We start from the raw sequence: 57350 nt of genomic DNA on the forward strand, positions 1-57350 counted from the left end.
CAAACTCTCCAACAAAATCTACGTTGGTGAATCAATCACCCGGCAACAAACATGTTGTCACCAAAGGAATCCCAGACACAAACCTCTACGAGGCCTATGCCACGGGGTAATAATCATTTGGCACTGGCTTAACAAGCACCCTGTTGAGTTCTCAAACAACCAACACACACCGTCTATCTTCGCCTCATCTCGAGGCTCCGATTTCTCGGGGCGATGTCGCTAATCTACTCGATCGACTTCGCAAAACCAAATCCGGGGAATCGGTTCGCATCGCTCGAACTTGCCCAGGCGAATCCATACTCACCCATTCGAGTGATCTCGATACGCTTGGTTTGGCCTTTGCAGGCCGGCCGATTACCGCTCAGCGGTTCGTCCGGTTCCCTGCGGGCCAACTTACTTTACCCGGTCGTTGTCGCCTTGTCAATCCGTGTCTTACCGGAATCTCCGAGGTGTCCCGCCCGTTTCTTGCGAGACGGAACGTTACGACACCTTGGCGACCAAGGACAAATCCAGGCCCCGTGACAGCCACCACAGCGCGGCACGGCCTTCATCTACCTGTAACCGGACTCGACCCAATGCGGGCCAAACAGTGCCATTGGCCAGGCAAAATGTGGACTGTGGAGATCGGCGCTCCGGCCAGATCAGCGGGCAGCAGCGCGGCGGAGAGCTACCGTGCGGCCTGCCACCATGACACACAGTGACATCCCCTTCGGTAGGACCGTGCGGTTATGTGAGGGTTGAGCACCGTGGTGGGACGTTTGTTGAGCGGCCGGTATGAGCTGCGATCGGTCATCGGCCGGGGCGGCATGGCCGAGGTATGGCAGGCCGTCGACGGGCGGCTGGGCCGGCCCGTGGCCGTGAAGCTGCTGCACGACGCGGGCGGCGCCGACCCCTCGCTGCCGAGGCGGTTCGAGCGTGAGGCCCGCACCGTGGCACGGCTGTCGCACCCGAACATCGTGGCCGTGCACGACGTCGGGGTCGACAACGGCACGCCGTACCTCGTGATGGAGCTGGTCCAGGGGCACAGCCTCGCCGACGAGATCGCCGCCGGACCACTGGAGCCGCAGCGGGCGGCGCGCCTCGCGGAACAGGTGTGCGACGCGCTGGCGGCCGCGCACGATGCCGGGGTGGTGCACCGGGACGTGAAGCCGGCCAACATCCTCATCGGCGACGAGGACCGGGTGAAGGTCTGCGACTTCGGCATCGCGCGCATCACCGACCGGGCGCAGACCGCGTTGACCGCCACCGCGACCGTGATCGGCACCAGTGCGTACATGGCACCCGAGCAGGTCCTCGGCGAGCCCGCGGAGGCCCGCAGCGACCTGTACGCGCTGGGCTGCGTGCTGTACGCGATGCTCGCCGGGCGTCCGCCGTTCGTCGCCGACTCGCCGGTGCAGGTCGCGTTGCAGCAGGTGCACGAGACGCCGGTACCGCTGGCTGCCCGGCGGCCCGGCGTGCCGCCGCAGCTCGCCGCCCTGGTCGGTGCGCTGCTGGCCAAGCGCGCGGCGGACCGGCCGGCGAGCGCGACGCAGGTCCGCGTGGCGCTGGCCGCCATCGCCGGGCCGGCGCGCGACGATGCGACGGCCGTTGTCGGGCATGTCCCCGGACCGGCCACACTCGCGCACAGTCAGGGGACGGCCACGCTGGGCGGCGAGGCGCCGATCCGCGGCCGCGCCACGGTGCGGCCGGCGACGCGTGCCCTGCCCGTGCTCGGCGAGCCGCCGGCACCCGCACCGCGACGGGGCCGCTCGGCCGCGATCGCCTTGGTGGCGCTCGGCACGACCGCCGTCGCCACCCTCGTGTTCGCGCTCGGGACCATTCCGGGCCGCTCCGGCCACCCGGCCGCAGCGCCCACCCCGGCGTACACGACCCCGGCCCTCCCGTCCGTGGACGCGTCCAGCGCGGCGCCGACCGACACACCGAGCGACGCACCGAGCGTGGAGCCGACCGAGGCGGCGAGTGACGCACCGAGCGAAGAACCGAGCGACACGCCGAGCAACACGCCGAGCGACTCGGGCGGCGGCTCGGCCGCGGTGACGCTGGCCGCGGCCCGCGCTGCCGTGCAGGCCCAGGCCGGTGACGGGAGCCTGGACGGCCAGACGGCGCGCGAGCTGACCCGCCGGCTCGACAGCCTCGCCCGCGACCTCAGGCGCGGCAACGCCGACCAGGCCGCCGTTGAGCTGGCGAACCTGCGCGACCGGCTCGACCAGCTGCACCAGGACGGCGCGCTCTCCAGCACCGGGTACACGGCGGTGCTCACGCCGGTCGACCAGCTCGCGGCGAGCCTGCCGACACCCAGCGACAACGGTGGGCGGGACTGATCCGGACTGACTCGCCGCGTCGTCGGACCGGCCGGTTCAAGATTCGCCGGTCATGATCAGAAATAGATGTGTAACACGATTGGCACGTAAAGCGCTATTCCGCAGTGACGCGTTTCCGAATGCGCATCGGCATCGGCACAAGTAGCACCGCGGAGGCGCGCCGATGCCTCCTGAATTGATCATCGCCTGCGAGTCCACGCCGGATCTCGAGGCCACCATGCAACGGCAGATCCCTGCCCTGGCCTGGCAAGCGGTCGAGGACGGCGGCTGGCAGCGCATCGTTTACCGGCACGGACTGGGCATTCCGGTCCGGGTCGAGGCAAACGGCAGCGAACTGCATTTCCGCTTCCGGGCCGGTGCGGAACAAAGGGCGTTGTGTGCGCTGCTGACCACCACATTTCGCAATGGTGATCAGGTCGGTGGCCTGGCTCTTGACGGCCATCCGGCATTGCGGGCCCTGCGCCGGCACCACCGAGGCATGATTCTGTTGTCCGGCTCGCCGTTCGAGACGCTCGTGCTGGCCATCCTGGCCCAGGCCCGCCCCGCCGACGCCGTCCGGACGGTGTTCTCCCGGCTCGCCGCCGCCTGCGGTGGTATCACGCCGCAGCGGGTTGCCGCCCTGCCGTTGCCTCGCCTGGCCCAGTTGGTCAGGCTGGTCGGCGAGGCCAAGGCCGCCCGCCTGCACGCCACCGCGGCGATCCTCGACCGGCGCGGCGCGACGGCGTTCGACCGGATGATCGGCGGCCCCGGCCCGCACGCGCTGACGTTCCTGATGTCGTTGCCCGGCGTCGCCACACATACCGCCGCCATCGTGATGGCGATCATCAACAACGTCCCGGAGACGGTGCCGATCGACCAGAACCTGATGCGGGTCGCGTTCCGGCTCGGTCTCACCGACCACGACGGCCGCCTCACCAAACCGGGTATCCGCCGGGTCGCCGCGGACCTGCTGGCCTACGGCCCGGACCTGGCGCGCGTTCACCCGTTGCTCCAGCAGGTCGCCCTCGACACCTGCACCGCGGGCGTCCCGGACTGTCGCCGCTGCTTCCTCGCCGATTCCTGCCGTCTCGCGGCCGGTGCCGCGTACGGCTGAACGCCGCGCGAGATCCGGCCGCTTGTACTGTTGGGGGTGAAGGGACTGTCCGGACCACCGCGACCGGGGTCGGCCGCGTGCGCTGACACCGGGAGGGCCCGTGTTCAACGATCCCGCGGAATTGTTGCGGTATGTCGAGGCCGAAGGCATCCGACTCGTCGACGTGCGCTTCTGCGACCTGCTGGGCACGATGCAGCACTTCAACGTGCCGGCCGGCTCGTTCGACGAGAGCGTGTTCAGCGCCGGGATTCCTTTCGACGGCTCGTCGATCCGGGGCTTCCAGAAGATCCACGAGTCGGACATGGCGCTGCGGCCCGACATCTCGAGCGCATTCGTCGACCCCTTCCGGACGGAGAAGACGCTCGCGCTGAATTGCTTCGTCCACGACCCGGTCACCCACGAGCCGTACAGCCGCGATCCGCGCAACGTGGCCAGGAAGGCCGAGTCGTACCTCATCACGACCGGCATCGCCGACGCGGCGTTCTTCGGTCCGGAGGCCGAGTTCTACATCTTCGACTCGATCCGGTTCGCCTCGGCCACGAACGAGGCGTACCACCACATCGACTCGATCGAGGGCTGGTGGAACACGGGCCGGGAGGAATCCGGCGGCAACCTCGGGTACAAGACCCCCTACAAGAGCGGTTACTTCCCGGTGCCGCCGGTCGACCATTTCGCGGACCTGCGCGGCGCGATGGTCGCGCATCTCACCGACGCCGGCTTCACGGTGGAGAAGGCGCACCACGAGGTCGGCACCGCCGGCCAGGCGGAGATCAACTTCAGGTTCGCGCCGCTGTTGCACTGCGCGGACAACCTCCAGCTGTACAAGTACATCGTGAAGAACACCGCGTGGGCGGCCGGCCACACGGTGACGTTCATGCCCAAGCCGCTGTTCGGCGATAACGGCTCCGGCATGCACACCCACCAGAGCCTGTGGCTGAACGGGCGGCCGCTGTTCTACGACGAGACCGGGTACGCCGGGCTGTCGGACACCGCGCGGTGGTACATCGGTGGCCTGCTCCGCCACGCCCCGAGCCTGTGCGCGTTCACCAACCCGACGGTCAACTCGTACCGCCGCCTGGTCCCCGGGTTCGAGGCGCCCGTCAACCTCGTGTACTCGCAGCGCAACCGCTCCGCCTGCGCGCGGATCCCGGTCACCGGCGACAACCCGAACGCCAAGCGCGTGGAGTACCGGGTGCCCGACCCGGCGGCCAACCCGTACCTGGCGTTCTCCGCGATGCTGCTGGCCGGCCTCGACGGGATCAGGAACAAGAGCGAACCGCCGGACCCGATCGACAAGGACCTCTACGATCTGCCGCCCAGCGAGTTCACCCACGTCGAGCAGACCCCCGGCTCGCTGTCCGAGGTTCTCGACGCGCTCGAGGCGGACCACGAGTACCTGCTCGATGGCGGCGTCTTCACCCAGGACCTGATCCAGACCTGGATCGTCTGGAAACGCGGCGACGAGATCGAGCCTGTCCTGCTGCGCCCCACCCCGTACGAGTTCGCCATCTACTACGACGTCTAGCCCGAAGGGGTACTGCCATGAAGATCTTCACCATCGATCTCAAGAACCAGCCGGGAGAGCTGGCTCATGTCGGCGAGGTTCTCGGGCAGCGCGGTGTCAATCTGGAATTGGGTGGCGTGACCGCCGGCGACCACGGTCTCGTCTTCCTCACCGCGACCGACGAGGACACCGCCCGCGCGGCGTTGGACGCCGGGCGCATGCCGTACACCGAGCACCCCGCCATCCAGGTGAAGTGTGCCGACCGGCCGGGTGAGGTGGGCCGGTTCGCGCGCAAGCTGACCGATGGGAACGTCAACATCGAGGGCTTGCTGCCCATGTCGATCTGCGGCGGCGAGGTGGTCTTCGCCACCTGCACCGACAACCCGGACGAGGCGCGCCGGATCCTGGGCGACCAGGTCATCGACTGACGCGCCAGCCGGTGTCCGCCAGCGACGCGGCGGGCCACGGGGGTGGTCGCCCCCTGTGACCCGCCGCGCAGCTCGATGCGGGTTCAGTGTCGCTGGTAGCGGCCGGTGAGGCGACCCGAGGCCGACACCTTTCCCGCCGTCGCCCGCCGCAGGTCGGCGGCCGACGCTTGCGTGGCAAGGCCGAGCGGCTCGGACAGGGCGAGCACCTCGAAGGTGTACCGGTGTGACCGGCCGCGAGGCGGGCACGGCCCGCCGTACGCCCGCCTGCCGAAATCGTTCTTGCCTTGTGTGGCGCCGGTCGGCACCTCACCCTCACCCAGGCTCGCTTGGTCAGGATCGATTCCCCACATGATCCAGTGCGTGAAGGTGCCACCGGGGGCATCGGGGTCCTCGACGAGCAGGGCCAGTTCAGCGGTCTGCTCCGGCAGTCCGGTGAAGCTGAGCGGCGGTGACACGTCAACGCCATCACACGTGAAGCGCTGAGGGATCTGGTCGCCCTCGTTGAAAACGGGGCTGGACACGGCAATCGTCACCGGTGCCTCCCGGGGGTACTCGGGCCGGCTCGTCCTCGCCCGGCCCGCGACGGTCAAGACGTCGCGTAGACCTTCTCGACGAACTCCGCGAGCCGGTGTTCGTCGAGGTTGCGGGCCAGGTCGCTTTCGCTGATCATGCCGACCAGACGGTGGTTCTCGATGACCGGCAGCCGCTTGACCTGACGCTCTTCCATCTGACGCAGCACCTCGTTGAGGTCCGCGCTCGCATCGACCCAGGCCAGCGGGCCCTGAGCGAGTTCACGTACCTTGACCTGGCCGGGCTCCCGGCCCTCGGCGATGCACCGCAGGACGATGTCGCGGTCGGTGACGATGCCGTGCAGCCGATCGTCCGTGCCGCAGATCGGCAGCGAACCCACACCGAGTTCCCGCATCTTCCGGGCGGCGGTCACGACGCTCTCGTTCTCGTCGACGCACTCGGCTCCCCGGTGCATGATGTCTTTCGCCCGCCGCCGTTCCTGGCGACTCGCCGCCTTCTCGCGAAGCGCGTGCTCGAATTCGTCCAGAGCCCGCACCCTGCTGGCCACGGCCCCTTGGGTCGCCTGGCCGGTGTGCTCGGCGTAGCTCGCTTCGCCGATCTCCTGCAGCAGCTTGCTGCGCTGCCGCTGGGCTCGCGTGTCGTCCATTCGCGCCCGGCCCGTCTCCAGGCCACGCTTGGCGGACTCCTTCATTCTCTCGAAGGCCATAATGCCCTCCCTCTCCGGCGTAACCTCAGCGCGCGAGAGCCAAAAACGGGTACCCACTGGCAACGCTACGCCGCCGCCGACACGAACGACGCCAGCCGGATCGGTCTCAACTCGGCGCGAGGACGTGTTCTGGAACTGCGTGCAACACGGCGTCAAGCCACAGCGCGACACGTCCGAACCTCCGGCTGCGGACCCGCTGCCCATGAACGATGAGCCGGTTCTGGGTCAGACGGCCCATTCCGGGTAGTCGGGATGGTCGGACCAGACCGACGCGTCGTTGCGAAGCTCTCGGCATGGAGCCGGCTCTTCGCAGGTCCGGCACCAGTTCGGCGCCTGCGGCTCGTCGTCTTGGACCAGCACCTCGATCGTCTTGCCGTCTTCGCGCCGGTACACCTCGTGGTGTCTGCCGTACTCGACCTGACCGCTGGCGTAGCCCGGCTTGTGCCGCTCGAGCCGCCGCCGCTTGGCCACTACCTCGCGAATCACCCGGGCGGGATCGTGATGGGCGATATGGAGGTGCTGGTTGCGACTGCCCGGCACGACCGCGACCAGCTCACCGCCCTCGTCGGGCACCTGCGCGGGGTCGATGAGACCGGTGCGGTCGGACGCTCGGATCTCTCGCCAGCCGCCGGGCTGGTCCGGTTTCACGCGCCACACCTGCGGTGCATACCCGCCCGCCGAGATGAGACTGGCGATCGACTCGTCCTCGGCAAGCCGTGCCTCGATGAACTCCACCAGGTCGTTGGTCATACCGCCGATTCTCCTCAGGCTGCGCCGTCTGCGATGGTAGACCGGATTTTGGCCATATCTTGGTGAGTTCATCCAGGTTCGGACCCACTAGCGTGGTTCGGCGTACCCTCCGCTGGTGACCACATCGACCGGCGACTACACAGCCACACTCCCGCGCAAACGGATGGGATCCGGAGTGCTGTTCCGTGACGCCGCGCACCGGATCCTGCTGGTGGACCCGGTGTACAAGGACGACTGGGAGCTGCCCGGCGGCGCCGTCGACGGCGACGAGTCGCCGTACGACGCCGCACGGCGCGAGGTCGAAGAGGAGCTCGGCCTGGCGATGTCGCCCGGCCGGCTGCTGGTCGTCGACTGGGTGCCGCCACGACCGGGTCGCACCGAGGGGGTGATGTTCGTGTACGACGGCGGCGTGCTCGGCACGGAGACCACCGCAAACTTCCAGCTCCCCGCGGACGAGTTGCACGGCTGGGCGTGGTGCACGCTCGCCGAGGCGCAGCGACGGTTGTCCCCGTTACTCGCTCGCCGGGCGGCAGCCGCACTGCAGGCGGCGGCCGACACGGTGACGTACTACCTGGAAGAAGGCAGACGCATCTGCTAAGTGATCACCGGTCAGCGTCGATCGGTTATGGCTTGGAGTGGGTGTCGGAGTGCCTCGGTAAACCAGGCGAAGATCGGTGCGAGCGGGGACGCGGCGGGCGAGCCGTTGATCGTGGCGATCAGGTGCCAGTACCGCTCCACCCGTGGATCGTTGGCGATGGCCAGTCGGGTCAGCAGCTTGGCGCGGTACTCGCCGCTGTCGGTGGCCCCGAATGTGTCCGCGTAGCGGGCGACCAGCTCGGCGACCACTGGCCCAGCCTGTGCTGACGCGGGCTGGATCCCGGCGGCGACAGCCGCCGCGACCCGGTCGCGGACGTGGTTGGTCAGCTCGTGGTGCAGCCCTGTTTCGTCACCGTCGGCGCGTTCGGCCGCCTGATATTCGGCCATCCGTCGGACACTGGCTCTGAAGTCGGTGTCCTGTACGAGCTCGGCCAGCTCGATCCAGCACTCGACCTGCTCGGCGGTCGGCTCGTCTGGCAGGTCCGGCACCGCCGAACGCAGCAGCTCGACCAGCTGCGGGTTGGCGTCGACGCCGCCGAACGTGCTGTCGACGAAGTCGTGGATGAGCCGGTGACGTTCGGCCTCGGACAGTCTCAAACCCACTGACCGCAGACGCGAGCCGACGACGGTCCGGACAGGTTCCGGCGCATCCAACGCCCAACCTCCGTGCCGTCGCGTCAGCGCCGGAGCGGCGAGCGGTAAATCTCGCCTGAGAGTGTTTCAGGAGGCCAGCAATTGCTAGCCGGAAAAGGGTCGGCCCATCGTCCATTCTTTGTGGACGAGGGGTGATTCCATTCCGCTTCTGAAGTCGCCCGCGGCCCGCAAATCCGGCCGCACCAAGTAGCCGCTGACCAGCCAATACTTGGTCCACGACCGTTTCATCCGGGAAACGCGGGCGCGATACAGAAATCCCGAGCCCTGATACATCATTCCGGATGCAATGAATCACATTGCACGGTAAAGCCGCCGGGAGGCAGACTCTCCGGTCAATCGCCTTGATCAACCCGGGAATTGTTTATCCGTCAGGAGCTTCACCATGCGCACCAAGACCACCGTTGCTCTACTGGCCGCCCCGCTCGCCGCGTTCGTCCTCGCCTGCGGCTCCACCGGCAGCTCAACCAGCGCTGGAGGATCCGGCGGCGGCGCCAAAGAGGCCACCAAGAACGCCCCGATCACGGTCAAGGCCGGCGAGACCATGACCCTCACGGAGAACTTCCTGGGCACCAAGACGGTCGTCGAAATCACGCTCACGAACGTCAAGGCCAACGTCAAGGCCAAGGACCAGTTCAGCAAGCCGCAGAAGGGTCAGTACATCACTGCCGACGTGACCGCAGTGGTGAAGGAGGGCAAGTACTCCATCAGCGGGTCCAGCTTCAAGCTCGTCGCCGCCGACGGGACCGCGTTCGACTCGACAATCGCCCTGGACGGCAAGGACCTGTCCGCGAACGACATGACCGCCGGGCAGAAGACCGCCGGGCAGATCGTGTTCGACGCTGCTGCGGGCGCCGAGAAGGGCGGGAAGATCGCGCTGAAGAGCTTCCTCGCCGACGGGGACGCCGGCTACTGGACGCTCTGACCTCGAAGGCGCTGCCGGCCGCCTTGCCGACGGGTGGCGGCTGACCGAGGCCGCGGATCGCGGGCCAGCACCGGACGATGGTGCTGGCCCGCTTCTGTACGTCCTCAACCGTGCCCGAACCAACCATCGGTCCACAATGGACACGCCGCCCTCTGTAAGAGCAGCGTCTGCTATGGTGCCGGCACATCGACCGGCATGCCACGGAAGGGGCGTTGATGTCGTTGCCGGAGCGCGGGCCGTGGCTCGTCACCGCCACCTCGTCGTCGGTCGACTGGGTCGTCGCGGCCACCGCGCTCGCCGCGACGTCCGGCGGCCGGGCCGCAGTGGTCGTCGTCGCCGGGGCCGGGTCCGACCTGCCCCACGCCCACGTCCTTCGCGCCCACGTCGCGACCCTGGTCGCGGTCGAGGGGGAACACCTGAGCCTCGACGACGTCGCCGCGATCGTCCGGGCCCTTTCGAGTACCCACATCCGGGTATTGGCGATTGCGGCCGACGGCCTCGTCACGCCCGTCGGCGCTGGCGGCTGGACGGCGGCTGACCTTGCCGACGAGGTCCATGCGCCGGTCGCCGTCATCACCGGCACCAGCGCCGACGCGGTCGGGCACGCGATCCTCATGCTCGAGGCGCTCGAAACCCGGCGCATCCCCGCGTCCGTCATCGCGGTCGGCGACGGCGGCGACTTCTCCGCGCTGCCTGTACGGCTCGCCGGCCAGATCCCCGCTGACGCGCTCGATCACCGGGACCGGTTCGCGGAGGCGGCCCGCGAGTGGGTGCATCCGCTGACCGGCACGGCCGACCCTGCGGCCGCGGCCGGCAACGAGGTTGACAAGCCCGTGGAGACCGCGCCGGTCAAACCCGACCTCCAGGCGCGCATCGCCAAGAAGGCGGCGCTGGTCCTGGCGGTGGCGCTGGTCGTGGCGCTGGTGGTGCTGTTCCTGTGCAACGGCACCGGGACGCGCACATTCACCATGAGCCCGGTCGAGGTACACACACCCCCGACCGGGCTGGCGTTGCTGCTACCCCTGCGGCCGTTCGACCGGGAGCCGTGAACGGGTCAGCAGCCCGGCGCCGAGCATTCCGAACAGTGGTACCGCGACCAACACCAGGACCGTGGCCCACGGCACCAGCAGCGGGAACGGCGTCGATCTCGGCCACTGTCCCTCGGTGGAACGGTTGTGGCTCATCAGGACGGTCAGCGCCGCGCCGGCACCGACGACGAGGCCGAGCGCGCTGCCCAGTCCCCCGATCAGTCCGGATTGGGCGAGCGAGAGTGCCCGCCGGATCCGGACGCTCGCCCCGATCGCAGCCAGGGTGGAAAGGTCCGCACGGCTGTCGGCCGCGGCAAGCCCGGTCGCCGCGCCGGTGGCCCCCAGGGTGATGAACGCGGCGACCACCGCGAGTATGGCAACCCTCGGGTCGGTCTGGCGATGAGATCCGCGCTCAACCGAAGCGTACTTGCTGACATCGTTCGAGACGATGAGGAGTTCCTGCTTCAGCCGGTCCTCTTCGGCCTGGCTCGGCATGCGGGTGGTTGCCACGACCACCCCGTTGGGCCGGAAAGCCAGGTGGGCCTTCGTCACCGCCGACGATGCGATGAACCACTGACCGGCATCACCGTACCCAGTGGTCAGTACATACGCCGGCACCGCGACGGTCGGTAGCTGGTCCGGGAGTGGGGATTGGCCGCTCACACGCGTATCGAGAACCGCCAGCGTGACCTTGCCGTCCCGCACATAATTCCGATCACGCACGACGATCCCGCCCGACGCGAGTATCTTCTCGGCCTCGGCCAGCTCGGCAGCCGACGCCTCGGTGAGGATTTCGAGTTGCCGTGGATCGTTGACGACACCCATGAGTGAGCTGCCCGGAGGGACTCCGGCCCCGTCGGCATCGCATCGCGGGTCGGCCAGTGCTCGACGCTGCTGTTCTGCGGTGTAGGGCCTGGGGAGATCCAGCATGAAGCAGCGCCGGTCAGGCGGCCGGACCATGAACATGGTGCAGGAGTCGCCGGGCGCAACGGTGCCGGCGCAGGTGAAACCGAGCGTTTCGGTGAGGCCCTTCACCGGAAGTGTCGACTTGGCCGCGGCGATCACCGGATTGTCCGCGCCCATCTTGGCCAGGCGATCGGCATCGTCGACGTAGTCGATCGTGACGTATCCGCTTGGTACGCCCGACCGGTACATCGTCTCCTCTCGGCCTGCGTTGCTGGTCAGGTAGACGCCGATCGCCACGCTGCCGGCCACCGCCGCCATGACCGCCGAGATCGCGGGAGCGGTGGAGGCCCGGTTGCGTGCCATGTCGCGCAAGGCGATGCGCAGCGACGGGGGCGTGAACGGCCCGAGCCGGGACAGGAGGCCGATCAGTGCGGGAATGCAGAAGATCAGACCGCATTCGACCATGATCAGGCCGGTGACGAGCGCGTTCGGGCTCACCGTGAGCGCGCCGTACGTACTGCTGGCCGCCCCGGCCCCGACGATCGCCATGCCCACGACGATCCAGCGTCGCCGGGAGCGCAGGATGCCTCGCCGTCCGGCGAGTGCCGCGACGAGGTTGAACCTGGCGGCCGTGAATGCCGGAACCATCGCGGCAAGGACACCGGCGAGGACGCCGAGCCCGGCGACGCCCAGTAGCGCGAGTGGAAAGACCCGGTAGCCGCCGGCCCGGGCGCCGATGAGGTCGTTCTCCATCATCGGGCGCAGCGCGAATGCGATCGCTATGCCGAGACCGACGCCGAGTATCGCCGCGGCCGCGCCGGCGACCACGCCGTCCGCGAGGACGATCCTGCGCAGATGAGCGGGCCTGCCGCCGTTGACGGCGACCAACGCGAGATCCCGCTGCCGCTGGCGCGCGCCCACGATGAACGCCGGACCGGCCAGGAGCACGACCTCGAGCAGCACGAGACCGCCGATCACCAGAACGAGATTGAGTGGCGGAGTGCCGGCGTCGCCGTCAATGCCGTCGTTTGGGTAGGCGGTCCGGCTGGGGGGCGGAGGATCGCCGTAGACGGCGCGCGACAGGACTACGAGGCCCTTGGTGTTCAGCCGCTCGACGTCGCTCCATGTGACGGGGTGCGGGGTTTCGGCCAGCCACAGGGTCGATTCCCGGCGCTCGGCGTCCGCGGGCATCGCTCCGGCGGCGAACAGCACTACCTGTCCGAGATCCGCGGGAAACTCGACGATGGCGGTCACCCGCCAGGTGTCCTCGCCGCGGGCGGATCGCACCGTCGCACCGACACCGACGCCGAGCCGCTCGCCTGCGCGTGCGGTGACCGCGATCTCCTGGGCTGTCCGCGGGGCGGCACCCTGTCGTACGCGCACAAGCCCGGCGGCCAGCGGGTCGGCCGCGTCAACGGCGTACGCGCTGAGGTCGCCGACACCCGCGGTCGTCCGCAAGGTCACCACCGCGCGATCACGTGAAATGACGCGGCTCCCGGACGGCAGGACCTTCAGCACGCGAACGGCGTCAACACCCTCGGGCGGTGGACCCGCGGTCTCGCTCGACACGTTCTTACCCCGCCAGTCTTGCAGCACAGGCCCGTTCGATCGCCAGACCACCGCGGCGTCAGCCGCTCCCGCCTGCCGCGCGAACTCCTCGGCAGGGCGCAGCTGGAACATGTCGAATGTCACCGCCGCGAAGGTGAGTCCGAGGATCGGCACCAGCACCATGCCGATGACCAACGCCGAGCGCCCCTTGTGGCGGCGTGCCTCCCGGTACGCGATCCGCAACGCGGAACGCCAGGCGCTCATGTCGTCCGCCCATACACAGCCGACGTCGCCGCACGCGGCATGGTGGTCTCCGCGATGTGACCGTCGCGGAGCACGACGACCCTGTCGGCCCAGCGCGCGAGACGGGACTCATGCGTGACGAGCACCGCCGCGGCCCCTGCCTCGACCCTGGCGCGGAGCAGCCGCATCACGGCCTCGCCGGTCTCCGAGTCCAACGCGCCGGTCGGCTCGTCGGCCAAGACGAGCCGGCGCTTGCCGATGAGCGCCCGGGCGATCGCCACCCGTTGCTGCTGGCCGCCGGAGAGTTGATCGGGAAAGCGGTGCTCCATGCCCGCCAGACCCACCTCCCGCAGCGCTTCGACCGCAATCTGGCGGATTCTGCGAAGCCGCCCGCCGTCAAGCTCCAGAGGGAGTGCCACGTTCTCCGCCGCCGTCAGGCTCGGAAGCAGGTTGTACGCCTGGAAGACATAACCCATCCGCTGCCGCCGAAGCCTGGCCAGTTGATCACGCGACAGGTCCCCCAACCGCTGACCCTCGACGTACACGTCACCCGTCGTCGGACGGTCCAGACCCCCCGCCAGGTTCAACAGGGTCGACTTCCCCGAGCCGGACGGCCCCATGACCGCGAGCAATTCACCGGCGTCAACTGCCAAAGAGACGCCCCGGAGCGCTTGGACCTCGGTCTCTCCTCCGCCATGGGTTCGCGTGACCTGGAACAACTCGAGTACAGGCAAGATGAAGAACATCCTCTTCTAACAGTGACGGTCAATCACTGCGGCCGGCGATGAACATGAGCACGATAGCGGCTGCCGGACTGACGCTGAAATGATCGGGCCCGGGCGGACACGTATCAAGCGACGACCACCCCGCGAGCATCCAGGAGCCAACCCTTGGCTAGAGCACCTTCAAGCGCCGCCCGATTCGAAGCGCTGTACCGCGGCTGCTACCAAGATCTGCTCGGCTACGCACTGCGCCGGGTGAACCGGCCGGACAACGCCGCCGATGTCGTCGCCGAAACGTTCCTCGTGGCGTGGCGCCGCATTGAGGAGATCCCGTCGGACCGGGCCCGCCCCTGGCTGTTCGGGGTTGCCCGCAACGTGATGGCCAACCAGCACCGCGCCGACCAGCGCCGGGCCGACCTGGCCGAGCGGCTGCGGCAGGAACTGGCGCTGGCGACGGTCATCCCGCCCGATGTCCCGGCGTCGGTCGGGGCCGCGTTCGCCACCCTGCCAGAGCCCGATCAGGAGCTGCTGCGCCTGGTCGCCTGGGAGGGCCTGGGCGCTGAGGACCTCGCCGTCACGCTCGACTGCTCCGTCAACGCGGCCCGCATCCGCCTGCACCGGGCTCGGAAACGCCTCGCCGAGGCGCTCGAGCAGACCTCGATCATCGCGCCCCTGAGGAGCTTCGATGCATGACGTCGACGAGGAGCAGGACGGCCTGATCCGGCTGCTCGCCCCGACCGTTCACGTGCGCACCGGCCCGGACGAGGCCATGCTGCGCGCCATCATGGCCATCGACGATCGGCCGACGCGGTTCCGCGGCCGGCACCGGCGCGGTCTGATCGCCGTCGCCGCAGTCGCCGGACTGGCCGCGGCCGCGTTCGCCGGGATCGCCGCGCTGCCGAGCTCGGCGCCGGTCGGTGCCCCGCCGGCGGCCAACGCGCTGTCGATCACCGAGGACGCCGGCTACCTGGTCATCACGATCAAGGATCCGGCCGTCGACCCGGTGCGGTACCAGGCCGAACTGCGGCGGCGCGGCCTGAACATCACGATAAGCCTCGCCCCGGCACAGCCCGAAAACGTCGGCAAGGTCGTCTTCTCCGAGGTTGGCGACGCTGGGAAACTGACCTATATCGAGGACCCCGGCCGCTGCAACGCCAACGGCAATTGCGCCGTTGGCGTCCGGGTGCCGGTGGGCTTCGCCTCATACGCCCGGATCACGTTCGGCCGCACCCCGCTGCCGGGCGAGGAAGCCGAGGTCGGCACCCAGACCGGCGGGGATGCCAAGACCGACGCGCTGCATGGCAAGACCGTCGCCGAGGTCCGCCGGATCGTCGCCGCGCAAGGCAAAACGCTGCTGTACCGCGTCGGCTGGCGCTCGCTGGACGCTCCGGCCGAGCAGGTGCCAGGCTCGTGGAAGGTGTACAGGGCCGCCTACGGCACCGAAAACAGCATTGTCGTGTGGGTGTCCGAGGACGGCACCGAGCCCGTGCCGCCCGCCGGAAAGTAGTGCAGACCGCGCACCCCTGGCTGGCCGAGCTTCGCGCCGGATGACGCCCCTGAGGCCGAACAGGGCCGCAGCGTGAGGCTGCGGCCCTGTCGGGTCGATTGGTGGTGCTGAGTGCTACGGGGCGGGGTAGTGCGCGATGAAGACCGGCGCGCCGATCCGGGTGGTGTCGGCCGGGCCGCCCACGCCGTTGACGACGTGATTGATCGTTCCGGCGCTGAGGTTGACGGTCATGATGTGGTGCAGCTGGACGCCCGGGGTCTTGGGAACCTCGAAGCCGTTCTCAGTCTGGATCGACGGGTTGTTCTGGTTGAACACGTAGGCGCCGCCGCCATAGAGACGGTGGTTCTTCACGCAGTCGCCGACCTTGTAGGCGGCCCAGCCCTTGACCTTGCCATTCATCCAGTCGGCCTGGGTCGGCGGGTCGTAGGGCAGCTCGTTCTGGTAGAAGATCGTCGTGCCGTTGTTGCCATTCCAGACGGTGTTGTACTGCTGGAAGTGCTCGACGAACAGGCCGAGTGCGGTCACGTTGTCGCCGTTGACGACCACGCCGTTACGGCCGATGTTGGTCTTCCAGCGCTGAGTGTCGGTGAAGCCCTCGACGCCGTGGTCGCCGCGCCACACCCAGGTGTGGTCGATGAGCACGTTGTCGCTGTTGACCTCGAGCGCGATGCCGGCCTTGCCCACGTGCGGTCCACCGACGCGGAAGTACACGTCGGACAGCGTCGTCGGGTTGCTGGCCGAGCTCGGACGGTTGCCGTGCGGCTTGCCGACCCGCAGCAGGACCGGCGACTCTTTCAGGCCCGCGTCGATCGTGACGCCGGCGACGACGACGCCGGGGACGTCAGCGATGTCCAGCGGAGTGGACCCGTTGACGGCGGTCAGCGTGGCGTGGCCGATACCGAGGACCACCGTGTCGGGGCGCTTGACCTCGATGTTGCGCGCGATGTCGTACACACCCGGGGTGAGCAGCAGGTTCAGGCCTCGGGCGAGCTGGTTGTTGATGACCTGGACCGAGTCCGACGGGCGCGCGACGAAGAAGTCCGTGAGCGGGATCGTACGACCCGGCGTCGTGCCGTTGCCCCACGTGATGCCACGGCTGTTGCGCTGGGCGGCGGGCACGCGGACGTTGTACTTGCCCTTCGCGTCGACGAACAGGTACGGCTTCTCGCGGCTCACCGGGGTGGTGTCCAGCGTGGTGTAGGGCGGGTCGGGGAAACCGGCCTCGCTGGGTGCGCCGACGACACCGGAGAAGACCTGGTTCCACACGCCGTTGGACCAGCCGGCGACCTCACTGTTGCGGGTCAGCCACTGCTGCTGCGATCCGCTGATGACGAACGGAAGCTTGGAGTCGGCGATGAAGCCGCCGCTGGCGTACTGCGGACCGTCGGTGCAGTAGTCCATCAGCGACAGGTTGGCGCCGCTGATGTTGAGGCGGCGCATGGACACGGCCTGGGAGACGGCCCAGAAGTCCGCCGAGGCCCGGCAGCCGTCCTGCCCGGCGGCGTTGATGTTGATCGACAGGTTGGACAGCGTGCGCCAGAAGTTCACGAGCGCGAGGCAGTTGCTCGTGCCCCCGTTCTCCAGGCAGCGGTTGTAGACGTCGACCTTGCCGTTGATGACCACGTCGGTGGGCGACGCGCCGAGACCTGCGATCTCGGTGTAGTAACCGAGCTTGATCTGCAGCGGTTGCTGCGCGGTGCCGTATGTTCCGGGCTTGAACAGGTAGGCGTGGCGCGCCGTGCCCATCTCGTTGTCGACCTGCGCGGCGTGGGCCGCGTCGAGGGTCGCCTGAATGCTGCTGACCGGCGTGCTTGGGTCGAAGACGGTGACGTTCGGTCCAAGGTCCCAGCTGCTCGGGGGCGGCGCGGCGGCGGCCGTTCCCGCCGTCGCGACGGCGGCGGTGGTCAGCACCAGCCCGACCGTGAACGCCCGGCCGAGTTGCCGATGACGTAAGCGTGGGCTCGCGAGACCCCGCCTACCGGGGGTTTGGATTGTCATACAGTGCGTCCTTCCTGCTGGACAGGCATCGGTTGGCGGAGAACGTCGGCCCGGTCAAGACGGCTTGAACAGGCGGCCGAGATGCTTCGCCGACGGGTAAGCGCTCTCTCGCCCCGTCGGGTAGCGGTGCTCATCGACCTGCCTGTTCAGGGGTCTTGCGGCCTGGACGAGCAGGCCCGACGAGGAGAGCGCTCTCACCGAGCCGGAACTTGTAACAGGACCGAAAAGAAGTGGGTGGGATGTTTTTACCGCGTAAAGCGGCCCGGCGCTACGCCACGCAGCTCTTGACTTTTCCGCGCGACGGCCCTAGTCCAGCCGCCCGTCAGGAGTAAGAGGACTAATGGTCTTGACGATGCCCGTCGCTATCGCCCCTACCGAGCGGGCTTGTCCCAGATGACCACGATCGCCGCCTTTGGTCCTGGTGAGCGGCATCCGCACCCGCACACCTGGACGCTCCGTCCAGTTGCTGAGTACATTGGGCGACAGAACTGGACGACGTGTCCGGATCGCCGTTCGTGTAGGAGCTGTCATGCCGCATCTGCTTCACCTCGACGCGAGCGCCCGCCGGGCGTCGCATTCCCGCACCTTGAGCGGGGCGTTCGCCGACGAGTGGCGAGCCGTCCACCCGGACGGCAGGTACACCTATCGGGACCTGGCGGCCGAGCCGGTCCCGGTGATCGGACAAGCCTGGACCGAGATCTGCGACTATGTGCTCGAGCACGGCATTACCGACCCGGGTCGCCTGGCCGAGGGCGTGCGCACGGCGGCACAGCGGGCGGCCTGGGCTGTCGTGGAGCCGTTGCTGACCGAGTTGGTCTCGGCCGACGTGCTGCTGATCGGAACTCCGATGTACAACTTCTCGATCCCGGCGAGCCTGAAGCTGTGGATCGACCAGGTGACGTTTCCGCGCGCGGCGCTGGACGTCAAGGTGGTGGTCGCCTCGGCCCGGGGCGGCACCTACGCGCCGGGCACGCCGCGCGCCCCGGTCGAGCACCAGGAGCGCTACCTGCGAGACTTCTTCCTCGGGCACTTCCAGGTAGCTGACGTCACGTTCGTCAACGCCGAGTTGGTGAACACGACCGTAGACCCCGTCCTGGAGCCGCAGCGAGCGGCGTATGAGCGCTCGTATGCCGCGGCCAAGCGGCGCGTGGTCGAGCTGGCGCGCACCGTCGGCGCGGGCAACGGCGTGACGACCGGGCGGCCGGCATGAGCTGGCTCCTGCTGGTGCTGGCCGGACTGGTCGAGATCGCATGGTCGCAGACCATCAAGCCGACCCAGAATTTCACCCGTCCGCTGCCAACGCTCGCCTGCTTCGTTCTCGGAGCCTGTGCCGTCTATCTGTTGTCCCAGGCAATGCAACACCTACCGGTTGGCACCGCTTATGCGGTCTTGACCGGCATCGGCACGATCGGCGCGATCGTGCTGGGCATCGTCGTGCAAAAGGACCCGATCCAGGTCACGCGGTTCGTGGCGCTGGCGTTGATCATCGCCGGCGTCATCCTTGCCCGGGTCGCCGATCCGGCCGCGTGACGGCTGGTGTTGACGTGTCGGCCGCCGACTCCGGCCGGTTGCATCATCGGTGGAACTGCGGTGCCGCATCGCTCGGGATGACGCGGTGGGCGAGGGCGCGCAGGGCGACGGCGATCTGTTCAGGCGTGTTGCGTTGCCTGCGCTGGAATGCGTACACCTCCGGGGCCAAGGGCGCCAGCAGCACGTCGACCAGCGCGTCGACCTCGGGCGCGCCGGACTCGACCAGCAGCCCGCGCACGTGCGCTCGCCAGAACCCGTAGGCGCCCGTGGCGAATCGTGCCGGCCCGACCTCGGCGCCGAGGACGAGCGGCAGGTGTCGCTCGAGCAGTTCGACCATCGCCGCGTAGAACGCGGCCAGCCGGTCCGCTGGGTGTGCCCCGGGACCCAGCGGCGGCGGGCCGGAGATGAGTTGCTCCTGCAACGCACGCTCGTGCTCGTCGAGCAGTGCCCGCGCGACCGACGCCGGATCCGGGTAGCGCCGGTACAACGTTGCGCGCCCGACCCCCGCGGCCGTGGCAATGTCCTCCATGGTGACGGTCCGCGCGTCGCGCTCGGCGAACAGCTGCGCCGCGGCGGCCAGCACCTTCGCCCGGTTTCTGGCCGCGTCGGCGCGCTCCCCGCGAGCCGGGGCGTCGATCGGACTGCCCGTCAACAGGTCACGGCGGCTACCCATCGCAATAGCCTATCAATCGGACATGCCGTCCGGTTCGATGGTTCCCAACGCCCACCGCCCGGGTCCACGCGCCGACTCCCCGTGGGCGCTGTCCTGGATGATCACGTCCATCGACACCGACTTCACCGTCACCAATCCCCCGGAGTCGGTCGAGCAGATCGAAAACCTCGCTCGCCGTTGCGCGGCCGCGATCCGGGCCTGAGGGGAAGTCGGTCGGCGATCCGCGTACCGTCGATTTCTGTCAGGTGAGGACCGGGACAAGGCTGGCGGCGAAGGCCAGGTAGAACACGACCGCGACGGTGAGGGTCTTGGCGTTGAACTTCCCGGCTCCCAGCAGTCCCAGCAGGTAGACGATCGCGATCATGGTCGCGATCCCGGAGATCAGCAGGACGATGTCGAACCGCCACGGGGTGAACAGCAGACCCAGGCCGCTGGGCACAGTGGCCTGAATCATCATCGCGCCGGAGATGTTGGCCAACGCCAGGGACGTCTTGCCCTGCCGGACCCAGATGATGGCGTTCATGATCTCGGGCAGCTCGGTGGCGATCGGGGACAGCAGCAGCGCGGTCACCGCGGCCGGCAGCCCAAGCATCGGCCCGATGGTGTCGAGTTGGTGCACGAACAGCTGCGACGCGACGAAGATGACCGCGAGGGTGACCAGGGTCTGGGTGATCACCGCCCAGGTCGCCGGCGTCGCGCGACGTCGTTGCAGCAGCAGCGGCGCAAGCTCCTCACCGTCGCCGTGTTCGCCGCCGCCACGGATCTCACGCCAGAAGTACACGGCATAGGCGGCGAAGAACAGCAGCCCGAGCCACGGCTTGATCGCGAACGCCACCAGGCCGAGCGTCACCTTGACCGCGAAGATCGCCAGGAACCAGCGCTGGTCCCGGGCGAGCTTGCCAAGATCACCGACCTCATCGTGCGGCGGCGTCGCGGCCGCTGGTCCAGGTCCACGGTCACCAGGGCAGCGGCGTTGATGCGTAGGCGGCGGCGACGGGCCAGCATCATCCAGCCGGTCACGCCGTACGCGACGGTGGCGAGTACAAGGGGGCCGCCCATCGCAGCCCCGACACCGATGTCCTTCTGTGCACCGCTGGTGCCGAATACGACGGCCACGAACGTGACGACGCTTTCGGGCAGCGCCGTACCGAATGCGGCCAGGATCGTGCCGGCGGCGAGGGGTCCGACCTTCAGCCGCTGGCCGAGCCACTCGACGGCATTGACGAACCACTCGCACGCCAGGTAGATCGCCGCGGCGCAGGCGATGAGCAATACGAAATGGATCACGGGAGCCGGTTTTCCTCTCCGCGTCACACGCGGGAACCGAGCTCCCGGGGACTCCGGAGACCTCGACCCCGCGGCAACGCACACGTCACCATGGGTCGAAGGTCTCGTCCACCTCCAGTCGGAGGCCCGGCTACCGGGAACCCACCAAGGTTCCAGCATGTCGACAACCGGCGAAGGACTACTCCCCTTCAAGCCCGACCACCATAGCCCCTGGCCGGGCTGCTATTTAAGCCACCCCGGGGCTCGAAACCGCGGCTGGCCCCCTGTTTCATGCCGGTTTGTCCGGATTGTGTTGCGACCGGGAGACGAAGCAGAGTCTCGAAAATCCACTGTGGACAGTAACCACAGTGGATGGATTGCCTATCGGGAGCACCACATGAGCGCAGCGAGGATTAGTGGGTCTTGACGAAGCCTGTCACCATCTTTGCTAGCGAGTGAGGGGGATGAGCAGGCTGATGGGTGAGTTTCTCGATGTGGTCCTCGAGTTCCCTACCGTCCTGTTCACGTTCCTGCTCGTCGTCGTCATCGCGTACTGGCTGATCGTCGTCTTCGGCGGCGCCGACACCGAGTCGCTCGACGCCGATGTCGTCGACGGCGGTGCGGCCGGCGGCTTCGGGGGCTTCCTGGGCAGCGTTGGGCTGGGCGGAGTGCCGGCCACGGTTGGGCTGTCGGTGCTCGTGCTGGTCGCCTGGTTCGTCAGCCTGGCCGGCTCGACCGTCGTCGACGGGGCGCTGCTGCGCGTGGCCGTGCTGGTGGTCGCGCTGGTCGTCGCGTGGCTGGCGACCCGCTTGCTCGTGGTGCCGCTGCGGCGGCTCTTCCCGCAGACCAGCGGCGACTCGCGCACCGCGTTCGTCGGCCGCGGGTGCGTGATCCGCACCGGCACCGTCACCGACACGTTCGGCCAGGCCGAGGTGACCGCCGCCGACGGCTCCAGCGCGATCGTGCAGGTTCGCCAGACCGGCACCGACACCTTCACCGCGGGCAGCACGGCGGTGATCTACGAATACGACCGGGACGGCGAGTTCTTCTGGGTCGTTCCCGCACCTACTGATCCCACCCCCGGACAGAGAGAGCTTCTATGACTGCCATCACCACCGGCTTCCTCGTTGTGCTCGGCGTGGCCGTGCTCATCGTGGTCGGTGTGCTGTTCGCCGTCAGCCGGCTGTTCCGCAAGATCGAACAGGGCAAGGCGCTGATCATTTCCAAGGTCCGCAAGGTCGACGTCACGTTCACCGGTGCCGTCGTCCTGCCGGTCCTGCACAAGGCCGAGGTCATGGACATCTCGGTGAAGACGATCGAGATCGAACGGACCGGCCGGGAGGGGCTGATCTGCCGCGACAACATTCGTGCTGACATCCGGATCACGTTCTTCGTGCGGGTCAACAAGACCATCGAGGATGTCATCAAGGTGGCCCAGGCGATCGGCACGGTCCGGGCCAGCGACCAGGCGACCCTGCAGGAGTTGTTCAACGCGAAGTTCTCCGAGGCGCTCAAGACCGTGGGTAAGCAGCTGGACTTCGTCGATCTGTACACGAAACGCGACGAGTTCCGCGATCAGATCGTCCGGGTGATCGGCACCGATCTCAACGGGTACAGCCTCGAGGATGCCGCGATCGACTTCCTTGAGCAGACGCCGCTGCACAGCCTCGACAACGCCAACATCCTCGACGCGCAGGGCATCCGGAAGATCACCGAGCTGACCGCGATCGAGCATGTGCGGACCAACGAGTTCCGGCGTAACGAGGAGAAGGAGATCAAGCGCCAGGACGTCGACGCCCGCGAGGCGGTCCTTGAGCTGGAGCGCCGTCAGGCGGAGGCGGAGATCAAGCAGCAGCGGGAGGTCGCCACCCTGCGGGCGCGCGAGGAGGCGGAGACCGCCAGGGTCCGTGCCGAGGAGCGGCTCAAGTCGGCGAGCGCCGAGATCCGCACCGACGAGCAGGTCGGCGTCCAGCACGAGAACAAGCAGCGGGAGATCGCCGTCGCCGAGAAGAACCGCGAGCGGGTCATCGCGATCGAGTCGGAGCGCATCGAGAAGGACCGCATGCTGGAGGTCATCGCCCGGCAGCGGGAGACCGAGCTGAGCACGATCTCCAAGGACAAGGAGGTCGAGGCGGAGAAGCGGGCCATCGCCGAGGTGGTCCGGGAGCGGATCGCGGTCGAGCGTACCGTCGCCGAGCAGGAGGAGCAGATCAAGCGGCTCCGCGTCGTCGAGGAGGCCGAGCGCACCCGGCAGGCGGTTGTCATCCAGGCCGAGGCCGAGGCGCAGGAGAACCTGGTCAAGGACATCAAGGCGGCCGAGGCCGCCGAGCAGGCCGCGAAGTTCAAGGCCCGCGAGGAGCTGGTGCTCGCCGAGGCCCGGCAGCAGACCGCCGAGCTGGAGGCTCGCGCCAAGATCCGGCTGGCCGAGGGTGTGCAGGCTGAGGCGGCCGCGCCCGGCCTGGCCGACGTGCAGGTCCGTGAGCGCAACGCCGAGGCGATCGAGAAGATCGGCCGGGCCGAGGCGGCCGTCGAGCGGGAGAAGGCGATCGCGAAGGCGGAGACGATCGAGAAGGCCGGCCTCGCCGAGGCCGCGGTCGAGCGGGAGAAGGGTACCGCCCACGCCGACGCGCTGCGCGACAAGCTCAAGGGCGAGGCCGAAGGTCTCACCGAGAAGGCCGCCGCGCTCGCCGCGATGGACGAGGCGACCCGTGATCACGAGGAGTTCCGTCTGCGCCTGGAGATGGAGAAGGACGTCCGCCTCGCCGGCATCGACGTGCACCGGCAGGTCGCCGAGCAGCAGGCAATCGTCCTGGCGGCCGGCCTGGAGAAGGCGAACATCGACATCGTCGGCGGCGACAGTGTCTTCTTCGACAAGCTGCTCGGCTCGATCAGCCTCGGTAAGAGCGTCGACGGCTTCGTCCAGCACTCCGACGTCGTGCAGACCGTCGGCGCCTCCTACCTCAACGGCAACGGCGACCTGGCCCGCGATCTCGGGCGGGTGCTCGGCTCGATGAGCACCGCCGACGTGTCCAACCTGACGCTGTCGGCCTTCCTGGCCCAGCAGATGAAGCGCGGCGGCCCCGACCGGGACAAGCTGCGTGAGCTGCTCGACACCGCCCGTCAGCTCGGCATCGCCGACAAGCCGGTCGCGGCCCTGGCGGCGGCCGAGCAGTGACCGTCGACACGGCGGCGCCCGCCGCGGCGAGCCTGGACGTCGGCACCTACGAGGTGCTGCGCGACCGGCTCGCCGCGCAGGCGGCCGAGCTGACCCGCCGGGCCGAGGCCCTCAACGCGCGGCGGACCGAGGTGTTCGGCGGCAGCGAGCTGCGCCTGCTCGGCACGGAACGGATCCGCACGGAGCACAACTGCGTCCCGCGCGACATCGTGTCCGTCGGTGGGCTGATGCTGTTCGGGTACAACGTCTTCATCGGCCTCAAGCCGGAGACGACCGTCGACGATGTGTTCTCGCTGCACCGGTTCAGCCGGGACGGCGACGCGTTCCGGTTCGACGAGCCGTCCGCGGACGACGTGCCCGGCCTGCTGCGTGCCCCGCAGCTGCTGCGCGACTTCGGCGAGGTGTACAAGTACTACCGCGACACCCGGCTGCTGCAGCTGCGCCGGCTCGACGGGAAGCTTCTCGCCGTCTTCCAGACCGGTCCGCGCACCGACGACATCAAGGTGCTGCGCTGGACCGTGGACACCGGCAGGCCCAATGAGACCGGCAATGTGTCCTATGTGGACAACCGCGGTGAGCGCGACCATGTGTTCCCGCCGTCGCACGACTTCGAGTGGATCCCGGTCGGCCGGGAGCACCACGTCCTCGGCCGGCACCCGCACATCTCCATCGAGGACGTGGTGTTCGTCGAGACCGTCGGCGGTGACCTCACGGTCAAGGTGGAGAACAACACCGAGACGGGCGAGGGCGTCTACTGCGAGCCGGTCGACGAGCCGCTGCAGAGCCTCGCCGACGCTGATGTCAGCTACGCCCGTGTCGGTCCGCTCGTCCTGCTGCGCATCCGCCCGTACAAGGAAACGGTCTTCAGGTTTCTGGTGTTCAACACCCGGACCCGGGCGGTCGTGCGGCTCGATGGGATCGGGCAGGGCTGCCAGCGCCTGCCGGAGGACCAAGGCCTGATCTTCCCGGGCGGCTACTACCTGGCCACCGGCGTCGCGCGGACGTTCGACACCGACGTGGCCGACCTCGAGTTCGAGCGCGTCATCCGGTCCACCAACGGTGAGGACGTGCTCTACGTCTTCCATGCCCGCGCCGACGGGCGGTCGCTGCTGCTGCCGTACAACGTGATCCGCAAGGCGGTCGAGAACCCGTTCGTCTGTCACGGCTACTCCCTGTTCGACGACGGGACGCTGGTGGTGTTCCGGGCCATGTCCGAGGAGCCGACCCGGGTCCACACGATGCAGGTGTGGCAGACGCCGTACCTGTCGGACACGTACGCCGCGGCGCAGCCGATCGGGACCGGGCCGCTGGACCGGGTGGGCAACGCCGACCTGGTCCGTGGCATCTCCGACTGCCTGTCGGTGGCCCGGATGGTCGCGGACATGGGCCCGTCCGCGGCGGTCTTCGAGGCGATCATCGCCGCGTGTGTCCGCGCGTTCGACCACTACCACTGGCTCGGTGAGCCGGAGCTGGGCGACCTGCGCGGTCCGCTCGCCGAGCTGCGCGGCACAGCCGAGCAGGTCCTCGCCGAGTTCGAGAAGGTGCAGGCGCTCACCGAGCAGGCGGCCGGCGCCCTCGGCGAGGCGGCCGGGCGGATCGAGTCGCTGATCCGCCGCTCTCAGGGCGAGCCGCCGGTCGACACCGACGGCTGGGTGCGTCTGCTCGCCGACCTCCGCCACGCGCAGGGTTCTCTCGTCCCGCTGCGCGATCTGCGCTATGTGGACACCGACCGGATCGCCGCCCTGCAGACGCGGCTCGGCGAGGAGCTCGTGGCCGCCGCCAAGCGGGCGGTGACGTTCCTGCGACGCGACGACGCTTTCGCCGGCTACCTCGCCGATGTGCGGCGCCTGGCCGTGGACGCCGAGGCGATCCGTACCGTGGCCGAGGCCGCGCCGGTCGGCGAGCGGCTGGCCGCGCAGGCCGCGGGGCTGCAGGTCGTGACGGAGGTGGTCGGCTCCCTCGAGATCGCCGACGCCACCGTCCGCGTCGGCATCCTGGACCGGATCAGCGAGGTGCTCGGTGGCGTCAACCGGGCCCGGGCCACCCTCGGCGCCCGTCGCCGCGAGCTGCTCGCGGTCGAGGGCCGGGCCGAGTTCGCGGCCGAGTTCACGCTGCTCGGGCAGGCGGTCACCGGCGCGCTCGCGGTCGCGGACACGCCGGAGCGTTGCGACGAGCAGCTGGGCCGGCTCATGCTGCAGCTGGAGAATCTCGAGTCCCGCTTCGGCGACTTCGACGACTTCCTCGCTCAGCTCGGGGACAAGCGGACCGACGTCTACGAGGCGTTCTCTTCCCGCAAGCAGGCGCTGCTCGACGAGCGGGCCCGCCGCGCCGACCGGCTCGTCGAGTCCGCGGAACGGATCCTCGCCGGTATCGGGCGCCGGGTCGGCACGATGAGCGCACCCGACGACGTCAACACGTACTTCGCCTCCGACCCGATGGTCGTGAAGCTGCGCGGCGTCGCCGGCGAGCTGCGCGATCTTGGCGACCAGGTCCGCGCCGAGGAGCTGGAGGGCCGGGTCAAGGCGGCTCGGCTCGAGGCCGGCCGGGTGCTGCGCGACCGGCTCGACCTGTTCGGTGGTTCAGCCGACGTCATCCGCCTCGGCCGGCATCAGTTCGCCGTCAACACGCAGGCGATCGACCTCACGCTCGTGCCGCACGGCGATGCGCTGGCGTTCACCGTGACGGCGACCGACTACCGCGCGCCGGTCGACGACCCGGTGATCACCGCCGCCCGTCCCTTCTGGGGACAGCTGCTGGTGTCAGAGGCACCTGACGTGTACCGCGCGGAGCACCTGGCCTGCGTGGTGCTCGATGCCGCGTCGGCCGGACAGTCCATTTCGGATGGCCCGGTCCTCACGCTGGACGCGCTCCACCAGGCCGCGGCCATCGACGGCGGCCTCCGCGAACTTGTGCGGGGCGTCGCCGACAGTCGTTATGCCGAGGGGTACGAGCGGGGCGTCCACGATCACGACGCGGCCCTCGTCCTCGACGCGCTGCTGCGGCTGCACGCCGGTGCCGGTCTGCTGCGCTACCCGGCGGCGGACCGGGCGGCGGCGCAACTGTTCTGGACGTTCGGCGCCGACGACGAGGCCAAGGCGGCCTGGACTCGGCGGGCGCGGTCGCTCGCCCGGGCACGGACCGCGTTCGGCCGCTCGGACGCGGTGGGTCAGCTGTGCGCCGAGCTGCAGGCGGCGGTGGCCGCGTTCGCCCCGGCGGACGGGTCGGCCGGGGTCGCTGGGGAGTACCTGTTCGAGGAGCTGAGCGGCGCGCCGTTCGGGTTTGTCACCAGCGCCGGCGTGCGGACGTTTCTCGATCGATTCTGGCGTGCCCTCGGCGGCCCGAACGCGAGCTCCACCCGCGAGTTCAACGAGGACCTGCGCGCCCTCGACGGTGATCTCGTCGCGCGCCGCCAGCTCGTCCACGCGTGGCTCACCTCGTTCGCCGGCACCGTCGACAGTCCTGGCGACGGTGACCTGGAAGAGGCGGTCGCGATCGTGCTCTGTGGTGGCGACGTGCCGCGCCACGAGTCCTCCGCTGCCCTCACCGAGACGGTCGGCGGCCTGCTCGGCGCCCATCCGCGGATCGTCGGCCGCCGGATGGAGGTGCGCCTCGACGAGGTGCTCGCCCGCACCCGCCGGTTCCGTCTCGAGCGGGTTCCGGCCTTCCGCGAGTACCAGCGGCACCGCAACGAGCTGGCCACCCGCGAACGCGAGCGGCTGCGGCTCGACGAGTACAAGCCGAAGGTGATGAGCGCGTTCGTGCGCAACCGGCTGCTCGATGAGGTGTACCTGCCGCTCATCGGGGACAACCTGGCCCGGCAGCTGGGCGCGGTGGGCGATGCGAAGCGGGCCGACCAGATGGGCCTGCTGCTGCTCATCTCGCCGCCCGGCTATGGCAAGACGACGCTGATGGAGTATGTCGCCAGCCGGCTGGGGCTGGTGTTCGTCAAGGTGAACGGTCCGTCGCTCGGGCACCTGGTGACGTCGGTCGACCCGGCGGAGGCGCCGAACGCGACCGCCCGCCAGGAGGTCGAGAAGATCAACTTTGCGCTCGAAATGGGCAACAACGTCCTGCTGTACCTCGACGACATCCAGCACACGTCGCCGGAGCTGCTGCAGAAGTTCATCTCCCTGTGCGACGCCCAGCGCCGCATGGAGGGCGTCTGGAGCGGCCGGACCCGCACGTATGACCTGCGCGGCAAGCGGTTCGCGGTGTGCATGGCGGGCAACCCGTACACCGAGTCAGGACAGCGCTTCCGGATCCCCGACATGCTGGCGAACCGCGCCGACGTGTGGAACCTCGGCGACGTCCTGACCGGCAAGGACGAGCTGTTCGCGCTCAGCTACATCGAGAACGCGCTGACCTCCAACGCCATCCTCGCCCCGCTGTCCACCCGCGACCGCGGCGACGTCGAGCTACTGGTCCGGCTGGCCCGGGGCGACGACACCGTGCGACCGGACCAGCTCACCCACCCGTACTCGGCGGTCGAGGTGGACCAGATGCTGGCTGTGCTCCGCAAGCTGCTGCGGGTGCAGGAAGTGGTGCTGGCGAACAACCGCGCGTACATCGCGTCCGCGGCGCAGGCCGACGCTTCGCGTACCGAGCCGCCGTTCCTGCTGCAGGGCTCGTACCGCAACATGAACAAGCTCGCCGAGCGGGTCGTGCCGGTCATGAACGACGCCGAGCTGGAGGCCGCCATCGACGACCACTACGTCGGCGAGGCGCAGACGCTCACCGCCGGCGCCGAGGCGAACCTGCTCAAGCTGGCCGAGCTTCGCGGCCGGATGACGCCCGAGCAGACGGCGCGGTGGGCTGAGGTCAAGGCCGCGTACCTGCGGGCGCGGGCGCTCGGCGGTGACGGGGACGACCCGATGAGCCGGGCGGTCGGCGCGGTCGGGCTGCTCGCGGACCGGGTCGGCGCGGTGGAGGCGGCGATCGACCGGGCGGCCGCGACAACCCGGCGTCCCGGCCCTGCGACGGCGGGGCCGGATCACACAACCTCGTAGAAGGGGTGTCGGCGCGTTCGTCATGACCGGCGCCGAGACAGCCCTGCTCACCACGCAATGCGCACGGCGGGCAGCTGGCGGGAGGTCGTTATCGTTGGTCGATGCCACGGACCTCCCGCCGGCTGACGTTCTCGGCCCCCGGCCACCAGGCGCGCGGCCGCATACTGGACGCCGCGAAGGCCCGCGACACATCCGAGCTCTGGTCCGTCATCGATCCGAACTGCCTGCAGCGGTCCTCGAGAATGCGAGTGCAGATGCCGACGAAATCCGCGCCGTCGTCTACGCAGAGCCGCACCGGCCTGTTGGTACGCGTCCTCCTGCTGGGAGCCGGGCTCGGACTGACCGCGTTCTTGGGCGACTACGTCGCCGGGGATACCGGCCAGTTCCTGACCGTCGTATTCAGCGGCGCCGCGTGGGGGTGTTGCGCGCTCGTCGCCGGCTACTTCGCCGTCGCGTGGACCCGGGCGGCGGTCACGGGCGCTGCGGCGCTGGTGGTCGCCACGCTGGTGTACTACACACTCATCCTCGTCATCAGCCGCCGCTGGCAGGGCGGCGTGACCGAGGACGGCGGGTCGGCCGACCTGGCGGGCCTGGCCTCGATCGCCCGCGCGACAGCGTTCTGGCTTGCCGCCTCGATCTGCGGCGGTGCGCTCCTCGGCGTGCTCGGCCACCTCGCGCGCACCGGCGACACCTTCCTGTCGGCGTTATGCGCCGGCACCGGCTGGGCGCTGCTCGCGGGACAGGGCCTCTATCTTTTGCTGTTTGCGCCTGGCTGGCTGATTGCCGATATGTTCGGCCACTTTCTGTTCTTCTCTGCGGTATTCAACGTCGTACTGGCCTCCGTCGTTGTCTGCACGCTGTACGCGCGGAGAGCGGCACGCCGGTCGTGGCCGGTCGTTGCCGCGGCGGCATTCGGCGTGAGCGTGGTGAGCGTGGCACTCTGGGGCGTGGTGGAAGGGGTGCGCACCTCAGCGCTGTAGGCAGCGGTGTCCACCGGCATGCAGCATGGCGGCCGCTCGGGGGCCTCGGGCCGGCGGTCGACTGGGCCGGGGCCACCACCCCGGCCATGCCGACGTGGTCGCTGGGCCGCTACGGAACGTCGGTGGTCTGCAGGACGTCGGCCATCGGGTACACCTGGCTGCCGGGCTTGGGCAGGTCGACCCAGGCGACTCGCAGCGCGGTGCCGCGCCAGGCCATGCCCACGATGCCCACGATGCCCGACCGTGACGTAGGCGAGAGCAGCCTGTGCGTCGTCACGCCGGTAGCCACGTTCACGACGTCGAACGAGTCAGGATTGGCGGCCGTACCCCTGAGCGCGACGGCGAGCAGCCGACCGTCGGCGGACACCCGGACCCGGTCCGCTGTAGGGCAGTGCCATCGGTTGACGTCGAAGTGCACGGTGCGGATCGGCTTGCCGGTATCGGCCGAGGAGATCCGCAGGTCGCAGACGGTCTGCGGGGTGGTGAGCAGCAGTCCGCTCTGGATCGAGAGGTTGTTCACGTCCCAGGCGGGGAGGGGGTCGAGCGCGGTGAGCCGTTCCTCTTTGCCGCTGGCCAGATCGTGCCGCATGATCCGGCCCGGTGTGCGGTAGAGATAGGCAGCGGTGGCGGTCGCGCCGATGAGCTGGACGTCCTGGCCCTGCACGCGCACCTCGCGGGTGAGCGCCACGGCGCCGCCGGGCGCGAGCACGACGAGGCGCATCGCCACGCCGGTGCCGTTGACGCCGTCCTGGCGCTGCACGCGGGGCTGGAGGTCCTTGCTGCCCAGCAGGACAGTGCGGCCGTCGTCGAGCGCCACGCGCTGGCGCGGCCCGTCGATGAGGTCTGGCAGAGCAGCTGCAATGATCTTGCCGTCCGGTGAGAACTCGAGCAGGCCAGGGGGCGGCTGATAGCCCAGTGGGTTCTGGTTGTCGCCGGCGTTGAACATCGCCCAGCCGGGCTCCAGAGGGAGCCGTTGGCCTAATGCCGCCGCCGTCTCGGTCGCGGCCGGCGTGGGCGGGGCGGCCGTCGTGATTGGCGGGATCGCCGGTGGAGCCGGGTGCGAGGAGAGGGCGCGCTCAGCCAGTACCGTTCCCGATGCAGTGACGGCGACCGCGATGGTGGCCGCGGTGGCCACGGACCGCAGCCGGCGGCGGTGATGGCGGCGCAGGACCACCTGTAGGTCTGGCGCGCTGGGCGGCACGGCGTCGGCGGCCCGGTGCAGTGTCCGGACCAGGTCGTCGGGTGTCATGTGTGCTCCTCACCGAGCGTGCGGCGCAACTCGGCGAGGCCGCGCGCCATGCGGCTCTTGACGGTTCCCTCGGCGATGCCCAGCACCGCTGCGGTCTCCACAGTGGATAGATCCAGCAGCACGCGGCACACGATGACGGTGCGCTGTGGCAGCGGGAGGTGGTGCAGCGCGGCGATCGCCTGCTGATGCCCGGGATCCTCGCGAGCTGGATGGAGGTCGTCGGCGGCCGGCAACGGGCGCTCCCGGCGAACCTTGCGCCACCAGGACGTGGCCCAGTTCATTCCGACTCGGAACGTCCATCCGCCCGGGCTGTCGTGGTCGCGGACCTGGCTCCAGCGCGCATAGGCACGGGCCATCGCTTCGTCGGCCGCTTCGCGAGCCAGCTGCGGATTGCCGAGGGCTACGGCGAGCGCGCGGTAGAGCCGATCGGCCTCGGAGCGGTAGAACGCCTCGAAGTCGGTCGTTCGCCGGCCTGTCATCAGGGATGTCCCCACAGCACGTACACGCATCGAGGCGGCCCGGCGTTCCCTCGGCGCTCAAAAATACTTTCCGGGGTGTGCGCTGGATCCGCACACCGTCCTGGCCGCAGCTCGCAAGTCGTCAGCCTCGGCGGTGACCGTCACCCCGGGCCGCAGTCGCCGAACGAGCTTGAAACGAACGCGATCGGGCAGGTCACTCCCGGGCTGCAGCTACTTGGCGCCGACGGCCTGCGCCATCAGCTCCAGCAGATGCTGGAAGTCGCGCCCGGTGGCCCGCGACAAAGCGATCTCGCAGGTTCGGTTGACCGACGCGCACCGGCCATCGAGGTCGCGGAGCTGGGCGGCTTGCGACGCCAGCGCCGACGCGCTCAGCTCTGGATGCAACAGGCCTCGGTCGCCGGCGAACCCACAGCAGCCCCAGTCATCGGCGACCACCACCTCATGTGCGATGGCCTCGGCGATGCGATGCATCGACGAGGTGGAGCCCAGGCGCGTCGACGAGCAGGTCGGATGCAGCACGATCCGTGGGTGCCTGGTCAGCACGGTGACGTTGGGCAGGATCTGTTCGGCGGCGAACTCGACGGCATCGACGACCCGCAGCTGCGGCAGGTCCGACAGCAGGCCTTCGAGTCCCTCGGTGCACGAGGAGGCGTCCGTCACCACCGGTAGGCGGCCGCCTTCTGAGGCCCGCAATATGGCCTCTGTACTGCGGCGCTTCATCTCGGCATATCCTCGGTCGAACCCTTTGGACTTCCACGGCGTGCCGCAGCACAACGAGTTGATCGCCTCGACGGTGCGGATCTCCAGGTCAGCTTGGCGGCAGAGCGACACAAACGCGTCCTGGACTCCGTTACCGCCGGGCGCCGGGGCGAACATCGTGGACAGGCAGCTCGGGAAGTAGACCGCGACCGGCCGGTCGGTGCTCAGTTCGGGGCGCCGGGTACCGCCGGCGGGCAGATCCGGGGACCACAGTGGAACGTTGTCCTTGCCCGCGACCTTGCGGGCGATCCGGGTGGCGGTAGCCGGCAGCGCGGGTGGCAACGCGGCCGCGGCCGACAACGCGGCCGCTGATCCGCGGGTGAAACCCTCCCAATGCCGTGCCAGGGAGGTCCACGCGCGCTGCGACGCCGGCCCGTGCTGGTCGGATCGCAGCCGGCGGATCAGGTCACCGGTGTTGATGTTCACCGGGCATAGGGTCTGACACATGCCGTCGACCGCGCATGTCTGTTTCGCTTCGTATTCGTACTCCTGCTCCAGCTGGTCGGCCAGCGCCGCGTCGCCGGCGGCTCGCGCGCGGGCGACCTCGCGTCGCAGGACGATGCGCTGACGCGGTGTCGTGGTCAAGGCCCGGCTCGGGCAGACGGGCTCGCAGTATCCGCATTCCACGCATCGATCCGCCTCGGGTTCGATGGTCGGTGTGGACTTCAGATGCCGTAGGTGCAGGTCCGGGTCATCGGTGATCAGCACGCCCGGATTCAGGATGCCCTGCGGGTCGAGCAGGTGTTTGACCTCGGTCATCACCTCGTACAGCTCGTCGCCGTACTGACGTCGTACGAACGGGGCCATGATCCGGCCAGTGCCGTGCTCGGCTTTGAGTGTGCCTCCGTTGCCGAGCACCAGATCGACCATTTCCTCAGTGAACTGCCGGTAGCGATCCAGACTCGCCTGCTGTTCGAACCACTCGTTCAGCAGGAAGTGGACATTGCCGTCCTTCGCGTGCCCGAAGATCACCGAGTCCTGGTACTCGAACCGCTCGAACAGCCGGGTCAGCTCGGTGCAGGTCTCCCCGAGCCGATCGACCGGGACCGCGACGTCCTCCAGCAGGGCCGTGCTGCCCGAGGGGCGGGCCCCGGCTACCGCGGCATACAGCCCCTTGCGGATCCGCCAGAGCGACCCCCGGACCGTCGGGTCGGAACTGAGCAGGCCGTCGTTGAGGCCGAGACTCCTCAGCTGCCCGGACGTCGCCTCAAGCCGGTGCTGCAGGTCCGGGGCGCTGTGCTCCTGGAGTTCCACCAGCAGGGCGGCATGTTGGTCGACGTCGAGCGCTCGCAGCTGCGGTGGTGCGTTCGCATCGCGCTGGGCCACTCGCAGGCTCGTGGCATCCAGCAACTCGATGGCCGCGAATCCGGCTGCCGCCAGGTCCGGGACTGCCGCGGTCGCCGTTGCCAGGTCGTTCAGAAGGAGCAGTCCGGTGGCGTTGTGGGTGGCCACCGGCACAGTCCGGAATGTCGCTTCGGCAATGAACGCCAGCGAGCCCTCGCTGCCGACGACCAGGTGCAGCAGGATGTCCAGCGGGCGGCTGTAGTCGAGGAAGCTGTTGACTCCGTAGCCCATCGTGTTCTTGATCGCGAACTGCCGTTGGATCGTCGCCACTGACTGTGGGCTACCCAGGACTCGATCCCGCAGCCGGCTCAGCCCTTCATGGATTCGGGGCTCGAGCGATCGCAGGCGTTCCTCGGCGTCGGCCTGGCCGGTGTCCAAGATCGTGCCGCTGGCCAGCACGAGCACCGCGGACTCCAGGGTTCGGTAGGCGTTGGACTCAACGCCACAGGCCATCCCGCTGGAGTTGTTGGCGATCACTCCCCCGATGGTGCACGCCGCCTCACTGGCCGGATCGGGACCCAGCTTGCGTGCGAACCGTGCGAGCCTGGTGTTGACGGCCCGCACCGTCGCACCCGGTTGGACTCGTACGCGCGCGCCTTGGTCCAGTACCTCGATCGAACCGAAGTTCCGGCGGGTGTCGACCAGAACCCCGTCGCTGACCCCCTGCCCGGACAAGCTGGTTCCGCCGGAGCGGAAGGTCAGCGCGAGGCCCGCCTCAGCGGCGGTCCGAACCAGCGTGGCGATGTCGCCGCCGTTGCGCGCGTACACCACGGCCTGGGGTGTCAGGAGGTAGTGAGACGCGTCGTGGGCGTACCCCAACCGGTCGGAGGCGCGCGAGGCGACTTGGCCGGGCAGCGCGCCCTCCAGGAGTGCGAGCAGGTCGGGGTCGGGGTTCAGATCGGCGGGGCGTCGGCTCACGGGGTCACACCTACGCCCCCGCGGCGGCGGGGTGCCGCAGTCCTGTGCCCCGCACGCTCGTGCGAATGCGGTAGAGCGAGGTCGAGGCACACAAGAAGAGGTCCCTGCCGTCCGCCCCGCCCCATGCGAGGTTGCCGACGGTCTCGGGCACCTGCAGGACGCCGAGGCGCTTGCCAAGCTCGTCGAACACCCAGACGCCGCCGGGGCCGGTGACCCAGATGTTGCCGCGGTTGTCGCACTTCATCCCGTCCGGAACGCCACGGGCCGGGTCGCCGTCACCGATCTCATCGGCGAACACGCGGGCTGGGCCGAGCGAGCCGTCCGGCGCCACGTCGAACACCTTGATCTCCGCGCGTGGCGTGTCGTTGATGTACAGCAGGCTGTCGTCGGGTGAGAAGCACAGCCCGTTCGGCTGCTCGAACTCTTCGGCCGCAGTGGCCAGCGACAGCGCGCCGTCAGCGTCGATACGGAATACGCCTTGAAACGACAGGTCCTGCTCGCGCTCGATCCCGAACCCCGGGACCCGGCCGTAGATGGGATCGCTGAAGTAGATGTCGCCCCGCGGCCCGACGACCACATCGTTCGGGCTGTTCAGCTCGTGGCCGTTCCAGCGATCGGCCAGGACGGCGGCCGACCCGTCCGTCCGCTCCAGCATCAGCCGGCTGGTGGCGTGTTCGCAGACGACCAGGTTCCCGTCCGAGTCGTAGGCTAGGCCGTTGCCTTTGTTGCTCGGGTGGCGCACCACGCTCACCCCGTGTTCCTCGGACCAGGACCGCCGGGTGTCGCCGGGCATGTCGCTGAAGTAGAGCCGCTGCTCCTGTGGCTGCCAGACCGGTCCCTCGGTGAACGCGAATCCGGTTGCCAGCCGTTCGAGCTCAGCGCCGCGGGCCAGCAGGACGTCGAAGCTTCCAGCCGAGTTCGTCACTGTGCGTCACCATTTCCGGTGCCGACCTCGTCGAACAGCGCCGTCGAGAAGCTTGCGATGCTCTCCACGATCGCGTCCCATGCCGGTCCGTGCTCCTGGCTGGCGACCCACTTCTGGCGCAGTTCCTCGGTTTCGAACTCCAGGCTGATGCGATAGTTGGACTCGCCGTCGGCCGGGGCCAGCAGCCTGACGCTTCTGAAGCCCTCCTGGATCGATACCGCCGGCACGAAGCTCTGCTGGAAAGCACGCACGAGCGGCTCGGCGTGGTCGGGTTCGAGTACCAGGTCGATGTGCAGTGTCGTCATTGAGGTTCCCTTCTCTTGGATCATCTGTAGCACTGCCAATGGTGGGTGCGGCCGCGAACGGCCGCACCCACCATCAGGTCAGATCTCCCGCAGCAGCCACCTGATCGCGTTCGACCAGAAGGTCAGCGTCTGCGGCTTCCACAGCGCGTCGAGGTTGTGACCGACGGAGTTGTGCACCACTCGCCCGCGTCCGTACGGGAATGCCCATGCCTGAGTCGACCGGGCCAGGCGGCGCCCGGTGTCGGTGACGTAGGGGATCCCGTCGATGTTCTCGCCCTCCATCAGGATGTACTTCGGGTCACCGTCGTAGAGCGTGAAGTGCTGCTCGTCGGTCACGATGTAGTCGGTGACGCCCCGCATGATGGGGTGCTGCGCCTGTTCCCGCTTGACCAGCACCTTCCAGGGACGCATCGGCGGGTGTCCGTCGTACATGCCGCCGGCCACCTCGCGGTAGTCCTTGGAGTAGAGCGCGACGTGGCAGTTGTTGTGCGCCGCGAACAGGCCACCGCCGCCGGCCACCCACTCCTTGACGGCCTGACCGAATGCGTCGGTGACCCAAGGCTTGTTCACCAGGGGGGCTTGCGGCGCCATCATCGAGGTGGTGTACGGCCAGGCGTCCGGTCCCACGTATCCGCCGGGGTAGTTGGTGCCGTCGCGGAAGCCCAGGAAGACCTTGTAGTTGGCCAGCCGGTCCAGGATCGCCTTCTTGTTCTGGAATTCCTCGTAGGCGATCGTGTAGTGGAAACCGAGGTTCATCTCGGCGAAGAGCCGGTTGAGGTGGGTGTGAATGTAGTCCGCATTGTGCACGCGGTCACCGATCAGGGCGAGCACCGGGACCTTCTTGTTCCCCTGGTTGCCCTGGTTGCCCTGCCCCTGGTTGCCCTGGTTCCCCTGGTTCCCGTGCGCCATGGCGGGAGTGGCGCCTAAGGCCGTGGCCGCGAGGGCACCGGCGGAGACCACGCCCGAAGCCTTGACGAACTTACGTCGCGAAACGCCGGACCCTGACTCAGAGCTGGGTGCGGATGGGGTGTTGTCAGACATTTCACTCCTTGTGCGGATACGGTCGGCCCGCCGGCTTTTGCGCGGCGACGCCGGGACGGTTTCCCCCCGATGCCCGATGACGAAGTACCGGGCCAGTTCTGCGCCTGACCTCCCTCCTTGAGGTCATGGTCAGCGGTGTTTCGATCGCCTTGGCTAGCGGGAGCGACGCTGGTTGCCGGCCGCCAGCGCCAGGACCGCGACCATCAGGACGCCTTGGACGATGAGTTGCCAGGCGGCGATCAGTCCTAAGACGTTGAGCATCGTGGTGAGCAGCGTGAGAAACATGGCCGCGCCCCAGACCCCGACCACGGTCGAGCGGCCGCCTGCGATCAACGAGCCGCCGAGCACAACCACGGCGATCGAGGCGATCTGGTAGGTGTTGGCCAGGTCGAGCGCGGCTCCCCCCGAGTACCCGGCAAGCATCAGTCCGGCCAGGCCGGCGAACAGACCGCTCGCCACGTAGGCCATGGCGACGGTCAGGTCCACCGAGATCCCGGAGAGTCGGGCGGCGCGCAGGTTCTGTCCGACCGATTGCACGGACCGGCCGAATACGGTGCGGTGCAGGATGATTGCTGCAACCAGGGAGACGACGAGGGTCGCGGCTACGCCGATCGGAACACCCAGCCAACGCACACTGGTGAACGACGTCAGTCCCGGGCTCGGCTCAGACGAACCGCTGTGCGCCAGGCGCTGGGAGATCGAGAACAAGACGAAGCCGACCGCCAAGGTGGCCACGATCGGTGGAACGCCGAGTCCGCGAATGACGATGAAGTTCAGGAGCCCGCAGGCTAGGCCGACCACGATCGCGGCCAGCACTCCCCAGAGCAGCCGCGAGTTCGAGCCGTCCATGACCCGCACCGCGGCGAACCCCGACAGTGTCATCACGTAGGAGATCGAGAGGTCGATGTTCCCGTTGCCCGCTGTGATGACGAACATCTGCCCGATGCCGGCCAGCACCAGGAACACCGCGACCACGGCTGCCGAGACGAGGGTGTTCTCCAAGCCGCGACCGGCGCGCGCGACAGTGATCAGCCAGACGGCGATCGCCGCGGCAACCGACCACGTCGCGGGTGCGGCGAGTATCCGCCGGCCCCACCTGTGGGCTTGTGAGGCAAGGCCCGCCTGTGCCACCCGACTCATCGCGACCTCCGTCCCAGAGCGCGCCCGGCCAGTACCACGAGCAGCAGCAGCCCTTGGATTCCGGTTTGATAGTCCGAGGAGACGTTCAGGAAGGTGAGCACCGAGGCGACGAGCCCGAGAGTGATCGCTCCCAGTACGGCCCCGACCGGTGCCACCACACCGCCGCTGAACCGGGCGCCGCCCAGGATCACCGCGGCGATCGTCAGGATGGTGTAGCCCGAGGTTCCGTGCGCATCGCCGCTGGCGGTGTTCGCGGTGACGGCGAAGCCTGCGAGCACCACGAAGCATCCAGCCAGGCCGTAGGCGGCGACTCTGGCCCGCGCCGACGACCGGCCGGCGCTGTCGAGGGCCCGCGGGTTGCTTCCCAGGGCCCGCACGATCATCCCGAGTCTTGACCGGTTGAGGATCAGGGAGGCGACGATCGCGACCGCGGCGGCGAGGACGATTGGCAGCGGTACCAGCGGGGTGTCCCAGTAGGCCCAACGGGCCAGCCAGCCGGGCGCCATCCCGCCCGGTGTCGGCAGGACGAGCATCGCCACCCCCAGCCAGACGAACGAGGCGGCCAGCGTGACCATGATCGCCGGCAGGCGTCGGACATGGATCAGGGCACCCATGGCCATGTAGGCGCCGATGACGCCGGCCAGCGCCAGCCATCCCCAGACCGGATCGCTGGCCAGCCAGGAGGCGATCACGACGTTGACGAAGCCCAGCGCCGAGCCGACGCCGAGGTCGAGGTCGCCGACCGCGATGATGCACAGTTGCGCGGTCGCTGCCAGCACCAGTGGGGTGGAGCTGCGCAGTACCAGGCTCATCCCTTCGGCGGTGAAGGTACCGGGCTCAACCAGCCGGAGCACGATCAGCATCAGGGCCAGCCCCGCGGCCGGTAGGCCGGCTGTCCACAGGTCCTGCCATCGACGTCCCGCTAGCCGCGGGGCGCGAGCCGGTACGGTCGCCGTGGTCGTCACGACACCTCACCTCCTTCGTCTTCGGCGGTTTCAGAGGGCGTCTTCTCGGCGAAGGAGGCCAAGAGCAGCCTCTCCTCGCTGAATTCGTGCCGTTCGAGTTCGTCAACCACCTGCCCGGCCTGGATGACATAGGAGCGGTGGCACTGGCGGATCTCATCGGTCTCGGTCGAGTACCAGAGGACAGCCCGTCCGCGAGCGGCCTCCGCATGCACCAGGTCATAGATCTGGTGCCTGGTCGAGATGTCCACGCCCCGGGTCGGATCGTCCAGCAACACGAGATCGGACTCAGCCGCGAGAGCACGCGCCACCAGGGCCTTCTGCTGGTTACCTCCGCTGAGGTTGCCGATCAGCCCGTTGACGTTGCCCCGAATGTCCAGGCGACGGATCCAGTCCTCGGCCAGGCCGGACTCCGCGGCCGGATTGACCAGCCCTCGCCTGCTCAGCGTGCGCAGCGAGGAGAGCGACACGTTCTGGCGCACGGACCACAGCGGCATCACGCCCTCTCCGCCGCGATCGCCGCTGACGAAGCTCGCCTTGCGAGGGCCGCGACGCGAGGCCGCGAATGCGGCATGCAGGATCTCGCGTTGGCCCTGGCCGTCGAGCCCGGACAGGCCGACAACCTCGCCCCGCCGGACGGTGATCTGCCGTCCCGGTGCAGCGGGCAGATCGATGAGGAAGGGCTCCCCGTCGTTGGCGCGCGCGTCCTGTTGCGTGGAGTCCGCCTGGTCCGGGTCGGTCCCGTCGCCCATCAGCCTGATCAGGGCGTCCCGGTCGAGTTCGCCGGGGCTCGCCTGATGCACGACCTGACCGTCGCGGAGGACGACGACACGGTCGACGTTCTGAGAGATCTCCCTGAGCCGGTGCGAGACCAGCAGCGTGCAGACACCCTCCATCCGCGGCGATCGCAGGAAGGCGAACAGCTGGTCCGCCGTCGGCCCGTCCAGCGAGGCTGTCGGCTCGTCGAGAACCAGCAGCCGCATCGGCGGGCCGACGTCGGCGACCGCCAGGGCGATCTCCACCATTTGTTGCTGGCCGAGCGGCAGATCACCGACCCGTGTGCGGACCGTGATCCGCGAGCCGGGAAAGACGGCGGCGAGCGCGTTCTGCGCTGCCTCTGTGGCCGCTCGCCGCCACCGCCACCCCAGTGCGCCCGGATAGCGCACCAGCAGGTTCTCCAGGACTCTGAGGTTCGGGTGCAGGCTGAGCTCCTGCTCGACGATTCGGACGCCGCGCTGGCGGGCAGCCCGCGGAGCGAAGTCCGTTCCGCAGGCGGTTCCGCCCAGTCCCAGCGTGCCCGCATCGGGCCGGACCTGTCCGGTGAGAACCCGCATCAGGGTCGACTTGCCGGCACCGTTGTGCCCCACGAGCCCGATCACCTCCCCAGGGCGCGCTGTCAGGTCGACAGACTTGAGCGCCTGAGTCGGCCCAAACGCCTTGGCGATCCCCGCCAACTCGAATGCGGCCGAATGCTCCGGCAGATCGGTTGAGCGATCGGATGCAGAGGCAACCCCGCTCGTTCTCATCAGCACGTGTGCCCTTCCCTTTGACTCGCCCTTGCTACCGATCAGAACGGTGACTTGAAGTCGCTGTCGCCGGGCTTCGGAGAGTTCGGCGGCGCGGCGCCGCCCTTGACCGCAGCCACCAGCCGCTTGGTGAAGTCCAGGGTGTAGATCGGTCCAGCGACCCCGTCCGGAGGCGTGACGCCGATCCAGGCGTCGCGCTGCTCGGCCGTTGTGATCGGGATGAGCGGTACCCGGATGTCCTTCGGAACGTCCTCACCGATGGCCAGCAGATAGCCGACCCAGAGTGCGATCGACGCGACGCCGGGAGCGGCAGAGAGCGAGATCGTCTCGTAGGAGCCGCCATCGACGAGTTCCTTCCACAGCCGCAGCTCGTCTCCGCGGTTGCCCATGATGATGGTCGGGATGGGCCTGTTGGCCGCCTTGAATGCCAGCGCCGCTCCGGTGCCGTCACCACCTTGCGTCACCACCGCGTCGACCTGCGGCAGGGACGGCAGGATGCCGGCCACTGCCTGCTGGGAGACCGACTTGGTCCAGTTGCCGCGGACCGAGCCCACGATCTTGATGTCCGGGAACTGCTTGAAGCCCTCGACCGTGCCGCGGTGGATGTCGTCGTCGACCGAGGTCCCGGAGATGCCCCGGATCTCCAGCACATTGCCCTTGCCACCCAGCTGCTTGCCGATGTATTCGGCTTGCTGGCGACCATGGCTCTCCCAGTCGTAGCTCACCTTGTACGCGCAGTCGGCCGTGACCAGGGAAGAGAAGGCGACGACCTTGGTGCCTTTGGCGCAGGCCTGCTGGATCGCACCGTTCAGGGCGGTCGGTGACGCGGCGTTGATCGTGATCACGTCCCAGTCCTGGACGAGCAGGCTCTGCAACTGCGACAACTGCCCGTTTGCGGTGTTGTCGGCGTTGACCACCGTCGAGCCGGCGATCAGCCCGTCGGTCTTGGCGCCGTCGGCCGCGGCCTCGAACGACTTGACCATCGTCTGGCGGAAGAAGTTGCCGTTGTATGAGTTACTCAGGGCGATCTTGGGTTTTCGCTTCGCCTCACTTCCGCCCTTCTCCCCCGCCTTGTCGTCGCTCCCACCACAAGCCGAGGTGCCCATGGCGAGCGCCATGACGATCACCCCGACGTTGATTCGCATCAAGCGCTTCATTCGCACTCCGTACAACTGATTGACCACTGGTCAGCGCAATGTACTGAGCGGACATGGCGGTGTCAACGCCCCGGCCTCGGCATGTGCCCAGCCCAGGGCCCCGGCGTTGCTTCTGTCTGTCCGGTTTGGTGATGGTTCACGAGACGCCATGGACGGCGAAGACATCGACCCGGTCGTGCGGGTCGCGGCGGTCGTGGTCGATGTCGGCGCGTCCGGCGAGTCGGTAGGCGTCGATGACGAGGTTGGGGCAGCACAGCCAGGGCGCGGCGTGCGGCACCGGCTCTGAGCTGGGAGTTGTCCTCGTGGAAGGTGGCGCCTGCGACCCGGTACAGCCGATTTTCCACGCACCGGCGTTCGCGGACGTGGCGGTTGCGGCGGGCAGGCCGGCCAGGTCGGCGGGCACGCCGGTGATGCCTCCGGCGATTTTCTTCGCGGATTCGGATGCCGTCGAGGCCGCCGGCGTCGCGGCGTAGCCGCCCGGGTACCGGCGGCCCCGCACCCGCGAGGTGGCCAACAACAGGACTAAAGGGGATTAGACCGGCACGAGCACGACTCCTGAACATGATCATCAGGTCAGAACCTGAAGATCATCCAGAAGTCGTGGTCGCCTGCTATCCAACCGCCGAGGTCGGCGATTTCATGACGTAACCGGGCAAGACAGCCTCGGCTTGTGCCTGACCTACTCCCAGACGGGGTCGGAGCCGACGCGGTGACCGAGCTCAGCCGCAACCCGGCGCACCGCCGCACCCAGCGCGGAGATCCGCTCAAAGGTGGCATTGGGCTTGGACACGGAGACACTCACCGCGGCCAAGCCGTCGCCGCGGCCACCCCGCCGCGTGGACAAGGCGGCCGAGACGCAGCACAAGCCTTCGGCAGCCTCTTCGTCGTCGATCGCGAAGCCCCGGTTGCGCACCCGGGCCAACTCCTCGAAGAATGCCTGCGGGTCGGTGATCGAGCGCGCCGTCAGCGCACGCCACTGCCCATGGCCGGGGACACGCGCCCGAATGTCCGCATCGGGCAGCCTGGCCAGCATGGCCTTGCCGGTGGCCGTGCAGTTCGCCGGAATCGAGAGGCCGACCTCGGAGGTCAGCCGAACCGACTGCTTGCCGAGCCGACGCGACACATACAGGACCTCGAATCCCGAGCCCAGCATGGCCAGCTGCATGGTGTGGTCGGCCAGCGTCTCATCCTCGCGACACAGGTCCCGGAACTCCTGCACCAGGTCGACGCTGCGCAGATAGCCCGCGCCAAGTTCGACCAAGTGCGAGCCCAGCACGAGGCCGCCGTCGCGCCGGTGAACCACTCCGAGCGACTGCAACACCCCGATCAGGTTGATCGTCGATGACTTCGGGATATCCAGCCGGCGCGCCAATTCGCTGACCGTCGTGGGCCGCGAGCCTCGCTCACTCAACACGTCCAGCAGCGCGAAGGCGCGCATCACGGCCGGAACCTTGGCCCGCACGGCCTCGTCTTCGTCGTCGTCAACGCTCCTTGGCGGCATCGGGCATCCCCTCAACATGGCTCCAAGGCCGGAAAGTAACGCACCACTGCGCCAGCCCCGAAGTCTACAACTCATACTGGTCGGTATATTGACCGACGATCGACATGTTGTACTCTACCAGCCGTGCTGTGTCTGCCCGGACTCGGGCGGCGAGCCCACCGACAGGGTGCGACTGTCCGGCTGAGCGATCGCCGGCGCCGAGAGGAGAACCATGGGCGAGTTCGAGGGCGTTAGGGCTCTGGTCACCGGCGGAGCGTCAGGCATCGGCCTGGCCACGGCATCGCATCTTCGATCCCTGGGCGCAACGGTGGCGGTGCTGGACCGCCAATCACCCCCCGAGGAATCCGGAATCTTCACCGTTCTCGCCGAACTCGGTGATGGCGACGCCGTGAAGCGGTCGGTCGACCTCGTGGCCCGGCAGCTCGGAGGCCTGGACGTCCTGATCAACAATGCCGGAATCGGCGCGCAAGGCACCGTCGAAGACAACGACGACGCCCAGTGGCACCACGTCTTCGACATCAACGTGCTCGGCATCGTGCGCGCGACGCGGGCGGCGCTGCCGCATCTGCGGGCGTCCCAGCACGCCGCGATCGTGAATACCTGCTCGATCGCCGCGACCTTGGGGCTTCCACAGCGAGCGCTGTACTCGGCGAGCAAGGGCGCGGTGCTTGCCCTGACTCGGGCAATGGCAGCCGACCTCGTTGGTGAAGGGATCCGGGTCAACGCCGTCAACCCGGGCACGGCCGACACTCCGTGGGTCGAACGGCTGCTCAACTCGGCTGTTCAGCCGCACGACGAACGGATCCAGCTCGAGGCCCGCCAGCCGCACGGCCGCCTGGTCAGCAGCGACGAAGTGGCCCGCGCGATCGCGTATCTGGCCGCCCCGACCTCGGGCTCGACCACCGGAGCCGCCCTGGCAGTCGACGGGGGGATGACGGGCCTGCGGGTACGCCAGGGCGGGACGGCCAAATTCGCTCAGCGCGACCCGAGGACGGCGGCGATCAGGACCGTGGGCGGTGTGCCCGGGTCGCCCACGGTAGCCACGAGCACCTCTGGCGCACCAAGGGAGATCGCCTGACGTTCGCCTCGGACGGATGCCCGGACGGCAGGGCCAGGGGAAGGAGGAACTTGGTCGACCAGCCTTGACTGACTAACATTCACATCCATCGAAGCAGACGCTTTCTACCGAACGGAGACGCCGTGCGCCAGGCCGAGCGCCCTGCCGGGATGATCGCGATGTCCCGCGCGGTGACCTCCGCGGTCCTGCCCGGGGACCTCATGGCCCGGCTCGCGGGCCTCCTGCGGCTCGCCAGGACCGAGGCGGTGGAAAGCGCGCGGCGGCGCTGTGCAAGGAGACCATTGTCATCCTGCTCCCCGCGCTGGTCTGGATGCTCGTGCAGCACACCGACCGGCGGACCCGCAAGTGGAACCTCGGCGTCTTCTTCGTCTCCTTCACCGTGCTGGTGTCCTCCTACCCGGTCTTCGCCCTGCTCAAGAACGAGCTCCTGCCCGGTACGGGACATGTGAGCCTCACCGGGGCGCTGTGGTGGCAGCTGTTCGGCCGGTCGGGCAGCGGCAGCCTGCTCGACTCCTCCTCCGGCACATTCAGCCTGGCGAAGTCGTGGGTCGACCTGGATCCGTGGTTGCTGCTGCCCGGAGTGCTGCTCATCCCGGCCGGGTTCGCGGTCGCGTGGCTGCGCCCGATCGGCCTGGCCCTGCTGATCCAGGTCGTGATGATGTGCCGTGGCGGGTACATGCCCTTCGCGTACGTCATCGCGATGCTGCCGTTCGCGGCGCTGCTCATCGCCGGCGCCTGCGACATGCTGTGGGCCCGCGGCCGCACCTGGCGCGTGGCACCGCTGGCGGCCGCGGCCGTCGCCGCCGTCCTGGTCGTACCGGCCTGGGCGACCACCCTGTACGACCAGTCGAAAACCGATGGCAGCGCCGACTCGCGGGCGGCCACGAGATGGGTCATCGACCACATCCCCCATGACGCCGCCGTGGTCACCGACGGCTACATCTGGATGGACCTCAAACTGGCCGGCTTCACCAGACCGGTCTGGCTGTGGAAGGTCGACACCGACCCGGAGGTCATGCAGAAATACCTACCCGGGGGCGCGTCGAGCATCGACTATGTCGTCATGACCGACCAGGCCGAGAGCACTCTCGCCTCACTGCCGACCCTGCGCGACGGCATCGCCGACTCCACGGTGGTGGTCCGCTTCGGTGAGATCCTGGTGCGGAAGGTGGCCCCCTGAGAAGCAGGCCGGCCCTTCTCGCATCGAGAGGGGCCTGTCGTCCTCGTGGAGCCGTCTCGCCGACGCGAATCCCGGGATCGGCGAGCTTGAGTGCGGCCTATAGGGCCGCTGTCGACGTCGGTCACTTTGTACTTCCTGTTCCAAGCACCCATATATGGTGTGGCGCAAAGGCCCTGAGGGCCTCGTGGCTCTCGATCCGAGACGCTATGAAACCCACGTTTCGAGCCCTACAGTGGGCGCATGTCGGCCACAGTGCGTCGCCACGAGGTCATGTTCGCCGGTGCGGGCGACGGCGAGGGCGATCTGTCATGGGGACAGATCGACATCTGGTTGTCGATGGCCAAGCTGGGCCACGCGATGGCGATGGGCGGCGTGCGGCCGCTGCCCGAGGGCACGTCCGTGACCGACGTCGAGGCCGAGCTGCGGTACGTCATGAGCCGCTACCAGACGATGCGCACCCAGCTCGCGTTCGACGCGGCGGGCTGGCCCCGTCAGGTCGTCCACGCCGCCGGCGTCATCGACCTCGAAGTTTTCGACGCTGGCTCTGACGAGCCCGAGGCCGTGGCGGCGGCGATCGAGGCCCGCTACCGCGACGAGCCGTTCGACTACACCACGCAATGGCCGCTGCGGATGGCGGTCGTGTGCCGCGGCGATGCGTGCCTCTTCATCGTCATGATCGCCTCACACATCGCGTTGGACGGCGCCGCCGCGGCGATTATGATGCGCGAGAGCGACTCCCGCAGCACCGCCCCGGTGGCCGGCACCTGGCCCATCGACCAGGCCCGCGAGCAGGCCGGCCCGGCCGGGCAGCGGCAGAACGCCGCCGCGCTGCGCCACTGGGACCGGAACCTGCGCGCGATACCCGTGCCGCGGATGCCCCCGTCGCGCGACCCGCGCCAACCGCGGCACTGGACCGGCCTGTTCCGCTCCGCGGCACTGCCGAAGGCGCTGCACGCCGCGGCGTCCCAGGACGGCCTCGACGCCGGCGCGGCCCTGCTCGCCACCTTCGCCCTCGCCTTCGCCCGCGTCGGCGGCCCGGCCGTCCTGCCGCTGCGCATCACCGTCGGCAACCGGTTCCGGCCCGCCCTGACCCAGGCCGTCGGCCCCGTCTCCCAGGCCGGCCTGTGCGTCATCGACACCGACGGCGACTTCCGCGAGGTGCTGCGCCGGGCGCATGCCGCCACCCTGGCGGCCTGCAAGTACGCCTACTTCGACCGGCGCGATCTCGAGCGGCTGCTGGCGACGATCGTCGCGGAGCGCGGCGCCGAGATCGAGCTGGACGTCAGCGTCAACGACCGCCGTTCCGGCGGCAACGCGCAGGACGTCCCCGCGCCGGCGCAGTCGTCCTTCGAGTGGCTCAGCGCCGCCGACGGCGAGTCCTCGGCGCTGTTCCTCAACGTCGACGGGTCCGACGAGGCCATCGCCGTCACCGTGTATCTTGACTCGCACTTCCTGGCCCCGGGCGACGCCGAGGCCATGCTGTGGGCGATGGAGGAGATCGCGCTCGCGGCGGCCGTCGACGTCGCTGCCGCAGCGTATGAGTAGAGACTCGTCACCGTTCGCGATGGATCAGGGCGCCGCAAGCGCCTCGGTCGGTGCGAGCCGGGCGGCCCGCACCGCCGGGTAGAGACCGGCGATCGCGCCGATCACCAGCGTCGCGAGGATGCCGCCGGCGGTCGCCCATGCAGGCACGACGGCGGGCCAGTCGCGGCTGCCGGCGTACAGGGTGGTCACCCCGATCCCGGTCACCACGCCGCCGACCCCGCCGAGCGCGGACAGGAGCAGCGACTCGGACAGGAACTGCAGCAGGATCTGCCACCGGGTGGCGCCGAGGGCCCGGCGCAGCCCGATCTCGGCCCGGCGTTCGAGCACCGAGATGACCATGGTGTTCGCCACGCCGACCCCGCCGACGAGCAGCGCCACCGCGCCGAGGCCGAGCAGCAGGCCGGTGAAGGTGCGGTCGGTCGCCTGCCGGGCGGCGAGCGCGTCGGAGGGCCGGGACACCTTCACCTCGTTCGGCGACTGTGGGTTGGCGGTTGCGGCCAGCACCGCGCGGACGGCCTCGACGGAGGCGTCCCGGGACCGGGTGTAGAGGGTCGTCGGGTGCCCGTCGAAGTCGAGGTACGTTTTCGCCGCGTCCCAGCCGACGAGCGCTGCCGCGTCGAGTTCCGGGGCCAGCGGCACCGGCTTCAGGATGCCGATCACGGTGAACCAGCGGCGGTCGAGGTACACCTGGACGCCGTCACCCACCGAAACGACCCCGAGCCGCCGGGCGGCCGCGCTGCCGAGCACGACCGCCGGGTACTTGGCCGTCGCCGAGTTCAGCCACACACCGTCGGCCACCGTGGCGCCGACGGTGCGCGGCAGGTCGAGGTGCGCGGCCTGTACCGAGATCGACCCGGTCTGCGCCGCCGGGATGTGGTCGCTGCGGTACACGTGCAGGCCGGACAGCCTGCCAGTCGCGGCAACCTCGGTCACCGGGCCGATCCGGGCGATCATCGGCACCGCCTCGTCGGGCAGCTTCGCGCCGCCGCCGAACAGGTCGCTGCCCGGTGCGACGGTGAGCAGGTTGGTGCCCAGCGCGGCGAGCTGCCGGTCCAGCTCGGCGCGGCTGGACGAGGAGATACCGACGACGGCGGTCATCGCGGCGATGCCGATCGCGATGCCCAGCGCGGACAGGAACACCCGCAGCGGCCGGGTGCGCAGCCCGGCGCCGCCGACCCGGATCACGTCGGTGAGGAACAGCCGGGCCGGCTGCAGCGGTCTGGGCTGGATCGTCGTCGTCACGTCAGACCACCTGCCCGTCGCGCATGGCGACCTGCCGGGGCAGGCTGGCCGCCAGTTCCTGGTCGTGGGTGATGACGAGGATCGTCGCTCCGGCGTGGTGCAGCTCCCGCAGCAGCTGTACGACGCCGGCCCCCGATGCGGAGTCGAGGTTTCCGGTCGGCTCGTCGGCGAGCAGGATCGCTGGTTCGCCGACGACCGCTCGGGCAATGGCGACCCGCTGCCGCTCCCCGCCGGACAGCTCGTGCGGCAGGTGGTCGAGCCGGTCGCCGAGCCCGACCCGGCGCAACGCCTCCTCGGCCCGGCGGCGCCGCTCCGCGCGGGACGACCCCGCGTAGAGCAGGCCGTCGGCCACGTTGTCCAGCGCGGGTTGGCCGGGCGCAAGGTGGAACTGCTGGAAGACGAACCCGATCCGGCGCGCCCGCAGGGCCGACAGCTGCCGGTCCTTCAGCGCCGCGATCTCGTGCCCGTCGATGCGCACGGTTCCCGACGACGGGCGGTCCAGGGTACCGATGAGATGGAGCATCGTGCTCTTGCCTGAGCCCGAGGGGCCGACGATGGCGACCAGCTCCCCCGCTTCCACGGTGAGGTTGACGTTCCGGACGGCGACGACCCCGCCGGGGTACTCCTTCGTCACCTCCGAAAGCTCCACGACGAGGGTCATGACGGCATCCCCACCACGGTGCCGTCGGTGATCCCGTCGCCGCTCACCTCGACCTTGCCCGCGGCGAACATGCCGATCCGCACCGCGACGACGCGGGTCGTAGCCCCGTCGACGACCTGCAGCCCGTACCCGCCCTCGGCGAGCGCCAGCAGCGCCGCGACCGGCACGGCGAGCACGTTCTCCTTGCGGTCCGCGGTGAACACCACCTCGGCGGTGACCTGGTCGAGCCCGGCGAACGCCTGCGGGTCGTCGGGTACGACGGTGACCCGGATCTTCGTGACCGCCGCGTTGTTGCCCTGTGCGGGCTTGATGACGGTCTCGACCTGGCTGATCTTTCCGGGTACTTTCCTGCCGTCGGGCAGCTTCACCGTGACCGCGGTGCCCGGCTTGGCCATCCGCTGGTCGGCCGCGTTGAGGTCGACGGTGACGACGGATGCGGTGCCGGTGTAGGTGAGCAGCGTCGCCCCGGGGCCGGCGGGGTCGCCGACGGCAGCCTTCCGCTCGTCGACGCGGACCGGACCGGACGCGTAGAGCACCCGGCCGAGGTCGACCGTGCCGGTCTTGGTGAGGCCGAGGTCGCCCTGCCACTTGCGTACGGCGGCGCCGGTCGAGGACGAGTACTCCTCGTCGACGGTGAATCCGGTGTAGCCGAGCGCCGCCAGGTTCTGCTCGAACTGCTTGACGTCGGCGCCCTTCACGCCCGGCGCGAGCGTGCGGTACGCGGGCAGGGTGCCGTACAGCAGTACCACCGGTGTGTTGTCGACCCGGTAGACGGATTGTCCACGCTGGAGGGACGCGCCGACCGCGGGCAGCTCGGTGACCGTACCGGGGAGTTTGCCCACGACCGTCTTCGTGTCGCCGTGGCTCAGCTCGCCGTCCTCGGTCTGCGTGTCGACGAGCGTCTGCTTGGTGACCTGCGCCGTCTTCGCCGGCGTCTGGGATCGGGTCTGTGCGTCGCTGCCGCGGTCCGGCAGCCCGAACCCGGCCGCCGCGGCCACACCGACGGCCGCTGCCGCCGCCGCGGCGGCGACCATCTTCCCGGCCCGCCCGCGCCTGCGCCGGCTCATGCCCTCACCACTCATGCGCCGGCTCCGGCGTTGGTGCCGGTCTTCTGCCCGCCCTCCCCGCCGCCCTGGGGCTTCGGGATGTACTGCTGGCACTGCTTGTCGGCCTTCTTGAACTCCTCGCCCTGCGGGTCGACGCCGAGGTTGTTGCCGTCGATCATGATGCTGCCGTCTTCGGACGGGTCGGGGAAGCGCGGGACGCCGTTCTCCCGCATACACTGGGAGAATTGGCGCAGCTTCTCCTGCATCTGCGGGTCGCTCTTCATCGGCTCGCCGCCGTTGGGCAGGTACTGCTTGCACGCGTTCTGCGCGGCGTCGACCTTCTCCTTGGCGATGCCTTCGGGGATCGACATCTGGAACGCGTTACCGTCCATCTGCGGGTCTTCCATCGGGATGCCGTGCCCGCGCATGCAGTCCGCGAACTTCAGCATGTTCTCCTGGTTGCGCTGCGGGTCCGCACTGGGCGTGGCGGTGGGGCCAGCGCTGGGCTTCGCCCCGCCGTTCGCCGTGACCACGCCGTCGTCCCGGTCGCCGCCGCGGGCACACCCGGCGCCGCCGAGGACCAGCAGCAGGCCGAGGACGAGCGCTGTCCTGATGCGCATGATGTCTCCTCCTGGCGCGGCCGGACGGACGCCGGCCGCCAATGCCGCAGTCAAGCCGCCGGCGTGTCACCGGGTCGTAACCGGAAACGTTGACGCCGAGTTGACGGCCGGGCGCGGGACGATGGGTCCATGCGGATACTGGTGGTCGAGGACGAGCCGCTGCTGGCCGAGACGGTGGCGCAGGGGCTGCGGCGCGACGCGCACGCGGTCGACGTGGTCCATGACGGTGGCGCGGCGCTGGAGCGACTCGACGTCAACGATTACGACGTCGTGGTGCTTGACCGCGACCTGCCGGTCGTCCACGGCGACGACGTTTGCCGGGTGCTGGCCCAGCGGGAGTCCGCGGCCAGGGTGCTGATGCTCACCGCCGCCGCCGACATCGACGACCGGGTCGCCGGGTTGGCGCTCGGCGCCGACGACTACCTGCCGAAGCCGTTCGCGTTCCGGGAACTGGCCGCCCGTGTGACGGCCCTTGGGCGCCGGGCCCGCCCCGCCGCGCCGCCGGTGCTGGAGCTAGCCGGGATCCGGCTCGACCCGCACCGTCGCGAGGTTTACCGCGACGGCCGCTACGTCCCGCTGTCCCGCAAGGAGTTCGCCGTCCTCGCCGAGCTGTTGCGCGCGGACGGCGCCGCGGTCTCCGCCGAGCAACTGCTGGAGAAGGCATGGGACGAAAACGCCGACCCGTTCACCCACACGGTGCGGATGACGATCCTCAAGCTACGGCGCAAACTCGGCGACCCGCCGGTGGTGCTGACCGAACCGGGAGTGGGGTACCGCCTCGCATGAGACGTATGACCATCCGGGCCCGGCTGACCCTGGTGTACGGCGGGCTGGTCCTCCTCGCTGGTCTGCTGCTGCTCGGCATCACCTACCTGCTGGTCTACCAGCGGCTCGCCGGCAACGTGGTCTTCATGGAGGGCGAGGCGCAGTCGCCCACGCTCGCGCCGGGCCAGGGCGCGAGTTCGACGTACGTCAAGAAGATCCAGGGCGACGTCACGAGCAGCGCGCTGAAGGCGTTCCTCACCCAGGGCGGCCTTGCGCTCGCCGTGATCCTCGTCGCGGCGCTCGCGTTCAGCTGGCTCGTCGCCGGGCGGCTGCTGCAGCCACTGCACCGGGTCACCGAAACCGCCCTGCGGATCGCCAACGCCCCGGACCGCGGCCTGCACGAGCGGATCGCGCTGGACGGCCCGCACGACGAGGTGAAAGAGCTAGCCGACACGTTCGACCTGATGCTGGCGCGGCTCGACCACTCCTTCGACGGCCAGCGCAAGTTCATCGCCAATGCCTCGCACGAGCTGCGCACCCCGCTGACGCTGAACCGCACGCTGCTGGAGGTGGCGATCGACCCCGCGACGGCGTCGCCGGAGCTGCGGCAGCTGAGCCAGACGCTGCTCGCCGTCAACGCCCGGCACGAACGGCTCATCGACGGTCTGCTGCTGCTGGCCCGCTCTGAGCGTACGGTCACCGACCGGTCGTTCGTGGACCTCGCCGACGTCGTGTCGCACGTGGCCACGGTGCTGCCGCACGACGGTGTCGACGTGGCGGTCGACGCGGGTGAGGCACCGACGGCCGGCAACGCGGTGCTGCTGGAGCGGTTGGTGCACAACCTGATGGAGAACGGGGTCCGGCACAATCTGCCGGCGGGCGGCTGGGTCCGCGTGGCCAGCGGCACCCGCCCCGGCGGCACCGTCTTCGTCAGCGTCGCCAACAGCGGGCCGGTCGTGCCGCGGTACGAGATCCCGAACCTGTTCGAGCCCTTCCGACGGCTCGGCGTGGAGCGGGCTGCGGCGCCGGGCGCGGGACTCGGGCTGTCCATCGTGCGGGCGGTCACGGGTGCGCACGGCGGGACGGTGCACGCCGAGCCGCGCAATGGCGGCGGGCTGGTCGTCACCGCGACTCTGCCCACGGCGCCCCCTGAGGACGATTGCGCAGTCCTGATGGCCACCCACGACCAGCAGATCGCCGACCGCTGCGACCACACCATCCGCCTAGCCGACGGCAAGATCATCGACTAGTCACAGGTTCCGCCCGTGTCTTATGGGCTGGCCGCATAGCCGCGGGGTCGGCGGTGGATGCAGTCGCGGTGGGGAACGAGGCTCTGGTCGGCGCGGGTGATGATGCCTCGGTTGATGAGATAGGCGGCGATGCGCTCGCCGTGGCCCTGCTCGCCCCAGATCGCGTGCATCACCGCCCTCTTCGCGTCGGTGACTTCGTTCTGGTTGCCGCCGCAGCACTTCGCCGTGTCCTGCCGCGAGAGTTCTTGCGGCCGCTCGATGCCGGGCGTGAGGTACTCCCGGTAATGCGCCGCCATGATGAGCTTGTATCGCGGGTTGCGCTCGAACAGCGCCTGCAGCCGGACGTGGGCGTTGGGCAGTCCGACCATGGTCACCGGCCCGCTGCGCTCCTCGCTCACCACAGGCTCGGCCCGCCCCGAGACGGTGAGCAGCACCCGGAGGTCCGGCCGCCACAGGTGCAGTTCGTTGTCGCCGGAGCGCAGCCGGAAGCTGCAGCCGTTGGGCACGTCGAAGCGCCGGCCGAGTCCGCTCACGAACACGGTGAGCGGCGGGTCGCTGCGGCACTCGTTGTCCAGCCACCAGTCGCCGGCGCGGAAGCACACCAGCGGGGCGTTGGGCCGGCGGGACAGCAACAGGTCGTCCTCGGCGAGGAAACGGCGGTCGAGGTACAGCGGTTCGTCCTCGGGGCGCAGGGTTACCGGCTCGCGCGGCAGGTAGTCGATGGTCAGGTCCGGCTCGCCGATCACGCCTCCGCCTCCGGCAGCCGTTCGTCGTCCGGGAGTCCTGGCTCCATGTCCCCGTCGGCGGTGACGTTCACGTCGGCGACGACGACCGTAACGTTGTCCCGGTTGCCGTCGGCCCGCAGCGCCAGCCGGATCAGCTCCTCGCAGGCGCGCTCCGGGCTGCGCCGGCGTACCTTGTGCAGCGCCTCGGCGACGCCATTCCATCCGAGCGCGCCGAAGAGCCCATCGGTGAAGACGACGAGCCGTTGGCCGGGCCGTGCCCGGTGCTGCCAGACGTCCGGGCGTACCGACTCATCCAGTCCTACCGCGCGCACCAGGCGGGAGCTGTCCGGGTGCGCGACGCCCTCGCTGGTGCTCAGCTGGCCGGCGGCGACGAGGGCCGCGGCGTAGGTGTGCGCTCTGGTCAGCCACTTCGGCTGGCCGCCGTCCTGCAGGACGGTGAAGCCGTCGCCGACGTGCGCGCCCTGCAGCCAGGGGATGCCGCCGAGGGTGACCAGCCTGGCCGCGTCGAGAGTGCTCGCCATGCCGCTGGTCAGCGGGTCGGCCGCGCCTCGGCGGCGGATCTCGGCGTTCATCCGCTGCACCACGTCGGCGAGTTCGGCCTGGCCGCCGGCATGTGCCAGTACGTCGATGCAGATGCCGGAGGCGACCGCACCGGCCGGGCGTCCGCCGACGCCGTCGGCGACCGCGACCGCGGTGGCGGTGGCGAGGAACGCGTCCTCGTTGCGCCGACGGTGGCCGACGTTCGAGCGTCCGGCAGCGCGCAGCCTCAGGTCCGGCACCTGTACGGCCCGCCGCGGCAGCACCAGCCGCAATGCGATGCTGCTGCCGATCCGCACCAGGTCGCCGTCGTTGAGCGGCTGGACGCCGTCCGGCGGCAGGACGGCATCGTTGACGGTGGTGCCGTTGCGCCCCATCGCCCGCACCTCCCAGCCGCGCCCGTGCCAGCGGATCTCGCAGTGCCGGCGGCTGACGGTCGGCAGGGGGAGCACGATGTCGCAGTCCCGGCTGCGACCCACCACGTTTACCGACCGGCTCAGGAGAAACTCGCCGTCGATGCCCTGCTCACCTTTCAGCCAGGCCATCTCGAACCCCGCGGTCGGCTCCGCCGGCCGGGTCTCGACCGCCGTGGGCAATGGCATCGTGAGCGCGTCGGTCGGCGCTGCCTCCGTTGCCGTCGGGTGCCGGCCCGGTGCCGGGTCTGGTGTTTCATCCGGCGCGCCGACACTGGTCGGTGTCGTGCGTGGCCGCAGGTCGCCGACCTGGTCCGGCGTCGGCTGGGGCCGCGGCTTCACGCCGTCCGAGGGCCGGGCGATCCGCACGGTGTCCTCCATCGGATCGTGGTCGGCGTCGCCGAGCGGCCGGGGCGCCGCGTCCACGGCGCGCCTGCGGTGGGCGCGCAGCAGTGTCAGTGCGACCGCCACGACTGGGACCAGCACTCCCCCGGCGCACAACAGTTCCGCAACGATGCTCATCAGTCCTCCGTCGCCACGTCGAAGTATCGCCCAGCATCGGCGATCGCCGCAGCGGGCATCTCCTGCTGCGTCTCCACCGTGATCTCCGCCGGGTACTGGCCGCGCTGCCGCATGACCCGGCGCGGCGCGATCCGCGCCAGGCTGCCGAGCGCGGGCGGCGGCACCGCCGCGGAGTCCGCCGCCAGTTCCACGCCTTGGACGCGCGGGCCTTCGGCGGGGGCGACGTGGCCGAGGTAGTCCCCGTTGACGGCGTGCGCCCGGCCCACCGGCAGCGAGTCGAGGCCGTCGGCGTGCACCCGTTCCTGGACGCGGCCTAACGCCTCGGCCGCGTTGTGGACCGCGAACGGCCGTGGGCCGGACGCCCGCTGCTGCGGGTCGTGGGCCAGCCATTGGTCGATCAGGTCCGCGACGTAGCCCGGAACGCCGGGCACCAGCGTGTCGAGCCGGGCCGGACGGATTTCCCTGTCGCAGATGAGCCGGATCACCTGTCCGATCGCGTCGGGGTCGTGGACGTCGATGCCGAGCGCCGCTGCCTCGCGGCGCAGTGGCGGACGGCCGCTGATGATCTCGTAGATGGTCGCGGCGACCGCGCGCACGTCGGCCGCGCTGGTCTTCCAGTCGGGCACCTTGACCCGCCGGATCTGCTCCGGCGCGGCGTACCAGCGGCTGAAGGCCGGCACCACGCTGGACGGCCCGTCGGCGTCGTCGAGGCTGCGGGCCAGGCCGAAGTCGATGAGCTGCACGTTGCCGTCGTCGTCGAGTGCGATGTTCGACGGCTTGATGTCCAGGTGGATCAGGCTGGCCTGGTCGTGGCAGTCGATGAGCCCGGTGAGCACCTGCTCGGCGACGCGCAGCGCCCACTCCAGCGTCGGGGTGAACGTGGGCTCGTGGATGCGGCGCCAAATGGTGCCGAACGCGTAGTGCGGCGTGGCGAGGTACGGGCCGAACTGCGGATCGTCCCCCGCGTCCAGCACCGGCGCGACGAATGCGCTGTGTACCAGCGCCTGCTGCGACTGCTCCTTGCGCAGGTATCGCAGTGCGCGCTCGTTGGCCTGTGGGTCGTCGTCCCGAGGCCGGATCCGCTTGAGCACCGCGTGCAGTTTCGGGTTGGCGATGTCGTGTGCCAGGAACGGCAGGCCGAACCCGCCGGGCTCCGCGCTCAGCAACTGCGTCCCGAGCACCCAGCGCCCGCCGACGATCACGGCGCCGCCGAACGGTCCGGGGGCGGGCGCCGGCCCCGGCGGTGGGGGCTGGTGGAAGATGGAGGCCGGGCCGTGCGAGCCGTTGACCATCGGTACCGTGACCGGTGGGGGCACTGTCCACGGCATGGGCGCCGTCCATGGCGTCGATGACGGCGCCGTCATCGGTACGGTGTCCACCGGCGGTGCCGTCTGGCCGGACTCGGGCGCTGTCGGCTTCGGCGGCGCCGGCATGCCGAAGCCGGCCGGCTCGGTCACGTTGCTCACCGCGCGCCACTGCGCCTCAAGATCGGCGCTGAGGTGAGCGTGCTCCAACTGGGCGGCCTTCACCTGCCGCGCAATCTCCATCTTGTCCTGCTCCGTGAGCAGGTAGTGGCGTAGGCGGCCACGGTTGACCTTCCGCTCCAGTTTGAGATCGGCCTGCTCCGCGTGTGCCTGCGACTCCTGGCCGATCCGCTTCTGCCAATACTCCAGCCCGTGCAGCTGGGCATACGCGACCGCGGCCAGCCGCACGTCCCGGTCGTGGTTGGTCGTCGGGCTGAACGTCTTGAGCAGCAGCGGTACGATATCGATGAGCAGGAACAGCAGTGAGACGAACCACCGCCGGGTGGCGAGCTCGGGGTTGTCCCGCATGAGCTGGGTCAGTGCCTTCTCGCGGGCCAGCAGCCCGTCACCGCCGTCGATCTTCGTAGCCTGCTCGGCGACGAGGTCCGCGATGCGCTTCTCGAGCACGGGGTTGTCGGTGTTGGTCGCCGCCGTCACGTCTTTCGCGGTCTGCTCAGCCGTCGCGACGCGGCCATCGGCCTGCTGCACGTCGTTGCGCCGCTCGTTGCACCGCTGCTTACAGCCCTGGGTCCGGCTACCGCCGGTGCCGTTGATCTCGGCGTCGAGTGCTTCGTTCGCCTTCTTCTGTGCGTCGCGGGCGTTGACCAGCTCCTCGTCGGCGGCCTTCTTGCGGTTGTCGATCCGGTCGCGCTCCGCGACGATCTCCGGCCGGGCCCGCACTTCCAGCTCGGCCTGCTTGAGCGCCGCCGCCTTGGTCACCGCGACCTGCTGGTCGATCTCCCGGTGGAAGATCTGCAGCACGATCGGCTCGGCGATGACGACGGCCAGCACCCCGGCGAAGGCGAACCGTGCGATGTACCCGACGAC

At 69.3% G+C, this 57350-nt stretch carries 50 protein-coding genes (1 of these 50 running past the window's edge); 21 read left to right on the plus strand and 29 right to left on the minus strand.

All coding sequences use genetic code 11. The features are described 5' to 3' along the window. Nucleotides 1-749: 749 nt before the first annotated feature. From AB0367_RS28630 to AB0367_RS28645, 4 genes are all read left to right on the plus strand, one after another. Nucleotides 750-2321 carry a protein kinase gene (locus AB0367_RS28630; RefSeq protein ID WP_366229550.1) on the plus strand — a complete coding sequence of 524 codons (1572 nt, stop codon included), beginning with the start codon at nt 750-752 and terminating at the stop codon, nt 2319-2321. A 163-nt stretch (nt 2322-2484) separates the two neighbouring features. Continuing rightward, nucleotides 2485-3414: a hypothetical protein gene (locus tag AB0367_RS28635; protein WP_366229551.1), complete on the plus strand. Its 930-nt coding sequence runs from the start codon at nt 2485-2487 to the stop codon at nt 3412-3414. Between the two features lie 100 nt (nt 3415-3514). Further along, a complete protein-coding gene (glnA, locus tag AB0367_RS28640) occupies nt 3515-4939 on the plus strand; it encodes a type I glutamate--ammonia ligase (protein ID WP_366229552.1) in 1425 nt (474 codons plus the stop codon). A 17-nt stretch (nt 4940-4956) separates the two neighbouring features. Continuing rightward, entirely contained in the window at nt 4957-5346 is a 390-nt protein-coding gene (locus AB0367_RS28645; protein ID WP_366229553.1) for a hypothetical protein, read from the plus strand. A gap of 83 nt (nt 5347-5429) precedes the next feature. On the opposite strand, the gene AB0367_RS28650 is transcribed toward AB0367_RS28645, so the two are convergent. Genes AB0367_RS28650 through AB0367_RS28660 form a run of 3 tightly spaced genes read right to left on the minus strand, consistent with a single transcriptional unit; the run spans nt 5430 to nt 7333 of the window. Then, nucleotides 5430-5879: a YbhB/YbcL family Raf kinase inhibitor-like protein gene (locus AB0367_RS28650; protein ID WP_366229554.1), complete on the minus strand. Its 450-nt coding sequence runs from the start codon at nt 5877-5879 to the stop codon at nt 5430-5432. 53 nt (nt 5880-5932) lie between these two features. Beyond that, nucleotides 5933-6754, minus strand: coding sequence for a CBS domain-containing protein (locus AB0367_RS28655; RefSeq protein ID WP_366229555.1), 822 nt, complete (start codon nt 6752-6754; stop codon nt 5933-5935). Nucleotides 6755-6808: 54 nt separating this feature from the next. Beyond that, nucleotides 6809-7333 (minus strand): DUF6221 family protein, encoded by a 525-nt coding sequence (locus AB0367_RS28660; protein WP_366229556.1) that lies wholly within the window; start codon nt 7331-7333, stop codon nt 6809-6811. Between the two features lie 115 nt (nt 7334-7448). Between AB0367_RS28660 and AB0367_RS28665 the strand changes: the two genes are divergently transcribed. After that, nucleotides 7449-7931 carry an NUDIX hydrolase gene (locus AB0367_RS28665; RefSeq protein ID WP_366229557.1) on the plus strand — a complete coding sequence of 161 codons (483 nt, stop codon included), beginning with the start codon at nt 7449-7451 and terminating at the stop codon, nt 7929-7931. A gap of 11 nt (nt 7932-7942) precedes the next feature. Here AB0367_RS28665 and AB0367_RS28670 read toward each other — a convergent pair whose 3' ends face one another. After that, nucleotides 7943-8527, minus strand: coding sequence for a hypothetical protein (locus AB0367_RS28670; protein ID WP_366229558.1), 585 nt, complete (start codon nt 8525-8527; stop codon nt 7943-7945). Between the two features lie 439 nt (nt 8528-8966). Here AB0367_RS28670 and AB0367_RS28675 point away from each other — a divergent pair, with 439 nt between their 5' ends. Further along, nucleotides 8967-9506 (plus strand): DUF4352 domain-containing protein, encoded by a 540-nt coding sequence (locus AB0367_RS28675; RefSeq protein ID WP_366229560.1) that lies wholly within the window; start codon nt 8967-8969, stop codon nt 9504-9506. A 215-nt stretch (nt 9507-9721) separates the two neighbouring features. Then, nucleotides 9722-10555: a hypothetical protein gene (locus tag AB0367_RS28680; protein WP_366229561.1), complete on the plus strand. Its 834-nt coding sequence runs from the start codon at nt 9722-9724 to the stop codon at nt 10553-10555. Here AB0367_RS28680 and AB0367_RS28685 read toward each other — a convergent pair. After that, nucleotides 10523-13252 carry an FtsX-like permease family protein gene (locus AB0367_RS28685; protein WP_366229562.1) on the minus strand — a complete coding sequence of 910 codons (2730 nt, stop codon included), beginning with the start codon at nt 13250-13252 and terminating at the stop codon, nt 10523-10525. The genes AB0367_RS28680 and AB0367_RS28685 overlap by 33 nt on opposite strands. After that, a complete protein-coding gene (locus tag AB0367_RS28690; protein WP_366229563.1) occupies nt 13249-13977 on the minus strand; it encodes an ABC transporter ATP-binding protein in 729 nt (242 codons plus the stop codon). The genes AB0367_RS28685 and AB0367_RS28690 overlap by 4 nt, the downstream gene beginning before the upstream one ends. A 144-nt stretch (nt 13978-14121) precedes the next feature. Here AB0367_RS28690 and AB0367_RS28695 point away from each other — a divergent pair, with 144 nt between their 5' ends. Both AB0367_RS28695 and AB0367_RS28700 read left to right on the plus strand, forming a co-directional pair. Further along, a complete protein-coding gene (locus tag AB0367_RS28695; protein WP_366229564.1) occupies nt 14122-14646 on the plus strand; it encodes an RNA polymerase sigma factor in 525 nt (174 codons plus the stop codon). Continuing rightward, nucleotides 14639-15460 (plus strand): hypothetical protein, encoded by an 822-nt coding sequence (locus AB0367_RS28700; protein ID WP_366229565.1) that lies wholly within the window; start codon nt 14639-14641, stop codon nt 15458-15460. Before AB0367_RS28695 ends, AB0367_RS28700 begins: the two co-directional genes overlap by 8 nt. Before the next feature lie 114 nt (nt 15461-15574). Here the strand turns inward: AB0367_RS28700 and AB0367_RS28705 are convergent, their stop codons facing one another. Next, nucleotides 15575-17458 (minus strand): adenylyl cyclase, encoded by a 1884-nt coding sequence (locus AB0367_RS28705; RefSeq protein ID WP_366229566.1) that lies wholly within the window; start codon nt 17456-17458, stop codon nt 15575-15577. Between the two features lie 529 nt (nt 17459-17987). Here AB0367_RS28705 and AB0367_RS28710 point away from each other — a divergent pair. Beyond that, nucleotides 17988-18668, plus strand: coding sequence for an NAD(P)H-dependent oxidoreductase (locus tag AB0367_RS28710; RefSeq protein WP_366229567.1), 681 nt, complete (start codon nt 17988-17990; stop codon nt 18666-18668). Then, on the plus strand, nt 18665-18988 hold the full coding sequence (locus AB0367_RS28715; RefSeq protein WP_366229568.1) for a multidrug efflux SMR transporter: 324 nt from the start codon (nt 18665-18667) through the stop codon (nt 18986-18988). Before AB0367_RS28710 ends, AB0367_RS28715 begins: the two co-directional genes overlap by 4 nt. A gap of 43 nt (nt 18989-19031) precedes the next feature. On the opposite strand, the gene AB0367_RS28720 is transcribed toward AB0367_RS28715, so the two are convergent. After that, nucleotides 19032-19661 (minus strand): helix-turn-helix domain-containing protein, encoded by a 630-nt coding sequence (locus AB0367_RS28720; protein ID WP_366229569.1) that lies wholly within the window; start codon nt 19659-19661, stop codon nt 19032-19034. A gap of 22 nt (nt 19662-19683) precedes the next feature. Between AB0367_RS28720 and AB0367_RS28725 the strand changes: the two genes are divergently transcribed. Next, complete coding sequence (locus tag AB0367_RS28725) at nt 19684-19863, plus strand: hypothetical protein (RefSeq protein ID WP_366229570.1); 180 nt, start codon at nt 19684-19686, stop codon at nt 19861-19863. 39 nt (nt 19864-19902) lie between these two features. On the opposite strand, the gene AB0367_RS28730 is transcribed toward AB0367_RS28725, so the two are convergent. Both AB0367_RS28730 and AB0367_RS28735 read right to left on the minus strand, forming a co-directional pair. After that, on the minus strand, nt 19903-20496 hold the full coding sequence (locus AB0367_RS28730; protein WP_366229571.1) for a hypothetical protein: 594 nt from the start codon (nt 20494-20496) through the stop codon (nt 19903-19905). Nucleotides 20497-20507: 11 nt separating this feature from the next. Next, on the minus strand, nt 20508-20948 hold the full coding sequence (locus AB0367_RS28735; RefSeq protein ID WP_366229573.1) for a hypothetical protein: 441 nt from the start codon (nt 20946-20948) through the stop codon (nt 20508-20510). A 455-nt stretch (nt 20949-21403) separates the two neighbouring features. Here AB0367_RS28735 and AB0367_RS28740 point away from each other — a divergent pair, with 455 nt between their 5' ends. The 4 genes from AB0367_RS28740 to AB0367_RS28755 all read left to right on the plus strand — a co-directional run bounded on the left by AB0367_RS28740 (nt 21404) and on the right by AB0367_RS28755 (nt 30088). Beyond that, nucleotides 21404-22030, plus strand: coding sequence for a hypothetical protein (locus AB0367_RS28740; RefSeq protein WP_366229574.1), 627 nt, complete (start codon nt 21404-21406; stop codon nt 22028-22030). Next, nucleotides 22027-24102, plus strand: coding sequence for a flotillin family protein (locus AB0367_RS28745; protein ID WP_366229575.1), 2076 nt, complete (start codon nt 22027-22029; stop codon nt 24100-24102). The genes AB0367_RS28740 and AB0367_RS28745 overlap by 4 nt, the downstream gene beginning before the upstream one ends. Further along, nucleotides 24099-29108 carry a DNA repair ATPase gene (locus AB0367_RS28750; protein WP_366229576.1) on the plus strand — a complete coding sequence of 1670 codons (5010 nt, stop codon included), beginning with the start codon at nt 24099-24101 and terminating at the stop codon, nt 29106-29108. The genes AB0367_RS28745 and AB0367_RS28750 overlap by 4 nt, the downstream gene beginning before the upstream one ends. Nucleotides 29109-29209: 101 nt before the next feature. Next, the gene (locus AB0367_RS28755; protein WP_366229577.1) at nt 29210-30088 is read left to right on the plus strand and encodes a hypothetical protein; all 879 of its coding nucleotides are present in this window, start codon (nt 29210-29212) and stop codon (nt 30086-30088) included. Between the two features lie 109 nt (nt 30089-30197). Here AB0367_RS28755 and AB0367_RS28760 read toward each other — a convergent pair whose 3' ends face one another. The 12 genes from AB0367_RS28760 to AB0367_RS28815 all read right to left on the minus strand — a co-directional run bounded on the left by AB0367_RS28760 (nt 30198) and on the right by AB0367_RS28815 (nt 43394). Then, nucleotides 30198-31337, minus strand: coding sequence for a hypothetical protein (locus AB0367_RS28760; protein ID WP_366229578.1), 1140 nt, complete (start codon nt 31335-31337; stop codon nt 30198-30200). Further along, on the minus strand, nt 31334-31816 hold the full coding sequence (locus AB0367_RS28765; RefSeq protein WP_366229579.1) for a SigE family RNA polymerase sigma factor: 483 nt from the start codon (nt 31814-31816) through the stop codon (nt 31334-31336). Before AB0367_RS28765 ends, AB0367_RS28760 begins: the two co-directional genes overlap by 4 nt. 210 nt (nt 31817-32026) lie before the next feature. Then, nucleotides 32027-34837, minus strand: a complete 2811-nt coding sequence (locus AB0367_RS28770; RefSeq protein WP_366229580.1) for an FAD-binding and (Fe-S)-binding domain-containing protein — start codon at nt 34835-34837, stop codon at nt 32027-32029. A gap of 10 nt (nt 34838-34847) precedes the next feature. Continuing rightward, nucleotides 34848-35762, minus strand: a complete 915-nt coding sequence (locus AB0367_RS28775) for an SMP-30/gluconolactonase/LRE family protein (RefSeq protein WP_366229581.1) — start codon at nt 35760-35762, stop codon at nt 34848-34850. Next, complete coding sequence (locus AB0367_RS28780) at nt 35759-36067, minus strand: antibiotic biosynthesis monooxygenase (RefSeq protein WP_366229582.1); 309 nt, start codon at nt 36065-36067, stop codon at nt 35759-35761. The genes AB0367_RS28775 and AB0367_RS28780 overlap by 4 nt, the downstream gene beginning before the upstream one ends. A 78-nt stretch (nt 36068-36145) precedes the next feature. Then, nucleotides 36146-36976, minus strand: a complete 831-nt coding sequence (locus AB0367_RS28785; RefSeq protein WP_366229583.1) for a ThuA domain-containing protein — start codon at nt 36974-36976, stop codon at nt 36146-36148. Nucleotides 36977-37261: 285 nt separating this feature from the next. Continuing rightward, nucleotides 37262-38248, minus strand: coding sequence for an ABC transporter permease (locus tag AB0367_RS28790; RefSeq protein WP_366229584.1), 987 nt, complete (start codon nt 38246-38248; stop codon nt 37262-37264). Then, the gene (locus tag AB0367_RS28795; RefSeq protein ID WP_366229585.1) at nt 38245-39213 is read right to left on the minus strand and encodes an ABC transporter permease; all 969 of its coding nucleotides are present in this window, start codon (nt 39211-39213) and stop codon (nt 38245-38247) included. The genes AB0367_RS28790 and AB0367_RS28795 overlap by 4 nt, the downstream gene beginning before the upstream one ends. Beyond that, nucleotides 39210-40736 (minus strand): sugar ABC transporter ATP-binding protein, encoded by a 1527-nt coding sequence (locus AB0367_RS28800; RefSeq protein WP_366229670.1) that lies wholly within the window; start codon nt 40734-40736, stop codon nt 39210-39212. Before AB0367_RS28800 ends, AB0367_RS28795 begins: the two co-directional genes overlap by 4 nt. A 41-nt stretch (nt 40737-40777) precedes the next feature. Beyond that, the gene (locus AB0367_RS28805; RefSeq protein WP_366229586.1) at nt 40778-41893 is read right to left on the minus strand and encodes an ABC transporter substrate-binding protein; all 1116 of its coding nucleotides are present in this window, start codon (nt 41891-41893) and stop codon (nt 40778-40780) included. A 136-nt stretch (nt 41894-42029) separates the two neighbouring features. After that, nucleotides 42030-42407 (minus strand): hypothetical protein, encoded by a 378-nt coding sequence (locus AB0367_RS28810; protein WP_366229587.1) that lies wholly within the window; start codon nt 42405-42407, stop codon nt 42030-42032. A 165-nt stretch (nt 42408-42572) separates the two neighbouring features. Then, nucleotides 42573-43394 carry an IclR family transcriptional regulator gene (locus AB0367_RS28815; RefSeq protein WP_366229588.1) on the minus strand — a complete coding sequence of 274 codons (822 nt, stop codon included), beginning with the start codon at nt 43392-43394 and terminating at the stop codon, nt 42573-42575. A 211-nt stretch (nt 43395-43605) separates the two neighbouring features. Here AB0367_RS28815 and AB0367_RS28820 point away from each other — a divergent pair, with 211 nt between their 5' ends. The 3 genes from AB0367_RS28820 (at nt 43606) to AB0367_RS28830 (ending at nt 47197) form a co-directional block, all read left to right on the plus strand. Further along, nucleotides 43606-44472, plus strand: coding sequence for an SDR family oxidoreductase (locus tag AB0367_RS28820; protein ID WP_366229589.1), 867 nt, complete (start codon nt 43606-43608; stop codon nt 44470-44472). Between the two features lie 310 nt (nt 44473-44782). Then, nucleotides 44783-45652 (plus strand): hypothetical protein, encoded by an 870-nt coding sequence (locus AB0367_RS28825; RefSeq protein WP_366229590.1) that lies wholly within the window; start codon nt 44783-44785, stop codon nt 45650-45652. Nucleotides 45653-45892: 240 nt separating this feature from the next. Next, nucleotides 45893-47197, plus strand: coding sequence for a condensation domain-containing protein (locus AB0367_RS28830; protein WP_366229591.1), 1305 nt, complete (start codon nt 45893-45895; stop codon nt 47195-47197). 24 nt (nt 47198-47221) lie between these two features. On the opposite strand, the gene AB0367_RS28835 is transcribed toward AB0367_RS28830, so the two are convergent. Genes AB0367_RS28835 through AB0367_RS28850 form a run of 4 tightly spaced genes read right to left on the minus strand, consistent with a single transcriptional unit; the run spans nt 47222 to nt 50766 of the window. Next, nucleotides 47222-48427 carry an ABC transporter permease gene (locus AB0367_RS28835; protein WP_366229671.1) on the minus strand — a complete coding sequence of 402 codons (1206 nt, stop codon included), beginning with the start codon at nt 48425-48427 and terminating at the stop codon, nt 47222-47224. A 13-nt stretch (nt 48428-48440) separates the two neighbouring features. Continuing rightward, complete coding sequence (locus AB0367_RS28840) at nt 48441-49100, minus strand: ABC transporter ATP-binding protein (RefSeq protein WP_366229592.1); 660 nt, start codon at nt 49098-49100, stop codon at nt 48441-48443. Then, complete coding sequence (locus AB0367_RS28845) at nt 49097-50167, minus strand: peptidoglycan-binding protein (protein ID WP_366229593.1); 1071 nt, start codon at nt 50165-50167, stop codon at nt 49097-49099. The genes AB0367_RS28840 and AB0367_RS28845 overlap by 4 nt, the downstream gene beginning before the upstream one ends. 11 nt (nt 50168-50178) lie before the next feature. Then, nucleotides 50179-50766: a hypothetical protein gene (locus AB0367_RS28850; protein ID WP_366229594.1), complete on the minus strand. Its 588-nt coding sequence runs from the start codon at nt 50764-50766 to the stop codon at nt 50179-50181. Nucleotides 50767-50895: 129 nt separating this feature from the next. Here AB0367_RS28850 and AB0367_RS28855 point away from each other — a divergent pair, with 129 nt between their 5' ends. Together AB0367_RS28855 and AB0367_RS28860 are read left to right on the plus strand one after the other, a co-directional pair. Then, nucleotides 50896-51552 carry a response regulator transcription factor gene (locus AB0367_RS28855; protein WP_366229595.1) on the plus strand — a complete coding sequence of 219 codons (657 nt, stop codon included), beginning with the start codon at nt 50896-50898 and terminating at the stop codon, nt 51550-51552. Continuing rightward, nucleotides 51549-52781 carry an ATP-binding protein gene (locus AB0367_RS28860; RefSeq protein ID WP_366229596.1) on the plus strand — a complete coding sequence of 411 codons (1233 nt, stop codon included), beginning with the start codon at nt 51549-51551 and terminating at the stop codon, nt 52779-52781. Before AB0367_RS28855 ends, AB0367_RS28860 begins: the two co-directional genes overlap by 4 nt. A 20-nt stretch (nt 52782-52801) precedes the next feature. Here the strand turns inward: AB0367_RS28860 and AB0367_RS28865 are convergent, their stop codons facing one another. The 3 genes in view from AB0367_RS28865 to AB0367_RS28875 are tightly spaced (each overlapping or abutting the next) and all read right to left on the minus strand, a layout consistent with a single transcriptional unit that may run on beyond the window. Further along, entirely contained in the window at nt 52802-53527 is a 726-nt protein-coding gene (locus AB0367_RS28865) for a hypothetical protein (protein ID WP_366229597.1), read from the minus strand. Beyond that, nucleotides 53524-54999 carry an FHA domain-containing protein gene (locus AB0367_RS28870; protein WP_366229598.1) on the minus strand — a complete coding sequence of 492 codons (1476 nt, stop codon included), beginning with the start codon at nt 54997-54999 and terminating at the stop codon, nt 53524-53526. Before AB0367_RS28870 ends, AB0367_RS28865 begins: the two co-directional genes overlap by 4 nt. Continuing rightward, on the minus strand, nt 54999-57350 hold the 3' portion of the coding sequence (locus AB0367_RS28875; RefSeq protein ID WP_366229599.1) for a DUF4407 domain-containing protein. 309 nt of this gene lie beyond the right edge of the window; the window shows 2352 of its 2661 coding nt (coding positions 310-2661); its start codon lies off the right edge, out of view — the gene reads right to left on this strand; its stop codon occupies nt 54999-55001. The genes AB0367_RS28870 and AB0367_RS28875 overlap by 1 nt, the downstream gene beginning before the upstream one ends.

Source organism: Dactylosporangium sp. NPDC051484, from assembly GCF_040689395.1.
GTDB lineage: Bacteria > Actinomycetota > Actinomycetes > Mycobacteriales > Micromonosporaceae > Dactylosporangium.

Excerpts from the sequence above, each read along its gene's own strand:
- AB0367_RS28635 (WP_366229551.1), top strand. The coding sequence starts at position 2,485 with ATGCCTCCTGAATTGATCATCGCCTGCGAGTCCACGCCGGATCTCGAG.
- AB0367_RS28645 (WP_366229553.1), top strand. The coding sequence starts at position 4,957 with ATGAAGATCTTCACCATCGATCTCAAGAACCAGCCGGGAGAGCTGGCT.
- AB0367_RS28660 (WP_366229556.1), bottom strand. The coding sequence starts at position 7,333 with ATGACCAACGACCTGGTGGAGTTCATCGAGGCACGGCTTGCCGAGGAC.
- AB0367_RS28675 (WP_366229560.1), top strand. The coding sequence starts at position 8,967 with ATGCGCACCAAGACCACCGTTGCTCTACTGGCCGCCCCGCTCGCCGCG.
- AB0367_RS28680 (WP_366229561.1), top strand. The coding sequence starts at position 9,722 with ATGTCGTTGCCGGAGCGCGGGCCGTGGCTCGTCACCGCCACCTCGTCG.
- AB0367_RS28685 (WP_366229562.1), bottom strand. The coding sequence starts at position 13,252 with ATGAGCGCCTGGCGTTCCGCGTTGCGGATCGCGTACCGGGAGGCACGC.
- AB0367_RS28690 (WP_366229563.1), bottom strand. The coding sequence starts at position 13,977 with ATGTTCTTCATCTTGCCTGTACTCGAGTTGTTCCAGGTCACGCGAACC.
- AB0367_RS28700 (WP_366229565.1), top strand. The coding sequence starts at position 14,639 with ATGCATGACGTCGACGAGGAGCAGGACGGCCTGATCCGGCTGCTCGCC.
- AB0367_RS28705 (WP_366229566.1), bottom strand. The coding sequence starts at position 17,458 with ATGACAATCCAAACCCCCGGTAGGCGGGGTCTCGCGAGCCCACGCTTA.
- AB0367_RS28710 (WP_366229567.1), top strand. The coding sequence starts at position 17,988 with ATGCCGCATCTGCTTCACCTCGACGCGAGCGCCCGCCGGGCGTCGCAT.
- AB0367_RS28715 (WP_366229568.1), top strand. The coding sequence starts at position 18,665 with ATGAGCTGGCTCCTGCTGGTGCTGGCCGGACTGGTCGAGATCGCATGG.
- AB0367_RS28720 (WP_366229569.1), bottom strand. The coding sequence starts at position 19,661 with ATGGGTAGCCGCCGTGACCTGTTGACGGGCAGTCCGATCGACGCCCCG.
- AB0367_RS28725 (WP_366229570.1), top strand. The coding sequence starts at position 19,684 with ATGCCGTCCGGTTCGATGGTTCCCAACGCCCACCGCCCGGGTCCACGC.
- AB0367_RS28740 (WP_366229574.1), top strand. The coding sequence starts at position 21,404 with ATGGGTGAGTTTCTCGATGTGGTCCTCGAGTTCCCTACCGTCCTGTTC.
- AB0367_RS28745 (WP_366229575.1), top strand. The coding sequence starts at position 22,027 with ATGACTGCCATCACCACCGGCTTCCTCGTTGTGCTCGGCGTGGCCGTG.
- AB0367_RS28755 (WP_366229577.1), top strand. The coding sequence starts at position 29,210 with ATGCCACGGACCTCCCGCCGGCTGACGTTCTCGGCCCCCGGCCACCAG.
- AB0367_RS28760 (WP_366229578.1), bottom strand. The coding sequence starts at position 31,337 with ATGACACCCGACGACCTGGTCCGGACACTGCACCGGGCCGCCGACGCC.
- AB0367_RS28765 (WP_366229579.1), bottom strand. The coding sequence starts at position 31,816 with ATGACAGGCCGGCGAACGACCGACTTCGAGGCGTTCTACCGCTCCGAG.
- AB0367_RS28780 (WP_366229582.1), bottom strand. The coding sequence starts at position 36,067 with ATGACGACACTGCACATCGACCTGGTACTCGAACCCGACCACGCCGAG.
- AB0367_RS28785 (WP_366229583.1), bottom strand. The coding sequence starts at position 36,976 with ATGGCGCACGGGAACCAGGGGAACCAGGGCAACCAGGGGCAGGGCAAC.
- AB0367_RS28790 (WP_366229584.1), bottom strand. The coding sequence starts at position 38,248 with ATGAGTCGGGTGGCACAGGCGGGCCTTGCCTCACAAGCCCACAGGTGG.
- AB0367_RS28800 (WP_366229670.1), bottom strand. The coding sequence starts at position 40,736 with ATGAGAACGAGCGGGGTTGCCTCTGCATCCGATCGCTCAACCGATCTG.
- AB0367_RS28805 (WP_366229586.1), bottom strand. The coding sequence starts at position 41,893 with ATGAAGCGCTTGATGCGAATCAACGTCGGGGTGATCGTCATGGCGCTC.
- AB0367_RS28815 (WP_366229588.1), bottom strand. The coding sequence starts at position 43,394 with ATGCCGCCAAGGAGCGTTGACGACGACGAAGACGAGGCCGTGCGGGCC.
- AB0367_RS28820 (WP_366229589.1), top strand. The coding sequence starts at position 43,606 with ATGGGCGAGTTCGAGGGCGTTAGGGCTCTGGTCACCGGCGGAGCGTCA.
- AB0367_RS28825 (WP_366229590.1), top strand. The coding sequence starts at position 44,783 with ATGCTCGTGCAGCACACCGACCGGCGGACCCGCAAGTGGAACCTCGGC.
- AB0367_RS28830 (WP_366229591.1), top strand. The coding sequence starts at position 45,893 with ATGTCGGCCACAGTGCGTCGCCACGAGGTCATGTTCGCCGGTGCGGGC.
- AB0367_RS28840 (WP_366229592.1), bottom strand. The coding sequence starts at position 49,100 with ATGACCCTCGTCGTGGAGCTTTCGGAGGTGACGAAGGAGTACCCCGGC.
- AB0367_RS28845 (WP_366229593.1), bottom strand. The coding sequence starts at position 50,167 with ATGAGCCGGCGCAGGCGCGGGCGGGCCGGGAAGATGGTCGCCGCCGCG.
- AB0367_RS28850 (WP_366229594.1), bottom strand. The coding sequence starts at position 50,766 with ATGCGCATCAGGACAGCGCTCGTCCTCGGCCTGCTGCTGGTCCTCGGC.
- AB0367_RS28855 (WP_366229595.1), top strand. The coding sequence starts at position 50,896 with ATGCGGATACTGGTGGTCGAGGACGAGCCGCTGCTGGCCGAGACGGTG.
- AB0367_RS28860 (WP_366229596.1), top strand. The coding sequence starts at position 51,549 with ATGAGACGTATGACCATCCGGGCCCGGCTGACCCTGGTGTACGGCGGG.
- AB0367_RS28870 (WP_366229598.1), bottom strand. The coding sequence starts at position 54,999 with ATGAGCATCGTTGCGGAACTGTTGTGCGCCGGGGGAGTGCTGGTCCCA.